The following is a 57,671-nucleotide window of genomic DNA, read 5'->3' on the forward strand; positions in this document are numbered from 1 at the left end:
TCACCCCAGAATACGCGCGGGGGGGCCGGTTTTTGTGACCCCCGGGCCACCGCCGTTTTAGGCCTTATTTCCAGAAAAAAGGCCTAAAACCGGGAGTTGGGTACGGCCGGCTTTTCATATGTGCGCCCGGGTAGATACATTCGCGCCGGGTTAGCAGGCAGTTAGGTTATGATCATCAGAGAAAAAGAGAATTGGTTTAAAATGCTCTTCGTGTGGAAGGGCTCGGTCTTGCCGGTGATTCTGCCCCGCATGGCGGTGTTGCTGCTGCTCTCGGTGGTGGTGGTGTTTTTCAAGGGCCGGCTGTTTGAGTACAAGGTGCCGCTGAACCCGGCCGCCTTTACCTTGCTGGGGGTGGCGCTGGCCATCTTCCTGGGTTTCCGGAACAATGCCAGCTATGAGCGCTTCTGGGAAGGCCGCAAGCTGTGGGGCGCCCTCCTGATTGACACCCGCTCGCTCACCCGGCAAGCCCTGACCATGAGCGGGCTTCGGCCCGATGCGCCGCAGGTACTCCACTTCGTGCGGCTGCTCATTGCCTTTTCGTACGCCCTCAAGCACCAACTGCGTAAGACCAATCCGGCCCAGGATTTCCAGCGGTTGCTGCCCCCCGCGTTGGTGCAGGCCCTGGAGCAGGCCCGGTTCAAACCTATTCTGCTGCTTAAGGAGATGGGCCAATGGGTGCAGGCCGGCAAAGAAGCCGGACAGATAGACTCCATTACCCAGGCGACCTTTGACCATAACCTCAACCAACTGTCTTACATTGTGGGCGGGTGTGAGCGCATTGCCAGCACGCCCATTCCGTATACCTACAATGTGCTGCTGCACCGTACCGTGTACCTGTACTGTTTCCTGCTGCCGTTTGGGTTGGTGGACAGCATCGGGTGGATGACGCCGCTCATTGTGGTGTTTGTGGGCTACACCTTTATGGCGCTGGATTCCATTGTGAACGAGATTGAAGAACCCTTTGGCACCGAGCCCAATGACTTAGCCCTGAACGCGATCTGCCAGACCATTGAAGCCTCTTTGCTGGAAATGGCCGGACAGGAGGTGCCCCCGGTCTTAGCGCCAAAAAACAGATTCATTCTGGATTAGGGGTCTTTTCGGCCCATGGCTTAAAAAGCAAACTCCCTGTTTCAGAGCCGATTTTCTTAAATCAGCCCTGAAACAGGTGGTTCTGGTTAAATGCGAAATCTTTGTTGGTTAATGGTTCCAGGAACCGAATTTGCCTTGCTGGTAATCGGCGTAGGCCTGGTAGATCTCGGCTTCGGAGTTCATCACAAACGGGCCCTGCGCGACTACCGGCTCGTTGAACGGCACCGCATGCCCGAACAGTAAGATGCTATCCTCGGAGGCTTCTACCTGCAATTGAGAGCCATCATTGTTGAACTCCACCAAGTTTCTGAACGGAACTTGCTGACCGTTCACCGTGAGGGTGCCTTTGATGATGTAGAAGAAGATGTTCCGCTCTGCAGGGACCTCCACGCTCAGTTTGCCGCTCGCCTGGAAGTAAACGGTGCTGAGCATGATGTCTGAAAGCGTTTCAAACGCGCCGGTGTGGCCGTCCCAGGTGCCGGAAACCAGGTTCACGGTCACGTTGCCTTCATCCAGAGTAAAAGTGGGGATGTTCTCTCTTTGCAGGCCTTCGTACTTTGGCTCGGTCATTTTGAGCCTGGCCGGCAGGTTCACCCACAGCTGCAGGATCTCCAGTGGTCCGCCGGTTTTCTTGAACTCCGACGAAGAAACCTCAGCATGGATCAAGCCACGGCCCGCCGTCATCCACTGCACGCCGCCGCCGGTGATCACGCTCTCGTGCCCGCCCGAGTCTTTGTGCATGATGTCGCCCTCCAGGATGAAGGTCACGGTTTCCATGCCCCGGTGCGGGTGCGGCCCGAACGGAAGTCCGCGGTTATTGGGTTTGTACACCTGGTGCCCGTGGTGGTTCAGGAACAGAAACGGGTCTACCTGCTGCAGGCTTCTGGAAGGCAACGGCGAGTAGGTGACCAGATCCGCGATGGGCGCGTACTCGGCTTTATGGATTTTCTTGATGGTTCTCATGGAAATGCGTTGATTGAGCTGCTATATACGAAAACCGCCTCAGACAAGGCCAAGTGCCAGGGTATCCGGCGGGAAAGTGCCGCAGCTGCTACAGGCAATACTTTTCAATGGCGATGGCCACGCCGTCTTCAATACTAGGCGCGGTGACTTCTTTGGCGGCGGCTTTGGCTTCTTCGCGGGCGTTTCCCACGGCAATGCCCAGCCCCACGGCGCCCAGCATCTCCACATCGTTGTAATTGTCCCCAAAAGCCATCACCGATTCCATCCCGAAATCATAGTGTTTTTCCAAAAGCAGCTTTAAAGCAGTGGCTTTGGAAATAGCCTTAGGCGCGATCTCCAGGTAGCGGTCGTTGGAGCGGTAAATATGCAGCTGCTCCCCAAACCTTGGGTGCAAGGCTTCCCACAGCGTCTGGATTTCTTCCGCCGAGCCCATGCACATCACTTTGTGAGCCCCGGTTGCGGCCGTTTGCCACGCCTGCAGAACTTCCTGCGTGGAGGAAATGGTAGGATTCACCTTGGTGTGCTTTATCTCACGCTCTGTCCACTGGTCTACCTGCGGCGCGTGCCAAGCATCGTCCTGGTACAAACTTACGTTGATGCTGGTGCCTTGGGCTAGCGCGGCGATTTCCTGGCAAACCGAGGCCGGAATCTGCACCGTGTCCAGCACCTGCGGTTCCTGGGTAGAATCATCGTAGAGCAGCACGTACCCGCCGTTGAAGCAGATCATGGGGTGGTGTAGAATGCCTAACTGTTCCTGCAGGTGGCGCACGGCGCTGGGCATCCTGGCCGAGGCCATGATAAACGGCAGGTTTTTGTCCAGCCGTTGAATGGTGTCTATGGTTCTTTGGGAAAGCTCGCGGTCTTGGTTGAGCAACGTTCCGTCAATATCAGAGCAAATGGCGCGGATGATCATGCAGAGGTAAGTGAGAATATGTTTCGGTAAAGGTACGGCGGCGGAAGGTGGGAACGGTAATCCAAATCCGTTTTGGCCCCGATTTCCTAGAAACAGCCCCAAAACGCGGCGCCAGAAATCTCAGAATAATTGCCTTCCCTCTGTAGAGACAAGGCACTGCCTTGTTTCCAGAACGGTTCCTACCGGTGCTCAGGAAAACAAGCGATTATCGGTCAGGATTACCAAATGCAGCAGCCTAAAGTCAGAACCATTCTCCCGTTTCTAGGCTGTTTTTGCCAAAAAGCCATCAAAATGCCTGCCTCCAGATGCCGAAAGGGACAAGGCACTGCCTTGTCTCTACAGGGTGGTTCCCTTTCGTAAAACCGCGAATCAAATTTCTCTTTTCTCCAGCCCCAGAATCTCGCGGAAGGTTTCCTTGCCCGGTTTCAACTGTTTCAGATTCCCGATGAGTTTGATAGACCGGTCAATGCGGAGCTGGGAGCTTTTGACGGCAGCCACGTGCTGGATGATGTAGCGCTGCATGCCGGGTTTCAGCTGATCAAAGCGGGTTTTACCTTCGTCGTCCTGGATGAAGAGCTCAGAGAGTTCCTCGGGAACGGGCGTGCCGTATTGGCTGGGGTCTTTCTCCAAGGTAACCGAAACCTCGCTGCCTTCCTTCACACCCAACTGTTTCAGGCGCTGTTTGGTGAGCGTGATGTAGCCCCGGCCCTGGCCCAAGGCCACAATTCCGCCCTGGTACCTGACGGTATTGTTCACCGTGCATAGCAACCGCACGTTGAACTTGCCGCCTAAGGCGTGCACTACCTCCGCCGGAATCTCCACGTAGTGCGTGCCCATAAGGTAGTCTAGTTTGCCGATGTGGGTCTTGAAGTGGAGAGGTGTCATGGGAAGGGAGCGATGGAGATAGGTAATTTGAAACTAATAGGCTAAACGTTGGAGAGGCTGTCGGCGTGGCTGGTGGTTACAGAATGCTAAGCGGCGTTATTCTCAAACCTTCTTATATTTTCCAGCTCCTGCAGCTTGTTCGTTTTTTCTTCTTCCAAGTCATAGTCATCCTGTAGCCCGAGCCAAAACTTAGGAGAGTTCCCGAAGTAATAACTTAGCCTGAGCGCCGTGTCTGCCGTAATTCTTCTGTTCCCTTTCAATATCTCAGATATCCTGGTTTGGGGAATATTGATGTCTTTGGCAAGTCGGTAAGCAGTAATATTTAGAGGTCCCAGAAATTCTTCCTGCAGTATTTCTCCTGGGTGTATATTAGGTAGCTTTTCCATGTCAATGATAGTCAACTATTTTTACTTCTGAGGCCTGCCCGTTGTTCCAGTGGAAGATGATTCGCCATTGGTCATTTATCCTGATGCTATAGAATTCTTTCAGATTCCCGGATAGCTTTTCTAATCGGTTGGAGGGAGGGATCCGCAAATCTGCTATGTTCTGCGAGTTGTTCAGCATCCTTAGTTTACGTCTGCCAAGGGTCTGAATCTCCAAGGGAAGTTTCGCGACTCTTTCCCCGTTCCAAATCTTTTCAGTTTCTTTTGAGCCAAAGGATATGATCATGCTTTCGCTTTACGATAGTAACGCCAAAAGTAAGTAATCTGTTTGGTGATTCATTTTCCAAGAAGAATTTTCTTGTGTGAGGCTTAGCTGACTCGTATAAACGACCCATGAGGCTGTCGGCCAAAGGGTGACGTTTAAACAGTGTGCTCAGTTGTTATTTTACAAAGTTCCAATAGACATAAACTATTAGAATCAGGATTGATATGATGGAGAGTGTGTATTTCCTTTGACGATGCTTTGTTATATACCCGTCTTTCTTCATATCCCAATCACAGAGCATTTCTAGAAGCACATGATGGAAGTCGAAGATGAACTCATGCCACTCAAAAGCTTCTTTTGCTCTTCTCTTGGCAGCTATTTCTTTTTTCTTCTGGTCATAGCGGTTTAATACAGCTACTTTTTTATTCTCGTAATCTACTGGAACATTCCTTATCAACAATTCCTTCTTTGCCTGTTCAACTGCCAAAGGGTTCCACTTATTAGGAAAGTTTGCTATCCTGATTAAATCGTCTGTTTCTCGATCGCTTATAGGAGGCTTGAATTCCATAAATATTAATTACTGAGAACTAGAATATAAAAAGAAATTCATTCCGGTTACCTGTTTATAGAAACAAATAACCAGAATGAATTTAAGAAGAGCTTGCAAATTGTAACGCCTATTGCCTGAAGGCTTTGAACTGGTTGATCAGGCCGTTGGTGGAGCTGTCATGGGAGGTTACTTGCTCAGCAGAAGTCAGCTCCGGCAGGATTTGCTTGGCCAATTGCTTGCCTAGTTCCACGCCCCACTGGTCAAAGCTGAAGACGTTCCAGATCACGCCCTGCACGAAGATCTTGTGCTCGTACATGGCAATGAGGCTGCCCAGGGTTCTGGGGTCCAGCTGCTTGAACAGGATGGAGTTGGTAGGCCGGTTTCCTTCAAATATCTTGAACGCTTTCAGCGTGTTGATTTCCTCCTCAGAGCAGCTCATGCGGTGCATCTCCTGGATTACCTGCTCTTCGTCTTTGCCGTTCATCAGGGCCTCGGTCTGCGCGAAGAAGTTGGCCATCAGTTTAGGATGGTGATCCCCGATGGGGTTGTGGCTAATGGCGGGTGCCAGGAAATCGCAGGGGATAAGTTTGGTGCCCTGGTGGATCAACTGGTAGAACGCGTGCTGGCCGTTGGTGCCCGGCTCGCCCCAGATGATTGGACCGGTCTGGTAACTTACCGGCTGGCCGTTGCGGTCTACGTACTTGCCATTGCTTTCCATGTCGCCCTGCTGGAAATAAGCGGCAAAGCGATGCATGTATTGGTCATAGGGCAGCAGCGCGTGGCTTTCGGCCCCGAAGAAGTTGTTGTACCAGATGCCCAGCAAGGCCAGAATCACGGGCAGGTTCTCTTCCAAGGGCGCGGTGCGGAAGTGATTGTCCATGGCATGAGCCCCGGCCAGTAACTCCCTGAAGTTCTCGTACCCGATGGTGCAGGCGATGGACAACCCGATGGCCGACCACAGCGAGTAGCGGCCACCCACCCAGTCCCAGAACTCAAACATGTTCTTGGTATCAATGCCAAACTCGGCCACAGCCACGGAATTGGTGGAAAGCGCCACGAAGTGCTTCTTGATGTGCTCCTCGTCCTGCACCTGGTCCAGGAACCAGCTGCGGGCGCTGTGCGCGTTGGTCATGGTCTCCTGCGTGGTGAACGTCTTGGAGGCAATCATGAACAGCGTGGTCTCGGGGTTTATCTTTTTCAGCGTCTCGGCAATGTGCGTGCCGTCCACGTTGGAAACAAAGTACGTGGTGATGTTCGGTTTCTGGTAGGCTTTCAGGGCCTCGGTCACCATCACCGGACCCAAATCTGAACCGCCAATGCCTATGTTCACAATGGTGTCAATGGGTTTGCCGGTATAGCCTTTCCAGTCGCCGTTGATGATCTCGTTGGAGAATTTCTCTACCTGCGCCAGTACGCGGTTCACCTCGGGCATCACATCCTTGCCGTCTTCCAGAATAGGCGCGTTGGACAGGTTGCGCAAGGCCACGTGCAATACCGCGCGGTTCTCGGTGAAGTTGATACGCTCGCCGGTGAACATGGCCTCAATGGCGTCATTCAGGCCGCATTCCTGGGCCAGTTGCACCAGCAGTTGGCGGGTTTCCTCGGTGATGCGGTTTTTGGAGTAATCCAGCAGAATGTTCTCAAACGTGACGCTGAACTTCTCAAACCGCTGTGGGTCCTGCGCGAAGGCGTCTTTCAGATGAACGTTTTTGATTTGGCCGTAATGCTGCGTGAGCTTCTCCCAGGCCTGGGTAGTAGTAGGATTTATAGTTGGAAACATGCGTTGTCTTTTGGTTCAGTTTTGATTGGCGGTAGCGAAGATAGGAATTGTGCCGACTTTAGAAAACCCGAGGCAGAAAGCGGCGGGTAAAAGGGCAGCCTTCCGGCCCTTGGTTTTGGGCCAGTTTTCCAGAAATCGCCTTAAAACCCGAGGCTGCCTCAGCGCACCCACTGCTGGATCAGTTTATCGGCGTACATCTCGTCTTTCCAGCCCATGAGGTGAGTAGGTTTCCGGGGATCGGCGTTCAGGTACCATTGCTGCAGGATACTCTTTACTGCCGGATAGCGCGCCGAAAAATCGCTGTAGGAGTTGGGCGAGATGGTCTGCTCACTGGGTCGGGCGGGAACGGCTACCACCACGTGCCGCAGCTCGCCATCGGTCTCCAGCACCAGCACGCCCACCGGCAGAATCTCCAGCACCGTACCCGGTTCTTTCTGGTTGCACAAGACCAGCACCGGCAACGGAGCCGCCGGACTGCTTTGGGTGGAGTCTACTAGGGTAGACGGAATAAATCCCTCGTTGCCGGGATAGGGCAGAAACTCCAATTTGCGCGGTTGCCCGGCCTCCAGTTGCGGCACAAATTCCTTCTCCTGCGCATCATACACCAGCGGCTGCGTGGAGCCCGAGGGCGTTTCTATCACCGCTTGCCAATGCTTGGTCTCCGTGATGGCGGGCAGGTTCTGGTAATCGGTTGTACAACCGAGGCAAAGCACAAAGAGGAAAAGCAGAGAAAGCTGCCAAGTCTTAAGAGCGGAGTAGTGCATAGAAAGGAAAGCAAAATCGTTTTCAGCCTAATTTCTGAAAAATACGGTAAAAACGCCCAGTTTCCACTTCCTCTATCAATCCTGATCATTCCTTCTCTGGCAATTTTCATCAATCCTTCATTCTCTCAATCACTCATCACCCTACTGCAGTTCGTCCAGCAAGCGGAAAGGGTTCAGGCGCTGCAGGTTCAGGGAGTAGCGGATGTTGCGCGTGAAATCTTTGAACGTAGCGGGGAAATCATCCGCGTAATTGCTGCCGGCCACAGGGAAATAGATCTGAACGGCATTGCGGAAGAAGGAAAGCTGCAAGCCGGTTCCGTAGAGCAACCGGTCCAGTTCCTGCACGTGGCCCAGGTCCAGGTACACGGCGAAAGGCGTCACGGGCAAATCAGCGGTGAGGTTGACGGTGGCCATCCATTCCTGGCTCATAACGGGCACGGCGTTCCGGAAACCACCATCCGCTAGATCGGTCTGCCGAATGGCCGCGGGGCCTTCCAGAGAAGTGAACATCTCCCGACGGTTGAAGAATGGGGTCTGCTTCAGGTAATCGGGGCTGCCAGCTAAGCCCAAACCAAACGGACTCCGGGAATAGTCGTTATCGGCCATGAAGCCCACAAAGCCACGCAACCTGATTTCCTTTTTAGGCCGGTATTTGAACCAGTTTTCCAAAGAAAGCCTCAATCTGACCGGGTTGAAAGTAGCCTCCTCGTTGGCGAACAGCGGATCAACGACTGGCACAAAGGATTGCGCCTGATACCGGAACATAGTGACGTCAAAATTTACCTGGGTACCCGCCACCGCATTTTGGGTAGTAAGTTGGTACGCGAGGCGAGGCGCGTGGAAATCTGGCAGGAAATCATCCTGCACGTAATGCCAGGCCAGCGTAAGTTGCTGCCGGGCTGTGTTCGGGTTATTCAGGCGGTTATGGAAGGTGATGCTGGGCGCAAGCGTATGGAAATTGGCGAACCGCTGACCTTGTACACCCACGTCCATCTTGCGCAGGAAACCTTGCGAGGGAACCCGGAAGCGAACATCGGCCAGACCGGTAAGGCGCGTACTGCTAAAGCCGAACATCGGCATGACCACATAGTTGAGCTTGTGTTCGGTGGGCAGGGAGTTATAGAGCAAGGCTCCTAATTGGAACCCATCGTGGGTGTTATACCCCAAAGCCGGAGCTACAAACAACTGCTTTTTGTCTATGTGCTCAATGCCCAGCAGAGGCTGTAGGTGCAGCGGCTCACTTTTAGCGAACGCCCGGCCCACGCGGTATTGGTTGTCGCGGCGGTCCAGCTCCGGGAAGTAATAATTAGGGTCCACCACAATCCGGTCAATGTGGGAGGCGGTAAACGTCACGGTTTGTTCGCGCTCGCCCGGTTTGGTCCAGTGGGTTTCCAGAAGCTGCCCCTCGGTGTTAAGGGCGGCTACCTGTACCGGCAGCGCCAGTTTCCCGGTTTGCCGCACCACGGCCTGGGTGTTGCCGCCCGAGGTAGTTACGTTTTGCAGGTGCGCGTCTGGGATGGCGGTGGAAGGCAGCAGCTCCTGGAAGAACCAGTGCAACGGTTCTCCGGTAGATTTCTCCAGAACCGCCTGTAAATCCTCGGGGTAGGGGTGCCGGAACTGCCATTGCCGGTAGTAACTGTGCATGGCGCTGTCAAAGCGGGCGGTGCCCAGGTACTTCTCCAGGTACTGGAACAGGTGAGCCGTTTTCAGGTAGACGCCGGTGCCGTAGTTGAGGGTTCTGAACTGAATAGCCGGAGACGTAATAGGCTGCTCCAACCCCCGACTGGCCGCCGAGAGAAAGGCCACGGCATCAATCCCGGCGGGCGGCAGGTCATGCACGCCCAGGAACCGACCCATGGCATTCTGGTTGATCTCGCTGGACAGGATGCCGGCATAGGGTTTCCGTTGCGCTTTGGTCCTGAACTCGTAGTAGCTGTTGATGCCCTCGTCCAGCCAGGGATGCTGCCGCTCGTTGCTGCCCAGAATACCGTAGAACCAGTTGTGGCCCACCTCGTGGATGATGGCCTCGGGCTCCGTCACCGTCACCATGGGATATTCCATGCCCGCACCCGCGCTCAGGGCACCATCCACGGCGGTAGCGTGCGCATACGGGTAATCACCCAGCCAGAGCGAATAGTAGTAGACGGCATCGTTGATGTCTTGCTGGGTTCTGATCCATTCCTCGGCGTTTCGGTTGGTGAACAGCAGCCACGTAGTCACGGGGCGTTTAGAGGCCGGAAGCGTCACCTGGCTCTTGAGCACGTTGAACCGCTTATCCGCGAACCATGCAAAATCATGGATACGGTCCTGTTTGTAGTGCAGGGTTTTGGTTTTGCCAGCCGAGGGAGGGAAGTCCACATCTTGCTCATTAAATTCTTTTTTAGCGGCAGTCACTTGCGCCAGGCTGTCCAATCGGGCTTGTTCCTCGGGGTTCTGCAGTTCGCCAGTGGCACCTACGGTGTAGTTGGCGGGCAGGGTGATGCGCACGTCAAAAGAGCCGTATTCTGAGTAGAACTCGCCCTGGTCCAGGTACGGCATGGGGTGCCAGCCTTTGTGGTCAAACACCGCCGGTTTAGGGTACCACTGCGTGATCTGGTACGATTGCCCCACGTGCCCCAGGCGGGAAAACGATTCCGGTAACTTCACCTGGAACGGCGTGCTGATGGTAATGCGACCGCCCGGCCCCAGCGGTTGATTCAAGGTGAGTTTGGCAATGTCGGGGTTCTTCGCGTCCAGTTCCCACTTTACGTTTTGGCCGTTTATTTTGAAATCCAGCCCCGAAATGGAACCGCGCGCCTCCTTCGGGGCAAAGTAGAATTTGTCCTCGTCGTTCACCAACTGCTGTCGGGCGAAGGCGGTGTTTCGGTCCTGATAGGCGTTGGGCCACAGGTGGAAGTACAGAAACGTAAGCGTCTCCGGCGAGTGGTTGATGTATTCCAGCTGCTCGGTGGCTTTGAGCGTGTGCCGCTGATCATCCAGTGTCACGTCTATTTTGTAATGGACTTCCTGTTGCCAGTAGGTTTTCTGGGCAGAAACGGAAAAAGGGAACAGTAGAACGAAAGCAAGTAGAAACCGGAAATGCGTCATGTAGGGCGAGAATTTGCCTCCAAAGTACGCGATTTTGCAAATTCAAATAACGAGTATATTCCTCTATTGCTCGGAAGTTACTTCCGTGCATTATGATCGAGGCGCCTCAGGAACCGGCTGCCCGTTTTCCGAAGGTTCGGATTGGTTGAGAAAGATGCTTCTACTATGGCGCGGAAGTTACTTCCGTGCCTTCCCCTTACTCGTTAGTCACGGAAGTAACTTCCGCGCCATAGTACATGAATTTTAATTTCGGTTCTAGGATAGGCTCGATTCTTTCCGTTCAAAGCGCTCTTTGCCAGACTTCAGGCGTTTTTAGCCGGTTTCTCAGAAATTATGCTTAAAATAGAGATTGATTTCTGACCCAGCATCCACCTGTACCTTCACCAAACAAACAAATGAATACTTTCCAGAAATGGGCCTCGGCGCTTTCATTGGCTGCCCTGGCGCAAACCGCCTTCGCCCAGACGTCCAACCTGCACGCGCAGATAGACCAGCTGGCCGACAAAATAGAGCCGAAAGTGATCCAGTGGCGCCGCGATTTCCACCAGTTCCCTGAGCTCAGCAACCGCGAAGAAAAAACCGCCGAGAAAGTGGCCAAGCACCTGAAAAGCCTCGGGTTTGAGGTGAAGACGGGCGTTGCCAAAACCGGCGTGGTGGCCATCCTGAAAGGCGGTCAGCCCGGACCCGTAGTCGCCCTGCGCGCCGATATGGATGCTTTGCCGGTGACCGAGCGCAACAGCCTGCCCTTCGCCTCCAAAGTGCGCACCACGTTCAATAACCAACAGGTAGGAGTCATGCATGCCTGCGGCCACGATACGCACATGGCCATGCTCATGGGCGCTGCCGAGATTCTGGCCCAGCACAAGAAAGACCTGAAAGGCACCGTGAAATTCATCTTCCAGCCCGCTGAGGAAGGCGCACCGGCCGGTGAGGAAGGCGGCGCTGATGTGATGGTGGCCGAAGGAGCGCTGGAGAACCCCAAAGTAGACGCCATTTTCGGGCTGCACATCAACTCTGCTACCGAGGTGGGCACCCTCAAATACCGTCCGCAGGGCACCATGGCCAGCTCCGATAACTTCAAGATCAAGGTGAAAGGCCGCCAGGCACACGGCGCGTACCCCTGGGCCAGTGTGGACCCCATTGTGGTATCGGCGCAGATCATCAACGGCATCCAGACCATCGTGAGCCGACAGATGGAACTGACCAACGAGGCTGCGGTGATTACGGTTGGTGCCATCCATGGTGGGGTAAGAACCAACATCATCCCCGAGGAGGTGGAAATGATCGGCACCATCCGGGCGCTGGACCCCAAAATGCAGGACCAACTGCATGAGAAACTGCGGCGCACGGCCACGCTCATCGCCGAGAGCGCAGGGGCCACCGCCGAGGTGGAGATCGTGAAAAACACACCCATCACCTACAACCACGTAGCCCTCACCGCCCACATGCTGCCCTCCCTGGAACGCGCGGCGGGCAAGCAGAAGGTAGTTTTAACCAAAGCCGTGACCGGAGCCGAGGACTTCGCCTATTATCAGCAGAAAGTGCCGGGCGTGTTCGTTTTCGTGGGCGGCATGGCCAAAGGGCAGGACCCTTCTAAAACGCCCGCGCACCACACCCCCGACTTTATGATTGACGAAAGCGGTCTCAAACTAGGCGTGCGTACCCTGGCCTACCTGGCGGTAGATTACCTCAACAACCCCTTGAACAGCACCTCAGGGCAATAATCCGAAACCACGGAGGTAAAACTTTCACAAACGTTAAGAATTGTAGAGACAAGGCATTGCCTTGTCTTTGCGTTTTTATGCGGTTCCAATAAGGTGACTCGGGGTTTCTGTTTATGGAGGAATACTGTTGCTCATCGGCTTTTTCGTTTTAGGTCTGGTTTATGGGAAACGGCTGTAAAACAGACCCTGACCAGTTCCCTGCTGAACCATCTGCTCCTGAGGTCGTACCTGTTTAGAACTGATTTTGTAAGAAATAATCAGAAAGAAAGTTTCTAACCCACGAAGGTATGGCACAGCAAGTCAGCGATTTCATCATAGACAGACTAAGCAAATGGGGCGTGACCCGCATCTTCGGGTACCCCGGCGATGGCATCAACGGCGTCATGGGTGCTTTGGACCGGGCCGAGGGCAAGCTGGAGTTTGTGCAGGTGCGGCACGAGGAAGTCGCCTCGCTCATGGCCTGCGCCCATGCTAAGTACACCGGCGAGGTGGGCGTTTGCCTGGCCACCTCCGGGCCGGGTGCCATCCACCTGCTCAATGGCTTGTATGATGCCAAGCTGGACCATCAGCCGGTAGTGGCGCTCATAGGGCAGAAGCCCCGCAAAGCTCTGGGCGGACATGCGCAGCAGGAAGTAGACTTAATGACGCTGTTCAAAGACGTAGCCAGCGAGTTTGTGCAGATGGCCACCGATGCCAGCCAGGTACGCCACCTGATTGACCGCGCTTTCCGCATCGCCCGGGACCAGCGCACCGTCACCTGCGTCATCCTGCCCAACGATGTGCAGGAACTGGACTACGAGGAACCCAAACACGAGCACGGCACCATCCACTCGGGCATCGGGTACCTGATGCCAAGGGTGCTGCCCCGAGAGGAAGACCTGCAAAAAGCCGCCGAGGTGCTGAACAGTGGTAAGAAAATAGCTATTCTGGTGGGTGCCGGAGCCAAAGACGCCGCTCAGGAGGTAATCCAGGTAGCAGAGGTGCTGGGTGCGGGGGTGGCGAAGGCGTACCTGGGCAAAGCGGTGCTGCCCGATGAATTGCCGTTTGTGACGGGCGGCATCGGGTTCTTCGGGACCACGGCCAGCCACCAGATGATGGAGAACTGCGATACGCTGCTCATGATAGGCTCCAGCTTTCCGTACGCCGAGTTCCTCCCCAAAGAAAGGCAGGCGCGCGGCGTGCAGATAGACCTGGATGGCCGCATGCTCAGCATCCGGTACCCCATGGAAGTGCCGCTCATCGGTGACAGTGCCGAGACCCTACGGGCCTTGCTGCCGCACCTGCACCGCAAAGAAGACCGCAGCTGGCGCGAGCAGATTGAGCAGAACATCAAAGACTGGTGGCAGCAAACCGAGGAGCAGGCCACGCACCCGGCCAATCCGGTGAACCCTAAACTGGTCTTCCAGAAGTTCTCGCCCTTGTTGCCGGATAACAGCATCCTGGCCGCCGATTCGGGTTCCTCTTCCAGCTGGATGTCGCAATACATCAGAATCAGGGAAGGCATGAAGTTCTCGGTTTCGGGCACGTTGGCCACCATGGGCTGCGCCGTGCCGTACGCCATCGCCGCCAAATTCGCTTACCCAGACCGCTTGGCCGTGGCGTTTGCCGGCGACGGTGCCATGCAGATGAGCAGCAACGCCGAACTACTCACCATCCAGAAATACTGGCACCAGTGGACCGATCCGCGCCTGATTGTGCTGGTGCTCAACAACCGTGACCTCAACTTCGTGACCTGGGAGCAGCGCGCAAACGAAGGCAATCCCAAGTTTGATGCCTCCCAGGTACTGCCTGATTTCAACTTCGCCCAATACGCCGAAAGCCTCGGCCTGAAAGGCATCCGCATTGAAAGCCCAGACCAGGTTGACTCCGCCTTACAGGAAGCCTTACAGGCAGATCGTCCCGTAGTAATTGACGTGCTCGCCGACCCAGAGATTGTGCCGTTCACTACGCAGGTAGCCGCCAAGTTCGGAGAGAACATCGCCTCGGCCATTCAGGAAGGAGACCAGGCCGCTGCCCGGCATTTGGAAGAACCCTTGGAGGAGGCCGTGGAGGAAGCCCAGAAGAAAACAGAAGAATAACTGGAGCGTTTCAGGGGCATTTTCCAGAAAATAGCCTCTAAACAGCTTGATATGGATTCGCAGCCTCTGTCTCTAGAGGCAGGAGTTCAGTTCGCTGGCGCGAGCGTCCCGCTCGTGTCCGCACGCATTGCCGGACGCTCATTCACCGCTTATCTGAAGATCAGGCATTCTCACGTTTTTTCGTGCAACACCACCCCCTCTTTTCATCCTGAAAGAATCTTGTGAGCGAACGGTAGAGTCGTTTCTTCAATGTCTTTCTAGCTCGCTCACAAGATCCTTTCAGGATGACAAATAGAAATAATAATTTGCTTAAAATCCCTCAAGGTTACTTTTAAACTATGGCGCGGATTTACTTCCGTGACTTGTGAATAAAAGGCACGGAAGTAAGTCCGCACCATATAAAGTCTGACCGGAAAGAGACAAAGCATTTTTCGGCATACGTGCGGACACGAGCGGGACGCTCGCGCCAGCGGTACTATCCGGTAGTCCTTGGATTTTAGCTTCTCCCAACTCGCTTGCCAGAATTCCTTTTCCCAACCACACGCCGTACTTTTGTGTTTTAGGGCTACTTTTCCCGAAGCGGCTCAAAACCAAACGGAATCTCATGTTCAGAATAAATACATTTAAAACCCTGCTCTTTCTGACCGGGTGCCTAAGTTTTTCTCTTGTGGGTAAGGCTCAAACCTCAGGCGTGCAAACCCAACTGGACCAGCTCGCCGATAAGGTGGAGCCGAAGGTCATCCAGTGGCGTAGAGACCTGCACCAAAACCCGGAGCTGGGCAACTTTGAGGTGAAAACCGCTGAAAAAATCGCGAAGCACCTCAAGGCCCTAGGGCTGGAGGTGAAAACCGGCGTAGCCAGAACGGGCATAGTAGGCATCCTGAAAGGCGGTCAGCCCGGACCAGTGGTGGCCCTGCGCGCCGACATGGATGCTTTGCCGGTGACGGAGAACAACACCCACAACCTGCCGTTTGCCTCTAAAGTGAAAACCACCTTTGAGGGGCAGCAAGTAGGCGTAATGCACGCCTGCGGCCACGATGCGCACGTAGCCATGCTCATGGGCGTGGCCGAGGTGCTGAGCAGCGTGAAGAAAGACCTGAAAGGCACGGTAAAATTCGTGTTTCAGCCCGCTGAGGAGGGTTCCGCTCCCGGACAGGTGGGCGGCGCGAAGCTGATGGTGCAGGAAGGCGTGCTGGAGAACCCCAGGGTAGATGCCATGTTCGGGCTACACATCCGCTCAGACGTGGAAGTGGGCACCATTACCTATCGGCCGCAGGGCATGATGGCCAGCTCAGATAACTTCAAGATTATTGTAAAAGGCCAGCAGGCGCACGGCGGCACCCCCTGGATGGGCGTGGACCCGGTAGTCACCTCGGCGTACATTGTAACCGCTTTGCAGACCATTGTGAGCCGCCAGGTAGACCTGACCAATGCGGCGGCCATCGTGACGGTGGGAGCCATTAACGGGGGCGTTCGCGCCAACATCGTGCCTACGCAGGTGGAGATGATCGGGACCATCCGGGCGCTGGATGTGCCCATGCAGCAGCAGATTCATGAGCGGCTGAAGCAGACGGCCACCAGTATCGCCACGGGAGCCGGGGCAACTGCCGAAGTGCAGATCCAGGAAATGACACCCGTTACCTACAACCACGAGGCCCTTACCGCCCACATGCTGCCTTCGCTGCAACGCGTAGCCGGTACCAACCAGGTGAAGCTCACCAAACCCGTGACCATTGCCGAGGATTACGCCTACTTCCAGCAGAAAGTACCGGGGCTGTACCTCTTCCTGGGCGGCATGCCCAAAGGCGCAGATCCCGCCAAAGCCCCCTCGCACCACACCCCGGATTTCTATATTGAGGAAAGTGGCCTAAAACTGGGTGTGCGGGCTTTAGCCAATTTGGCCATAGACTATCTCAACAACCCCTTGAAGTAACCGGTTTCTAGCCTGTTTTCCTGAAAACAGGCTAGAAACCGGTTACCCACCCCTCCCAGGAGGGGAGTCTCTTATCCTGTATACCAGTGAAAATTCCCCTCCTGGGAGGGGCAGGGGTGGGGCCACCATCCACACGTATTTTTTTACACATCAATCTTACCAACCTTGAAACTAGCATTAGTGACCTATGAGGCGCTCCAAAGCTACGGTGCCCTGAGCGGCAGCGAAGACGGAGTGCTCATTGATTTTCTTACATCCAAAGGCATTGACATTACCCCGGAGGTATGGGACAACCCGGCCGTGAACTGGCAGCAGTATGACGCCGCCATCTTTAAATCGCCCTGGGATTACTTTGACAAATTTGAAGCCTTCCGGGCCTGGCTGGATCGTGTAGAAGCCACGGGTCTTCGCACGTTGAACCCCATCTCCATCATCCGCTGGAACGCCGACAAGCATTACCTGTTGGAAGTAGAGAAAGCCGGCTTGCCCATTGTACCCACCGCCCTGCTCAAAAGAGGAGTAGCCGCAGAACTGGCCCAATATTTTGACTTATTCCAAACCGATAAACTGATCATCAAACCCAGCGTGAGCGGCGGCGCGAAGAACACGTTTGTGGTAATCAAAGAAGAGGCGGAGCAGGTAGTGCCCAGATTGCAGGAACTGCTGGCGGCAGAGGATTTCCTGGCTCAGCCTTTCGTGCCCCAGATTCAGGAAGAAGGCGAGTGGTCGTTCCTGTTCTTCAACGGGAAATACAGCCACTGTCTGCTTAAATCGGCTAAATCTGGCGATTTTAGGGTGCAGCATTTCTTTGGCGGTACCATTCAGCCGCAGGAAGCGCCGGCGCACCTGTTAGCCCAAGCCCAGAAAATGGTAGATCAGTTTGCCCTAAACTGCCTGTACGCCCGGGTAGACGGCGTGGTGGTTGGCGAGGAACTGCAACTGATGGAACTGGAACTGATTGAACCGTTCCTGTACCTGCACACCCATCCGCACTCCCTGGAGAATTACTATCAGGCCTTGAAAGAGATGCTGTAAGCATTGTTTTCAGGCTGTTTTCAAGAAAAGAGCACAAAAAGAAACTCCTCCTTAGCCACAGTGCCAGGGAGGAGTTTCTTTTTATTAACAACGGTTCTTACCCAAACAGATTGATGCTCATACCGCCGTCTACGGCAATGCACTGACCCGTGATGTAGGCAGCGGCCGGCATGCATAGGAAAGCCACGGCGGCCCCCACATCCTCGGGGTTCCCGATGGTTCTGGTAGGGGTTCGGCTCAGCACGCTTTCCAGGTACTCTTGGTTCTGCAGCACCTGCTCGGCCAGCGGTGTTCTGATGTACCACGGTGCCACGCAGTTTACCCGAATGCCGTCCGGTGCCCACTCGCCCGCCAGATTCTTGGAGAGCTGTACCAGCGCGGCCTTGGTCATGCCGTAGATGGCCCCGGTGCGCACGTGTCCCAGTCCCGCCACCGAGGACACATTCACCACGTTGCCCTGCGGCGAGGCTTTCAGAAACGGATGCGCCAACCGGCACAACTCAAACGCCGAGGTGAGATTGGTGTTGAGTAGGTAGCTGTATTCCTCAGAGGTGTAGTCCCCGATTTTCTTGCGGATGTTAGTGCCCACGTTGTTCACCAGGATGTCCAGCGAACCCCAGGTGTTCTCCACCAATTGGATCAGGTTCAGGCGGTCGGCGGCCTGGCTTACGTCGGCTACCATGCCGGAGGCTCCTAAGCCCCGGCTGCGCCAGTCGGTCACGGCCTGGTTTACCTCCAGTTCCTTGCGGGCCACAATCAACACTTCGGCCCCAAGGTTCAACAACTCTTCGGCAATGGCGGCGCCTATGCCTTTGGTGCCTCCGGTTACCAGGGCCCGGCGACCGTCTAGTCTCCAACGGTTATTCTGCATTTGCTTTTTACTTGAAAAGATGATTTGAAAGCTTAAGTGTACGCAGAATTCGGCAGAAGGGAAAGCCTGTTGGCGGATGGTCTGTTTTAAGAAGCGTTATGGGGGCTTTTCCAGGAAAATAAGCCAAAAGCAACAGAACCAGATTTCGGCCTGTCGCAATTGGCTTAGGGAAGGTTGCTTCGTCTGAAAACGTGGTTACAGGGAGGCCATGAACGTGACCAGCAAACCCCGTATGAGCTGCACCAGCGTGGAAGGGAAAACGCCTATCCACACCAAGAGCAAGCCCAGCACCGCCATGGTGGCGCCGCTGGCAAAGGAAATGGCCGGATGCAACACCTTCCTTAGTTCGGGTTTCTGCTCGGGCTGAGCGAACATAACGGCAATTACTTTGATGTAGTAATACACCCCAATGATGCTGTTCAAGACCAGCATGCCCACCAGAATCCATTGCTGGGTGTTCACGCCCGAGGCCAGAATGTAGAATTTGCCCACAAACCCCGCCGTGAGCGGAATGCCGGCTAAGGAGAGCAGCATAGCCGTGAAAATAGCTGCCGTGGCCGGACGCCGCCAGAACAAGCCGCGGTAATCCTCCAGTTGGTCGGCGTCGCGTACGTTGTCAGACAAGAAAGCCACCACGCCAAAAGCCCCCAGCGTGGTGATGAAGTAGGCTACCAGATAAAAGCTCACCGCTTCCACGCCCAGTTGGTTTCCGGCCAGAAAGGCAATGAGCAAATAGCCCAGGTGGGCAATGGACGAATAGGCGAGGAGGCGCTTGATGTTCTTCTGCCGAAGCGCCAACAGGTTGCCGGCCAGCATGGAGGCAATGGCAATGATAGTAAAGATGAGCAGCAGGCTGGGATAACGGTAGCCGTTGGTCTCAGAGATGAACCGGATGAGCAGGCCCATCATGCCACCCTTAGAAACGGTGGCAATAAACGCCGTGACCGGGGCCGGCGCGCCTTCGTACACATCAGGCGCCCACATGTGGAAAGGCACTACGCCCAGTTTAAAGCCCACGCCCACCACTATCAGCCCGAAACCTGTTAAAAATAGGAGCGGCATTTCCTGTCCGGAATTCAGGAAAGCAGCCATTTCGGGGAAGGCCATGGTGCCGGTGACGGCATACATGAGGGCCATGCCAAAGAGCATGAACGCCGAGGACATAGCGGCCAGAATGAGGTATTTGATGCCTGCCTCGTCAGACATTTCGCGGGTGCGCAGGTAGGAGATAAGCGCGTACAAGGAGACACTGAGCACCTCCAGCCCCAGGAAGAGCGCCATGAAATGCTGGCTGATCACCAGTACACAGGCTCCCAGCGTAGCCAGCAGCAGCAGAATGTAATATTCTTCCTTGCGTTCTTCGCGTTGTTCAAAGTAGGCGTAGGAAACCATGGTCACAAAAAGTGAGGTAGCCAGAATCAGACCCATGGTGAACACGCCCCAACCATCAATAATCAGGAAGGGCGGAATGGGGTAGGTGAAGCCCCGCAACGGAAGTAGAAAATACATGGCTACCAGGTGAGCCAGCACCGTCAGCCCGAAAACCACCCGGTGGTTTCGCTTTACCGCCACCGACAACATGGTTACTATAGAGGCCCCCACTAGCACAAGCAAGGGCATCAGGTACGTTAGATCATTCAAGCGCATGGCTGCCTCCTTTCAAAGTGTGAACTGAATCCTGGGGATGTGCGGTAAGCGTGACCGCATTGGGGGAAGTGGTTTTAAGCTCAGGCTTCTGGTAAGCCTCCAACTGTTCTTCCAGCGAGCCCTGGGCCAGGTCCAACACCGGTTGCGGATATAGGCCCAGCCACAGGATGAGCGCCACCAGCGGCAGGGCAATCACCATTTCCCGAAAGCTAAGGTCCCGCATGCCTTTGGAGGTTTTTTGAGCTCCCAAGAACACTCGCTGCATAATCCGGAGCGAATACACGGTGGCCGCCACCAACCCGATGGTTGCGAAGATTGTTAGGACCGGATTGGCCCGCCAACTGCCCACCAGGGTCAGGAACTCGGCAATGAAATTTCCTAGTCCGGGCAGACCCAGTGAGGCCATCACAAACACCAAGGCTATCACCCCCATTTTTGGAATAGCAGGCCAGAAACCGCCCATCTGCCGGATATCGCGGGTGTGGAGCCGCTCGTACAGCAAGCCCGCCAGAATGAACAAGGCGCCGGTACTGATGCCGTGCGTAATCATCTGCATCACCACGCCCTGATACGCCCACTGGTTAAACGCAAACACACCCAGCACCACAAAGCCCATGTGGCTCACGCTGGTGTAGGCAATGAGGCGTTTTAGGTCGGTTTGGGCGAAAGCCAGGAGTGCGCCGTACAGGATGCCTATTACCCCCAACAGCATCGCCCCGGGGGCAAAGGCCTGCGCGTTCTCCGGGAACAGCGGAATCACGAAGCGTAGCAGACCGTAGGCCCCGGTTTTCAGCAGCAGTCCGGCCAGAATCACGCTGCCGGCGGTAGGGGCTTGGGAGTGGGCATCGGGGAGCCAGGAATGGAACGGCACCACGGGCAGTTTCACTAGGAATGCTGCCAGGAAACCCGCCATGAGCCAACCGCCCACGCCGGGCGGAAAATTGGTGCCCAGCAGCTCAAAGTAGTTGAACGTGTACGTGCCGGTAGCCGCGCCATGCACAAAATACAGGCCCAGAATGGAGAGCAGCATGAGCAGCCCGCTGGCTTGGGTGAAAATGAAGAACTTGTAGGCGGCGTAGGTCCGGTTCTCGTGGCCCCAAATGCCAATCAGGAAGTACATGGGAATGAGCATTACTTCCCAGAAAAAGTAAAACAGGAACAAATCCATGGTGAGGAATACGCCCGTAATGCCCGCCAAGACCCAGAGCAGGTTGAAGTGGAAAAAGCCTACCTTGTTTTTAATCTCTTTCCAGGAAATCAGCACAGAAACCAAGCCGATGAAGAACGTAAGGGCCAGCATAAGTAAGCTCAGTCCGTCCAAGGCCAGGGAAAAGGAAACGCCCCACTGCGGCACCCAGGGCAGTTCATACCGGAGCAGCCAGGTACCCGCGGGGCTGATGGCCGGAGGCGTTTGCGTCCAGAGGAACAGCGTGATGCTTAAACAGGCCAGCGAGACGAACAAGGCAATCCAGCGCGGGGCCTGGGCATGTAGTCTGCCGCTGACCCAGGCCAGAATACCACCAGCCATCAAGAGAATAAGAAGCCAGGCGAGCATCATGGCAGTAAACTTATGGTGAGAATAATGAGGGCGCCCACTACCACGCCCATCATGTACCAGCGCAGAATACCATTCTGGGTTTGGGCCAGACCCCGGTTCAGGGCCCGGGTCAGGGAAGTCAGAAACGAATAGAAGGAATCAATGACATCGTTCTTGTTGAGGGTGGCCAGAAACACGAAAGGCTGCACAAAGAGGGCGCCGTACAGCTTGTCAAACCCCCAACCCGAGTACCAGAACCGGTGCAAAGCCATGGCCGCCCCTGAGTTCCGGATTTGCGCATGCAGTTCGGGCTTTTTCAGGTAAACCAGGAAGGCAATCAACACGCCCGCCAATGAAATAGCTGCGGCCAGTACCTGGAACATCCACTCCGCAGAAGCCAGACTATCGTCTACGGCCAGATTTGGCAAAACCGGGCGTAAAAGGTCAGAGAACAAGACCACATGCCCGAAGTTATGCGGCAATTCAATAAAGCCGCCAATGGTGGAAAGGATGGCCAATACCACCAAGGGCAGAATGATGAGGGTGCCCGGCGGATGCTCCAGGTGCGTTTTGGATTCGCCATAGAAGGTGATGAACACCATCCGGAAGGTGTAGATGGCGGTGATGAAGGCGCCCATCAACCCGGCCGCATAAAGCCACACATTGCCCCGTTCGCCCGCCAACGCCAGCCACAGAATCTGGTCTTTGCTGTAAAAACCGGCGGTAATCAGCGGCAAAGCAGCCAGAGAAGCGGCTCCAATCAGGAAGGTCCAGAACACAGCCGGCATTTTCTCTTTCAGGCCGCCCATTTTGAACATGTTCTGCTCATGGTGCAGCGAAAGGATGATGGCCCCGGCCGCCAGGAAGAGCAACGCTTTGAAGAAAGCGTGAATCATGAAATGGAAAATACCCGCGCTCCAGGCACCCACACCCAATGCCAGGAACATGTACCCAATCTGACTGATGGTGGAGTAGGCCAGCACCCGCTTCAGGTCTGACTGGGTAAGCGCGGAGAAGCCCGCCAGGAGCAGCGTCACCGCTCCAATCACCGCTACCGTCAACTGGGCTACAGGTGCTAATTCAAACAGCACGTGCATCCGGGCAATGAGGTATACGCCCGCTGTCACCATGGTAGCCGCGTGAATGAGCGCGCTCACGGGTGTTGGTCCGGCCATGGCATCGGGGAGCCAGGTTTGCAGCGGCAACTGGCCTGATTTTCCCACGGCTCCTCCTAGCAACAGAAACGCAATCAACAGGGCAGGCTGCGCACCTACGGGCCAGCTTTGGACTGCCTCCGTGGAAATGCTCTGGATATGCAGCGTCCCGAAGTACTGGAAGAGCATGAACAAGCCGATGGCCATAGCGGTGTCGCCCACGCGGGTAATGATGAAGGCCTTGCGGGCGGCATAGCCGTTTTGGGGCTCTTTATACCAAAACCCAATCAAAAGGTAACTGCACAAGCCCACGCCTTCCCAACCCAGGTACAACAGCAGCAGGTTGTCCGCCAACACTAGCACCAGCATGGAGCCCACAAACAGGTTCATGTACGCGAAAAAGCGGGTGAAACCCTCGTCCTCGGCCATGTAAGCGGTAGAGTACAGGTGAATGAGAAAGCCCACGAACGTAATCACGAAGATGAATACCAGTGACAGCGCATCCAGGTGAAAGGCGATACTTGGATTGAAGCCTGCTACCTCAAACCATTGCCAAACTTCCTGCCGGTACACGCCGCCTGCCGGAGCATCAGTCAAGAATTGGAAACCCAGAAGCAACGTGAAAACCGCCGCCAGCCCCACACATCCTACGCCAATCGCAGACACCGCGGGACCGGACAATCTGCCGCCCAGCAGAATGAGCAGAAGGGCACCCATGAAAGGCAAAGCGGGAATGACCCAGAGTAGATTTTCCATAGCTATCCGTGCATTAGGTTGGCTGCGTCGCTGTCAAGGGTTTTCAGGTTGTGGTACAACTGGAGAATCAGGGCCAGGCCCACGGAGACTTCGGCGGCGGCCATGGTGATGATGAAGATGAACATCACCTGTCCCTCGGGTTGGGCCCAGCGCGCCCCGGCCACAATGAAAGCCAGCCCGGCGGCATTGAGCATGATCTCCACCGAAATGAGCATAAAGATGATGTTGCGCCGGATGAGCAGACTCACCAGCCCGATGACGAAGAGGATGCCCGCCAGCAGCAGGCCGTATTCCATGGGGAGCGTATTCATGCCTCGGTCCTTTCCAGAAAACGGTGGATTACTTTCTTTTTCTGCCGGCCCAAATGATAGGCGCCCACAATGCCCGCCATCAGCAGCATGCCGCTCAGCTGCACGCCCAGCACGTAAGGTCCGAACAAAGACATGCCCACCGCCTGCGCCTCCACGGGCGTGCTACGGTAGGTGTCGGGGGTGTCAGCGGTGAAAATGTAGACCAGCTCCACCAGCAGGATCATGGACAATACGGCCGGGCCGATCCAGATGCGGGGTTTCAGCCATTCCTTTTCGTGCTGTATGTCTTCCTGGGTGAGGTTCAGCATCATGATCACAAAGATGATGAGCACCACAATGGCCCCGGCGTAGATGATGATCTCCAGGGCGGCCATGAAAGGAGCCCCCAATGTGAAAAACACCACCGAAATAGCCAGAAACGACACCACTAGGTACAGCAGCGCATGGATGAGGTTGTATTGTGTGACTACCATAATGGTGGCCAGAACAGCGACGGCGGCGGCGATGAAAAAGGTCAGTTCCATGGCAGTTCTGGTTAGGGCAGCAGGCTTTTCACGTTCACCGGCGGATTTTCATTGATTCCTTCGCCCTTATCCTTGCCCCCAATGGCCATGCCTGCCACTTTGTAGTAGTTGTAGCCGGGGTATTTGCCCTGCCCGTCAATGAGCAGGTCTTCTTTCTCGTAGACCAGGTTCTGGCGGTTGTACTCGGCCATCTCAAAATCGGGGATAAGCTGGATGGCGTAGGTGGGACAGGCCTCCTCGCAGAACCCGCAGAAAATGCAGCGCGAGAAGTTGATCCGGAAGAAATCCGGGTAGCGGCGGCCGTTCTCGTCCTCCGTGGATTGCAGCGAGATGCAGTCTACCGGGCAGGCCGCCGCGCAGAGGTAGCAGCCCACGCAGCGCTCGCCCTTGTCTGGGTCGCGGGTGAGCACAATCCGGCCGCGCCAGCGGGTGGAGAGCTTGGCTTTTTCCTCGGGGTACTGGATGGTGTCGCGCTTGTGGAACGCGTGCAGGAAGGTTAACCCCATGCTTCTGAGAATACTAAACATATCAGCTCCTTTCTTTATGCCAGGGCCCAGCGAGAGCGATGACGGATTTATGCGTTAAGGTTCGTTTTGCATCAGGACAATGGCCGCCGTTACCAGCAGGTTCACCAGGGAAAGCGGAAGCAGAATCTTCCAGCCGTATTCCATGAGTTGGTCGTAGCGGGGGCGGGGCAGGGAGGCGCGCAGCAGGATGAACAGGCTGATGAAAGCGAACACCTTGATGGCGAACCAGAACAGCGGCGGCAGAAAACCCGGACCCAGCCATCCCCCGAAATACAGGGTCACCACCATGCACGAGATGAGCGTAATGCCCAGGTACTCGCCAATAAAGAACATCCCGAATTTCATGCCCGAGTACTCTGAGTGGAACCCCGCCACCAACTCGCTCTCCGATTCCGGGATGTCAAAGGGCAGGCGGTGCGTCTCGGCCACGCCGGCGATGAAAAAGATGACAAACCCCAGGATCTGCGGGATGAAAAACCAGAGATCGCGCTGGGCTTCCACAATGGTGCTCAGGTTAAACGTGCCGGTCAAAAGCACCACACCCATCAAGGCCAGTCCCATGAACACCTCATAGGAAATCATCTGGGCCGCGCCGCGCATGGCCCCTAGCAGCGAGTATTTGTTGTTGGAGGCCCAGCCGCCCAGAATAATGCTGTAAGCACCCATGGAAGACATGGCCAGGAAAAACAAGATTCCGATGTTGAGGTCGGCCACCACGATGCCGGGCGCAAACGGCACCACCACAAAACCCAGCAGCACCGTCACCAGCACAATGGCCGGGGCGATCACAAACACCACTTTATCGGCCAGGGGCGGAATCCAGTCTTCCTTGAAGAACAGCTTCAGGGTATCGGCGAGCACGATGAACAACCCGAAGGGACCCGCGCGGTTAGGGCCATAGCGGTCCTGCCAGAGCGCCAGCATCCGGCGTTCCACCCAGATGAGCCCCGCCGCCACGTTCAGCAGCGCAAACAACACGCCTCCAATGATCAGGAGATAGTGTGAGGTTGATTCTTCCATGCCGGTTCTTGTTTAAGGATGATGGCCCAGGCGGGTACTTCAGCAAAAGGAACATCGGGGAGACCTCTGGGTAAACCCGCGGTGCCAAGGGGTAGCTCAGGAAACAGTTTTACCGGCAACCGGAACGTCTGGTGGTTCAACGTGAAACTGAGGATCTCCCCGGCTTCCAGCCCATACATCTGTGCGTCTTGCGGGCTCAGGGCCACGTAGGGTTTCGGGGCTCTTTCTGCAATTCCGGGCGAAAAACAGCTCAGTTCCTCAGAGCCAAAAATGTGGGGCAGCGGCAGCACGAGTAAGTGGTCTTTCAGGGGCTGGAAGTCCTCGGGTGCTTCGTGGTAATAGCGATGGGTGCCGTTCTGCCCGGGTTCTATAAGCCGCACCCCCGGATCACCGTATCGCAGATGCCCACCCACTTCGTCCTGGTACTTGTTCACCGACTGCATGGAGTTCCAGCCCGGTGCCCAGAAGAAAGGCGTGATAGGCGAAGGCGGTTGCCCCCGGTACCCTTCCATGGTGTAGGAAAGCGGCGCATCGGGGTCTTCGGGTGGTTTAGGCTCGCTTACACTGTGGTGGGCGAACATGGCAGTGCGGCCGCTGAACCGATGCGTTTCCCTAGGCACTTTCTGACCCGCAATCCGGAAGCCGGCGGGTGGCGCAATAGCCTCCAGACTCCTGAACCTGGGTTCGATTTCTATAAGCGCGTGGGTTACATCGTCCAGGTTCTCCCACTGGTTCATCAGGGGCACGTGCAAAGCTTGTCCAATTTGGGAGAGCCAGCGCCAGCTTTCCTGGATGTCCTCTGCGGTGGGATAGACCTGGTAAAAGCGCTGGGCCCGACCCTCGTTGTTCACCAGGGTGCCGTCTGCCTCAGAGAAGGCGCCGGCCGGCAGCACGATGTGGGCTTTCTCAGAGGTGGCGTGGTGCAGGTGGTCCAGCACGATGACCTGTTTGGCTTTGCCCAGGAACCGGTCTACCTCTGCTTTATCGGCGCAGCGGTGCAGGTTGTTCTCCAGGATGATGACCGCATCGGCGTAGTTGTTGTGGATGGCCGCAAAAGCAGAATCCAGCCGGTGACCTCCCAGCATTGCCAGGCCCATGCTGTTGCATTCAGGAACGGTGAGCACGATGCCGGTTTCTGGATTTTGGGCGTGCAGGGCTGCGGTGAGGTTAGCGGTGGCTTCCAGCACGGCTTCGCTGCCGCTGGAACAACCCGAGATGATCAAAGGTCTTTTTGCGTGGACCAGTGCCTGCGCGATCTGCTCCGCCAGGGCCTGTTCTTCCTCTGGGAGATGCGGCACCTCCGGCGACTCGGCGCTGATCAGGTTGGCTACGGCAAAACCCAGGCGGGAGATAGTATCTGGTGAGGCGTGAACCGCAGCGGTGGCGATCTCATCCAGTTTGGTGGCGGTGAGCGTGGCCATGAATAGCGGGCCGTGCTGGTCCTGCACCAGTTCCCGGGCGGCGGCATCCTGCCAGTAGGGGATACTGGCCTGCATCACCGTTTCCATGGGCTGTAGCCTTACCGACTGCCGTACGGCCAAACCCAGCCGGGGAGCGGTGTTGATCAGGTCCTCGCCCAGGATGAACACCGCATCGGCTTTCTCTACTTCCCGCATACTAAAGGTGCGCGCCGGCGAAGACTGCAGAATCTTCAGACTCATGTTCACCAGGTCATAGTCCGTATCGGAGACGCCGCTGTGGAAGTTGTCTTCGCCCACCAGCGCCTTCAATGCAAAGTTAGACTCCAGTGAAGCGCGCGGCGAGCCGATGCCGATGAGGCGGGCGTTCTTGAGTTGCGCGGTTACTTCCTGCAAAGCCTCCTGGCGGGAAACCGCTTCGGGCAGTTTACTCCGCACCAAGGCTTTTTTCACCCGGGCCGGACTATTCACAAACTCGTACCCAAAACGGCCCCGGTCACAGAGAAAATAGCCGTTCACCTCGCCGTTGTAGCGGTTCACGATCTGGCGTAAAGAGCCGTAGCGTTCGCCGGCGGTGATGTTGCAACCCAAACTGCAGTGGTGGCAGATGGAAGGAGCCATGGTCAGGTCCCATTTGCGGGTATAGTGCTGCTTCAGGGTTTTATCGGTGAAGACGCCGGTGGGGCAAACCTCAGCCAGGTTGCCGCTAAACTCGCTCTCCAGCACGCCATCTTCGGCCCGCCCGAAATACACGTGGTTGTGCGCCCCGAACACGTCCAGGTCTTTGCCGCCGGCATAGTCTTTATAGTAGCGCACGCAGCGGTAACACTGGATGCAGCGGTTCATCTCGTGGTTGAGGAACGGGCCCAGGTATTGGTTTTGGTAGGTGCGTTTCTTGAACTGGAAGCGGCGGTAGGCGTGGCCCGTCATCACGGTCATGTCCTGCAGGTGGCAGGACCCGCCCTCGTCGCAGACGGCGCAGTCGTGGGGGTGGTTCGTCATGAGCCACTCAATCACGTGCTTGCGGAACTCTTTGGCCTCAGGCTCTTCAATGGACAGGCGCATCTGGTCGCGCACCGGTTCCATGCAGGACATGATCAATCGGCCTTTGGTATCTGTTTCGTCTTTGAAGACTTTCACGGCGCACTGGCGGCAAGCCCCCACCGATCCCATGGCCGGGTGCCAGCAGAAATAGGGCAGGTCTTTGCCTAAGCTCAGGCAGGCCTCCAGCAGGTTTTTGCCGGCCTTTACCTCGTAGGGCACGTTGTCTATGTAGATGGTGGGCATGCTACTTCCAGGGACATTGGTGATCGTGGATGTGGCGTTCAAAATCCTCCCGGAAGTATTTCAGGGCGCTCTGCAGGGGTTCCATGGCTCCGGGGGCAAGGGCGCAGAAGGTGTTGCCCGGACCAAGGTATTTGGTATGGAAATCCAGGATGTTCATATCCTCGGGCCGACCCTCGCCGCGGTCAATGGAGAGCAGGACTTTCTCTACCCAGGGCAGGCCCTCGCGGCAGGGCGTGCAGAAACCGCAGGACTCCTGCGCGAAGAAATGCTGGAGGTTGTGCACGAAGCCCACGGGGCAGGTCTGGTCATCCAAAATGATCATGGTGCCGGTGCCCATGCGGCTGCCCGCCGCCGCGATGGACGTGTAATCCATAGGCGTATCCAGGTGCTGCTCTACCAGGAAATCGGTGGAGGCGCCGCCGGGCAGGGCCCCCTTGAACTTGTAGCCGTCCAGCATGCCGCCGGCGTATTCTTCCACCAGTTCCCGGATGGTCACGCCCATGGGCAATTCCCAGGCGCCGGGCCGTTTCACCTTGCCGCTCACGCCGTAGATCTTGGTGCCGGCATCCTGGGTGCGGCTCAGGCCTTTGAACCATTCCGGGCCATTATTCACGATATGGGGCAAGCAGCAAAGCGTTTCCACGTTGTTCACGATGGTGGGTTTGCCGTACAGCCCGCTCACCTGCGGAAAAGGTGGTTTGGCCCGCGGCATAGCGCGTTTGCCTTCCAGGGCGTTGAGCAGCGCGGTTTCCTCGCCGCACATGTAGCGGCCCACGCCGGTGTGCAGGTGCATCTCCAAACTGAAACCCGAACCCAAAATGTTCTGCCCCAGGTAACCGGCGGCATAAGCTTCCTGAATGGCCCTGACAATCCCCTGGGCAGCTTTTTTGTAGGCCCAGCGCAGGAACACGTAGGAAATATCCGCCCCAATGGCATAGGAGGCCACAATCATGCCCTCAATGAGTTGGTGCGGATTTCCTTCCAGCAACATGCGGTCTTTGAAGGTGCCGGGCTCCATTTCATCGGCGTTCGCCACCAGGTATTTTGGCCGGGGCACGTCCGGACCCATGGGCACGAAACTCCACTTGAGCCCGGTGTTGAACCCAGCCCCGCCTCGGCCGCGCAGGTTAGAGTCTTTCACCAGCGCTACCACTGCCTCGGGCGAGAGTTCCTGCAGGGCTTTCCGCACCGCCTGGTAGCCGCCCACCCGTTCATACTCCTGCAGGCTGAGGGGCTCTCTATCGGGGCGGATGTGTTTGGTCAAGGGTCTTTCCATGGATTTTGCCGGGGCGGTTTATCTGTGGTGGTGCAGGATTCCGTCTAACTCTTCAATGGTCACATTCTGGTACAGATGGTCGTCAATCATGAGGGCAGGGGCGCGGTCGCAGGTGCCCAGGCAGACGTTGGGCAGGAGCGTGAAGCGGCCATCGGGGGTGGTCTCGCCATACTTAATCTGCAGTTTCTGCATCAGGTGGTCCCTGATCTGCTCGTAACCCATGACCCAGCAACTGATGCTGTCGCAGAGCAGGATCACGTGGCGGCCCACCGGCTGCCGGAAGATGAGGTTGTAGAACGTGGCCACGCTGTCCAGCTCCTCCGCCGACATGCCCAGCATGGTGGCCGTATCCTTCAAGCTTTCATCCGAGACCCAGCCGCGATGCTGTTGCACCACTTTCAGGGCTTCAATGCAGGCCGCCTTCTTCTGCGGCACCAGGCTAATCTCATGTTCAATCTGCGCGATTTCCTCCGTGGTCAGCATCTGTTCTTCGGTTTTGTTGTTGTTCATTTCACTGCCCAAGCAGCAGCGCTTCAGTTGTTCTCCACTCACCTGACGTTCCCTGTTTAAGGCCTGTTTTCCAGAAACCAGCCTAAAAACAGAGAACTCAGGCGGACATTCACTGTATTTTGCAGCCCCTCGGCTTTCCGCGGTTTTCCTGCCGGGTTGTTTTAGGGCTGTTTTCCTGAAATCAGCCGCAAAACCAAAGTCACTCAGTAGCGCTTAAACCGAAGGGCTTCTTTTATTCACTCAACCACTCATTCTCTTAATCACTCAATCAAGCTACCGGTCAATATCCGCCAGCACGTAGTCCATGGCGCCGAGGATGGAGAGCAGGTCGGCCACGGTGTAGCCGCGCGTGATGTAGGGCAGCATCTGCATGTGGGGGAAGGAGGGAGTGCGGATGCGGACGCGGTACGCCGAGGTGTTGCCGTCTGAGGTGAGGTAATAGCTGTTGGCGCCTTTGGTGGCCTCGATGCAGCTCATGGCCTCGCCCGCCGGGATCACCGGTCCCCAGCTCACGTTCAGGAAGTGCGTGATGAGCGTCTCGATGTCCTGCATAGTGTGTTTCTTGATGGGCGGCGTGGTGAGCGGGTGATCGGCCTTGAACGGACCGGCGGGCATGTTCTTGAGGCACTGCTCAATGATGCGTAGGCTTTGCCGCATCTCGGCTACGCGCACCAGCGCCCGATCATAGCAGTCGCCGTTCTGGCCGGTGGGCACCTCAAAATCAAACGTTTCGTAGCCCGAGTAAGGCCGCGTTTTCCGGAAGTCCCAGTTCATGCCGCAGGCCCGCAGGTTGGCCCCGGTCACACCCCATTCAATGGCTTCCTCGGCGGTGAAGATGCCTATTCCCACCGTGCGCGCTTTGAACAGGCTGTTCTTGAGCACCATGCTGTCGTACTCTTTGAGCCTTTTGGGAAAATAGTCCAGAAAACCCTGCACCAGCGTTTCCCAGCCCTTAGGCAAATCCTGCGACACGCCGCCTATGCGGAACCAGTTGGGGTGCATGCGCCCGCCGCAGATGGCCTCCACCACCTCAAATACTTTCTCGCGGTCAGAGAACATGTAGAACACCGGCGAAAGCTGGCCCAGATCCTGCGCGAAGGTGCCGTACCACACCAGGTGGCTCGCAATCCGGAAGAACTCGCACATCATCACCCTGATCACTTTCACCCGCTCCGGCACCTCAATGCCCGCCAGTTTCTCCACCGCCAGCAGGTACGCCAGGTTGTTCATGACGCCGCCCAGGTAATCCACCCGATCAGTATAAGGGATATAAGTGTGCCACGACTGCCGCTCGCCCATCTTCTCGGCCCCGCGGTGGTGGAACCCGATTTCGGGCACGGCATCCACAATGTCTTCGCCGTCTAATTGTAGAATGATGCGTAAAACGCCGTGGGTGCCCGGGTGCTGCGGCCCGATGTTGAGAAACATGAAATCACTGTCCTCGCTCTGGCGCGCCATGCCCCATTCCTCGGGCTTGAACTTCAGGGCCTCCTGTTCGCGATCCTGCTTTTCGTCCCACAACCGGAAAGGTCCCATCTCGGTGGCCCGCGCCGGGTGCTCCTTGCGCAGCGGGTGCCCTTCCCAGGTGCGCGGCATGAGAATGCGTGACAAGTGCGGATGGCCCTCGAACTTGATCCCGAACAGGTCATAGATTTCCCGCTCGTACCAATTGGCGTTGGCCCACAGTCCGGTTATGCTGGGCAGCGAAGGATACTCCCCAAACAAGCCTATTTTCAGCCTGATGAATTGGTTCCGGGCGTAGGAGAACAGATGGTAGACAATGGTGAAATCGGTGTGGGGAACGTGGTTTGTGGCGCGGTTGCGGGTGCGTTCGTCCAGGGCGCAGAGGTCATAGAGGAAAGGGAAGGGCTGCGGGATTTCTCTCTTGAGGTACCGCAGGATCTCTTTGGCTTGGGCTACAGGCATCCAGAGGGTGAGGATCTCATCCTTGGTGGTCTGTACGGTGAAGGTGCCCTCACCGAAACGGGATTGCAGTTGCGCCAGAAGGTTGCCGTTGCTATCCATTGTACAGGAGTTTTGTTGCCCATTCTGGGGCAAAGCGTTTTCCTTTTGTACCTAGTCCATCCCTCTACACTGACGGGGTTCCACTAGCTTTTGGGGCTATCCTGATGTATAATTTGGTTTATATTTCGTCTGGTGACCTGAACTCGGTCATTTGGCGACGGTGCTCTACTTTGCGTGCCTTCACTTCGGTTTTATCTGGCCGGATGATGCCCTGCTCGCCCACTGTCCAGCTCAAAGGCCGTTTCTCTTTCCCCACCGATTCTGACAGCAGCACCAGTCCTTCCATGAACGCATCGGGGCGGGGAGGGCAGCCGGGCACGTACAGGTCCACGGGCAGGAATTTGTCCACCCCTTGCACCACACTATAGATGTCGTACATGCCGCCGGAGTTGGCGCAGGAGCCCATGGATATGACCCAGCGGGGTTCCATCATCTGCTCGTACAGGCGTTGGATGATGGGCGCCATTTTGATGAAGACCGTGCCGGCTATGATCATGACATCGGCTTCCCGGGGTGTGCCCCGGATTACCTCGGCCCCGAAACGGGCCAGGTCGTACTTGGGCGTCATGCTGGTGGCCATCTCCACAAAACAGCAGGACAACCCAAAGTGGAACGGCCACATGGAGTTCTTTCGGCCCCAGGCCAGCAGGCTCTGCATGGAACTGAGCATGATGCTCTGCTGCATGGTTTCCTCGTAGGAGCCGGTGCCCTTTACCGCGCCCGTAGGTTGTTCTGGTCTACTCAGCCACCACTTCATGCCGGGTCTCCTCTTTTAGGGTGATTTTCTTATAAGCCTGCAGAATCCTCCTGCCGTCCGGACCGAAGTCCAGGGCCCCGTTGCGCCACTCATAGATCAGCACCACCACCAGGAGCACAATAAACGCCAGCACCCCAAAGTACCCGTACCATCCCAGTTCCTGGAACGCGATGGCCCAGGACACAATGAAAATGGTCTCCACATCAAAAATGACGAAGAGCATAGCAATGAGGTAGAATTGGGAAGAGAAGCGCAGGCGGGCCGTACCCGTGCTGACAATGCCGCCCTCGTAGGGCTCACCCGTGGCGCGTTCCTGGTGCCGGGCACCCAGAAAGTGGGAGATGAGCAGAATGCCCCCAGCTAAGCTGAGCACAATGGCGGCATAGACCAATAGGGGCCACAAAAGGGTGTTAGGTTGGGTAGATGTGATCAAATCCATTCCCCTCCAGGGAATCGGTTGGATTCTGGTTTACCGCATGCAAAAAGGATAGAAAGTAGACACACTTCGGGCGTACGAGCCCTTAGTGACCGGTTATATAGTGTTCCAGGTTTTCTATGATGAACTTCTGCTCATCAATGATGTACTTCACAAGGTCTCCAATGGAGATAAGGCCTACGAGCTGGCCATTTTCCAGAACGGGCAGGTGCCGGATGAAGCTTTGGGTCATCAGCTTCATGCAGTCCTCAATGGGGGTGTCAGGGGTTACGGTGACAGGGTGCTCACTCATGACTTCCCGCACCAGCGTTTCCTTGGAGGCTTTCCCCTTCAGGATCACTTTGCGGGCGTAGTCCCTTTCCGTAAAGATTCCGGTAAATTTTCCTTTGTCCAAGATCAGGAGAGCCCCCAGGTTCTTTTCGCACATTAGCTCAAGGGCCTGGTACACGGTGTCATCGGGTTCTATGGAATAGATAGCGTACCCTTTGGTTGCCAACAGATTTCTAACCTTACCCATTTTGTCTCTTCCTCCATAAGAGTGTTCTACAGGGTGAGAAGGGGGACTTTTTCTACTGTTTCGGCTCTGAATTTTTAAGGTAAAGGAAATATAGTATTTTATTTAATAATACAACAATATAACTGAATAATAATAGGTGAATTTTTGAAAGTTGTTAATCACCTCACCTAAATGGAGCGGGAAATGGATTGGTGAAGCGCCTAATTGGGTTCCGGTAGGCTCTGTGCTCAGACATTTCCCGGTCGTTGCCTAACCATGCTGGACGTTTACATACTAGCGCAGCCTCTTAGGGTGGCGCAGATCAAGCCCGCACCGCCAAGGCCATCATGACATACCTCCGGCCAGAACAGGAGCAACTGCTGGTGAGCCGATGGGGAAGGGAGGATTGCGGTGAATGGGCCTGTGTTCCCGGATGAGGGGCTTGGCTATTCCTGATGCGGTGCCTGCTAGTTGGTTGTGGGGAGTAGGGCTGGTACGTCAAGCCCCGAAAACAAGAAAGCCGATCTGGCAGATCGGCTTTCTTTGAAACTAAAACTATGGAAAAACTAAAACGATAAGGCTTAGCTTCTTCTTTCTTTGATACGAGATGCTTTACCAGAAAGGCCTCTCAAGTAGAACAGACGTGCTCTTCTTACTTTACCGCGGCGGATTACCTCAATTTTCTCGATGTTTGGAGAAAGAACCGGGAAAATACGCTCGGTACCAATTTGGTTAGACACTTTTCTTACCGTGAAAGTCTCGCTAGCACCAGAGTTTCTGCGTTGCAACACCACGCCTTGGAATTGCTGGATACGCTCTTTGTTACCCTCACGGATTTTAACGTGAATATTCACGGTGTCGCCAGCAGCAAAAGCAGGGATTGAGGCACGTTTCTCAGCGTATTCCTGCTCTACTAATTTAATTAAATCGCTCATGACTATAATATAGTGTCTATTTATCTGCAAAATTCGGAGTGCAAATATAGACGTTATTTTTCTAATTGTAAATCAACAAGTACTAAATTTTTTCATCGCGCAGCAAATCGGGCCGTAGTTGCCGGGTTCGCTGCACCGCCTGCTCAAACCGCCACTCCTCCACTTTGGGGGTATTGCCGGAGAGCAGGATCTCTGGCACGGTATGTCCTTCAAAGTCAGCGGGCCTGGAGTACACGGGCGGCGCCAGTAGGTTGTCCTGGAACGAGTCTGACAGCGCGCTGCTCTCGTCATTCAACACCCCTGGAATCAACCGGATCAGCGAGTCGGCCAGCACGGCGGCGGCCAGTTCCCCGCCGGAGAGCACGTAGTCCCCAATGCTGATCTCGTGGGTCACAAACAGATCCCGTACGCGTTGGTCCACGCCTTTGTAGTGCCCGCACAGGATGATGATGTTCTTCAGCAGAGACAAGCGGTTGGCCATGGGTTGGTTCAGCGTTTGTCCGTCTGGGGTCATGTAAATGACCGCATCATAGGTGCGTTGGGCCTGCAGTTCCCGGATGCACTTGGCAATAGGCTCAATCATCAACACCATTCCGGCTCCGCCGCCAAAGGCATAGTCATCAATCTGACCGTGCTTGTTGATGGCGTATTTGCGCAGGTCATGCAGGTGCACTTCCACCAGACCTTTGTCCTGGGCTCTTTTTAAGATAGAGTGGTCAAAAGGGCCGGTGAGCAGGTGGGGTTGGCAGGTAATGATATCAAACCGCGTCATCGTCTTCGTCTTCCTCGCCTTCCAGCGGTGGTTCCTCTTCCATGCGGTTAGAGGGTTGGGTGTAGACTTCCAGCAGGCCTTCGGGCAGGTTCACGTAGAGTTTTCGCTCCGTTTTATCGGTACGCTCAATGATCTCGTCCTGTACCGGAATCAAGACTTCGTGGCCCTGGTAGTCCATGGCCAGCAAGTCCTGGTTGGGCAAGTCGTAGAAGGTCTGCACCGTACCCAGCTCGCCCAGGGCTTTGTCTACCACCGTGTACCCTACCACTTCATGGAAGTAGAACTGGTCTTCTTCCAGCTCAGGGAGTTGGTTCAGGGGTAAATACAGGCTAACGCCTTTGAGTTTCTCGGCTTCGGCCACCGTGTTCACATCTTCAAACTTGATGATGCTACGGCCTTTGTCCTGCGGGTTGAGGTCATCAATGAAAAAAGGAACCAGCCTCCCGTTGATTAACAGGAAAACTGATTCCAATTCATCGTACTCTTCCGGAAAGTCAACGTCAAAAAACGCGACTACCTGGCCTTTGGTGCCATGCGTGCGAACAATATACCCCAGTTGGAAGCATGCGTCTAACGTCATGGCCGGTAAGATTAAGCTTGTTCTTCAGTAGCGTCAGCAGCAGGAGCCTCAGCACCTTCGGTGGCATCACCTTCTGCAGCAGGAGCGTTAGCAGCCTCAGCTTCAGCAGCTCTGGCACGCAGGGCCTCAGCACGGGCAGCGTTTACTCTGGCTTCGGCTTCAAGAGCAGCTTGTTGTTTGGCAGATTTCTCCGTGCTCAAACGCTCTTTCTTACCAGTGATTTTAGCTTCTTTGGCGGCTTTCCACTCTTGGTAACGCGTATCGGCTTGCTCCTGGGTGATCGCACCTTTCAACACGCCAATCTGTAAATGTTTTCTGAACATAACACCGGTGTAAGAAAGCATGGCTTTCACGGTGTCAGTTGGTTGTGCACCTTTCAGTACCCAATCCAACGCTTTGTCTTCGTTGAAGTTGATAGACGCAGGGTTGGTTAAGGGGTTGTAAGTACCCAATTTCTCGATGAAACGACCATCACGTGGCGAACGAGAATCAGCTACTACGATATCGTACATAGCTGCTTTTTTGCGGCCTCTGCGGGCCAGTCTGATTTTAACAGGCATAGTTAACTTTTGTTAATGCGCCGGAACCCGTCCGGCATTGGGCCGCAAAGATACGGCATTAATTCTTATTGTGCTAATGAATTGTAGATGAGAATAGTTCAGGGAGCAGGATTTTCAGGAGAAGGTGGATTTTCAGGATTTGGGGAGTTAATGGAGGGTGAGGAAAGGGTTCGCTCATTTGGGCATTTTGGGGCAGTTTTCCGGAAAAAGGGCTTAAAACGGGTTGTGGTATTCCTTCTGAAAGAACTTACCGGAAGGGTACCAGGCTGTGCGGACCCCGCCCGAATAAGTCTCCGGCCAGGAAAGTCCTCTCAGCGGCAGGTACTGGAGCTTGGTCCAGCAGGGATGGGCCGTACTGTTGCCTAACCCAGGTAGGGGCATAGCCTTGCAGCCGGAGCAGCGTGGGGAAGATGTGGGCGTGGCTGTAGCCTAGTTTTGGTCTTTCATCTGGTGAATGGCCTGTAAGCCCACTGGGGTCCCAGATCCAGAGAGGAACCGCTGCCTCTTGTGGAGAGGTCTTATGCACCGAGGCGTGGGTGATGCTAATGCCGGCCTGGGCCAGGTTCTGCCCGTGGTCTGAGGTGTAGAGAATGACGGTGCTGTCTGTTTTTGCGATGTTTTTCATTAATCGGCGCCAAAACTGGTCCACGGTCCACCGAAGGGAATTGTGGTAGGTGTTGAGGGTGCGTTCCCGGTCTTTGTAAATGCTGCGCGCCGAAAGTACTGGCTTGAAGAAAGTAGAATCCTGCGGGTAGGTGCGGGCATACGGCCAATGCGCACCGGCCTTCACTACATACACGAATACTTTTTGCGGCTGCTTCGCCAACTGCGCCAGACGCTGGGCCACCAGCATGTCCCGCTGGTAATACGGCGTGTCTGGATGGGTCGCGCCTGGCCGCTCCACATAGTCAATGTATTTCAGATCCTCGGGGCTCATGAAGTTTTGCAGCACGTTTCCGCCCTGTTGCGCATCAATGTAATAGGTGGCATAGCCGGCCTTTTGGGCAAACTGGAAAATATTGGTGCGGGAGAAGGTGCGGTACGCAAGGTCGGGGATTTCCGCTGGGCGGGTGCCGCTCATCAACGCAATGTTGGAGCCGGCGCTCTGATTGGTGAACGAGCTGGCTACGCCATAATCAAGCAATTGATCCCGTACCGAATAAAGAAAAGGGGTGGTCTGCAACTTACGGTTCTGCAAGGTCAGCTGGGTGGCGGTGATGCTCTCGTCCACGATCAGGAACAGGTGGGGAACGCCGCTACTACCCGGAGCAACCGGAACCGGGGTGCGTACGGGTTGGGGAACCTGGTCTGTGGCAGCAGCTAAGAAGGTAAGCGGTACCCTGTAAAGGGCCGGAAAGTCGTCAACAAGGCCGGTGGTGCGTTTCATGAGCGCAAAAACAGCTACGGCCGCCAAGGACACGAGCCAGCCGGTCCAGGAAGGGGCTCGCCACGGAATCCGTTTCCTGATAAAGTGAATGGTCGCCAGAATGACCACCGCCGCGAAAAAGGCGGCAGCTATTTGTCCATAAAAGTTCTGAAGGGCCGTGTCAGCCAGTGCCAGGTTGTTCCAGGCCAGGACCGCATCGGGGTACATGAAATTGTAGCCACTGATGAACCGGTACGTTAAGCTGAGAAGCAGACTGGGAAAGAGAAAGAGCAGGGTGAGCCTGTAGAACCAAGTACTGCGGTTGAAAAGTGAGGTGAGCAGCCCCAGCAAAGAGCCTGCAAAAACCAGCAGGTACAACAAAAGCCGAGTAACGCTGTCCTGGAAGAGCAGGAACGTCACCAGGAAGTACAACCGGCCCGGGCGCATTTCCACCGTGGCCACGTACAGTCCCAGCACAAACAACCCCAGACAAAGAAGAAGAGCGTACTGCGGAAGGCGTTGCCTCATGGATTTTCCCGTAACTTGTGGCTTTGAACTGTGAACGAAGGTAATGGAACTGCCTCAATCTGCCAATTTACCGCTTACCGCCAACCACAACCGCTTGTCCAGCATTGACCTGGTACGTGGGTTTGCGCTCCTGGGGATTGGCCTTGAGAACCTGTTTTCCATGCATACCCAGAACGCTGATTTTGCACAGTATGCCGCCCAGTACCCGCAGGAGTTGAATCACTGGCTGCTCACGGGTTTGATGGTGCTGGTCCGGAGTAAATTTTACCCCATCTTTTCTTTTGTTTTTGGCATGTCGGCTGCCCTAAGCCTACCCCAGAGAGGAGCGGGTTATTTTCTGCGCAGGCTGGCCGCCCTGTTTGGGTTGGGAATCCTGCAGACCGCCTTTGTTTGGAACGGTGATGTTCTCACGCATTATGCGGCTATGGGAATCCTGCTGCTGCTTCTGTGCCGTTTGCCAACAACCATGCTGTTTATCTTGGCAGGTCTGCTGCTTACTTTCAGCTTTACGGGCGAACTATGGGTGCCTGCGGAAATCCACAATGCTCCCGAAATGGCGCAAAAAGCAACAACGGCATACACCTCCGGTACCTTTGGGCAGATCACCGTGGTGCGGCTCACGGAGTTTGCCGCCGGGTTCCTGAACTGGGAGGCGCTGTGGTTTTTAAGCAGAATATTTGCATTTCTGTTGCTGGGATACACCTTCACCCGTGCCGGCGGCCTACGGTATTGGCAGAACAAGTACCAGGTGCTGCGGGCGTTTGTGCTGCTTGCGGTTGGTGTGGGACTGGTTGCCCTCTGGTTTCAGGTAGCAGGCTGGCGGGGAGAGGGAGAGTTGTCGCGCCAACTGGAATGGGTAAAGCAGCTGCTGTTTACTGCATATTTCTTCGGGTTGGTGGGTTGCTACCTGCTCTTGCCCGTGCTGCTCTACCATTGGCTGCCGCTGAAGAAAGCCAATGACCTACTTATTGCGCTGGGGCAGCATACCCTTACCCACTACCTTCTGCAAAACCTGCTGTTCAGCCTGTTGTTCTATCACTACGGGGCAGGCCTGTATGGGAAGTTAGCCCCCTGGCAGTGCTTTGCCCTCTATATCTTAGTTATTTCAGTTCAATTGGCGCTTTCCCACAGGTGGAGTAAGCAGGGCCAGCGCGGACCCGTGGAAGCCTTGCTCAGGTACGTTGTTCGGGGTAGGTCATTTTGAACCTGAGCCAGGAATACTCAGCGCTTTCTGAAAGAATTCCACAGAAAAGGGCAGCCTATCTTAGATAAGCTGCCCTTTCTCTTGAATGGTATTAACCCTAAACTAGGCTCTGGCTTTTTTCAACTTAATGATGCCTAGTTTGTCCAAGGTCCAGATCACAGGGTAGGTGGGGTCTACTTCCCACCACTTCACCCCGAAGTTCACGCGGTTAGGCAATTTGTGGTGGTTGTTCTGGAACAGCTCACCCCCGGTCAGGAAGTCGAAGAACAGGGAGTTCTTGGATTTATCGTTGTTGTCGAAGTTCTGGTAGCCGTATTTGTGGCCGCTCCAGTTCACAATAGCACCGTGGATGGGGCCCATCAGGAAGTGCAGAGGCAACAGCAGGTACATCCACCACTGCGTGGCGAAAATGATGTAGAACACTACGTAGAACGTACCCCAGGCAAGGCGCGAGCCCCAGTGATCGCCAATGTTCTCAACCAGCCGCCATACCGGGTAATTGCCGTCAAAACGCATTTCCGGCTCCACGCGGTTCTTCAGCACATCATTGTAGATGTTTTTGGTCTTCCACATCATGGTAAAGGCATTGCTGGAGAAGTGCGGCGAGTGCGGGTCGCGGGCGGTGTCTGAGAACGCATGGTGCATGCGGTGCAGAATAGCGTACGCCCTAGGCGACAAGAAAGACGAGCCCTGGCTAATGTAGGTGAACAGGAAGAAGAACTTCTCCCAGAACGCATTCATGGTGAACATTTTATGCGCGGCATAGCGGTGCAGGTAAAAGGTCTGCACAAACAGGGACAGATACCAGTGGGCTACGAAGAAGATAAGAATAATCATGCTGGGTGATTGCAATAAATTGTTTAAGCCACACAGGAGCAGCCTTTTTAGAACAGCACTCCTGTAAATAAGTTCACAAAGCTACAACGCTAGCACCAAACGTGGCAAAGTCGGGCCGGTAAATTATCAAAAAGTGACCAAAATCATCTTTCGAGCCAAGGAGCGGCGGCGAGCCCTGGAGCAATGCATGGTAGGCGAAACCAAGCAGGTTGGCAGTGGCGCCTCTGGTTTTGGGGCTGTTTTCCTGAAAAGAAGTAAAAAATGACTTGGAAGTGGGTTTGTCTGCCCTTTCGGGCGAAAGAAACAAACAGATTTCAGGCCGGTTGGCTATGGCTGAAAGGGTTGCCAGGCCGGCAGGTGGGGCGGAGGGGCCTGCACGGTCAGCCAGGTTTTTAGCACCGGGTGCTCAAAGCCTAGTTCGCGGGCGTGGAGGCAGATGCTTTTGTTGGGCATGGGGTCGGGCGCGCCATACCGCAGATCGCCCAGGATGGGGCATTTCAGCGAGGCCAGCTGCACCCTGATCTGGTGCGGTCTGCCGGTGACGGGCCTTACTTCCACCAGGTGCCTGCCGCCCACGCTTTTTAGGAGCGAATAGCTGAGTTCGGCGCGCTGGCTGCCCGGTTTTTCCTGCGCCAGCGCCCGGGTGGTGTTGCGCTCGGCGTCCTTCACCAGCCAGTGCACCAGGGTTCCGCTTTCGGGGTGGGGTGCCCGTAGGGTCAGGGCCCAGTACACCTTCTGGGTTTTGTGCAGCCTGAACTGCTCATTTAAGCGGCTTAAGGCTTTAGAGGTCTTGGCCAGCAGCACTACCCCGCTCACCGGGCGGTCCAGGCGGTGCACCACCCCCATGAACACGTTTCCGGGCTTCTGGTACTTCTGTTTAACGTACTCCTTCGCCAGCTCAGAGAGGGGCACATCGCCGGTCTCATCGCCCTGCACCAATACCCCGCTGGGCTTGTTGACCACCAGAATGTGGTTGTCTTCAAAAAGCACGTCAAGCTGAAAGTGGGCAGGCATTAGGTTTGTGAGGGAATTTGGGAAATGGGGCTGAAAACGGAAGATGAAATATTGTTATTTGATCATTGCTGGTTGTTCTTCGGGTTATAACAACCAACAATCAACAACCAACAATCAATAGGCTTCTTTCTCGCTGGGGAAGTCTTTGGATTTCACATCGCGCACGTAATGGCTCACCGCATCAGTAATGGTTTGGTGCAGCTCGGCGTAGCGGCGCAGGAACCGGGGCTTGAACTCCTTGGTAATGCCCAGCAGGTCATGCACCACCAGCACCTGCCCGTCTACATGCGGACCGGCGCCAATGCCAATGATAGGGATTTGCAGCTCATCGGCTACCCGCTTGGCAAGGGCGGCCGGTATCTTCTCCAGCACAATGGCAAAGCAACCCAACTCCTGCAAGAGGCGGGCATCAGAGAGCAGTTTCTCGGCCTCGGCCTCTTCCTTGGCGCGCACCGAGTAGGTCCCGAATTTATAAATGGACTGCGGCGTCAGGCCCAGGTGGCCCATCACGGGCACACCGGCGCTTAGGATACGAACTACGGACTCCTTGATCTCCACGCCGCCCTCCAGCTTCACGCCGTGCGCCCCAGACTCTTTCATGATCCGGATGGCCGAGCGAAGCGCCTCGGAGGAGTTGCCCTGGTAGGAACCAAACGGAAGATCTACCACCACAAAGGCCCGCTTGGTGCCGCGCACCACCGAAGAGGCGTGATAGATCATCTGGTCCAGGGTAATGGGGAGGGTGGTGTCATGGCCCGCCATCACGTTAGAGGCGGAGTCTCCCACCAGCAGCACATCTACTCCGGCGCCGTCCAGCAGGGTGGCCATGGAGAAATCATAAGCCGTAAGCATGGAGATTTTCTCGCCGCGCTCTTTCATGGCCTGCAATTGGTGGGTGGTGACAATCTTCACCTCGTTCTTGGCAACAGACATGCTTTTGAGATTAGTTACCGGGCAAAGGTAAGGGTGCGTGATTAAGAATCAGAAAGAATAGCGTAGAAAATAGGGCCAAGTACCCCGGCGGCAAGTTTCCCCCGGGGAACCAGGTTCTGCCCCAAACAGGTTTTGGGGCCGTTTTGCCTGAAAGGGCCCTAAAACAGCGCGGCCACCTTTGCAGAGGTGGCCGCGCTGTAGATCAACCAAAAGGACGCCCAGTTGCGCTGTTGCTTCGCCGCAGGCGCAGGTCGCGCAGGAGCGAAGACTTGGCGTTGATGTTGATGGAGTACCGCTGCAGCACCCCAAACGGCACCCAGTCAATAGTCATCTGCCAGCAGTGCAGGTCGCGGGTAATGCCAATGTTGGTGTAGCTGAGGAGCTTGTTCTTGAAGTCGTAGCTGGTGGTGTAATTGACGGCCCACTTATCAGTAAGCGTGACGGAGCCGTTGATGCCCGCCGAGGTGGCGTTGTTCATGAGCCGGTCGGTGAGCATGTCGCGGGTGAAGTTGGAGGTCAGGTCCACCGACAGGGTCCACGGAATGTTGAAGTCCACGTAGTCGGCGGCCGTTTGCGTGCGCTGCAGCGAAGGCAGGTTGGTAGGTGCCGCGGCCCCGGACTGGGCCTGTTGCTTGCGGGCCTGCTGGTTAAACTCAAAACCGGTGTTGAACGTGAGGTTCATGAGCTTGGCCAATTGAAAGCCATCGCCCTCAATCAGGTAACGGTCAATAGGCCGCCCGTTCACATACTGGTAAGGGTCCAGCGTTCCGGTAAGGGTAACCCCCACGTTGTTGAACAGCTTGGTCTGTAAGCTGAGGCTGATCTGCGAAAGCTTGAGCGAGTCGGCCGCCATGTTGTAGGACCCCGTGATGTTGAACGCGTCAATCAGGCTCACTTTCTTGAACACGCCGGCGCTGTCGGTCTTCACCTTCATCTCCACGTTGTTGCTGATGGAGAAGGAGAGCGAGCTGCTCAGGCCGGGACCCGGCACGTTCCCCTCCAGGCCCTGGAACCGGGACAGCAACTGGGTGTTGCCCAAGCTGTCGCGCTGCACGCGCTGGTAGAACCCAAACTCCGGCCGGCCAAAGTCTGGGCGGAAGCTGTACATGAGGTTAGGCGTAATGGTATGCCTAATGGCCTCAATCTTCTTGCCTTTGATCTGCGCGATGCCGTACAGGTTGGTGGTGAGGGAAATACCGCCCTGGTACTGGTACGCGCGGTGCAACCCGGTGGTGGTGTCCACGGCCAGCAGGTTAGAGCCCGGTATGTTGCGGTACGTGTACTTCTTGGTAAACCAGCTCTCGCTGTAGCTCACGCCCGGGGTGAGCTTGAAGTGCTTGAACAGGCTCACGGTTCCCAGCGTGATGGGAATGTCATGGTTAATGCTGGTGCGCGCGTTCCGGAAGATCTGCGCCAGGTTAGACCCGTTGATCGCCACTACCGTGTCGCGGCCCCGAGTGGTAGAAAACGGAAACCCTAAGCCAGACCCCGATGAGATGTTGTTGCTCACGTACTGCCGGGCGTTTAGGTTATAGCCAATCCTGATGCCTTCAATCCAGCGGCCGGTAAGGGTGGTGCCAAACCACTCCAGCGGGCTCTGGCTGGAAACCGCGAAGTTGAAGTCGGGCAGGGTGAAGCTCATCTGCTGCACCGGCACCAGTTCGCCCTCGGCGTTGCGCTGGTTGCGGGTGGTCTGGCTCTGCGAGATGGTAACGCCGTAGGTGATGGGCGAGTTGGGGCTGCTCTTGCGGTAAGAGATGGTAGAGTTAAACGCCGGCGAGAGGGCATTCTGCGCGCTGGTAGAGTTCCGCTGGTTGTAAAACTGGCTACCGGCGTTCACGCTGGCCGAGAACTGCCCCTTTCCGGGGCGGGTAACCGGCTGGTGGCTCCAGCTGATCCAGATATCCCGCGAGTCTGAGCTGTAGTTGTACACGGGATCGGTGGTGCGGCCAATGTTGATGTCTTCGTTGGCTTTGATAAAGGTATGGCTCACCGAGAAGTTGCCGTTGAACTTGTAGCGCTTGGTATAGGTAGACTGCAGCCGTACCCCGTAGCCGCCCAGCGAGAAAATGTCGCCGGTAATGCGCATGTCCATGTAGTCGTTCATGGCCCAGTAGAAGCCGCCCTCGCGCAGGTAGAAGCCCTGCTGGGCAGACTCCCCGAAGGTAGGTATGATAAACCCGGAACCCCGCTTGCGGGGCGAGGGGAAGAAGCCAAACGGCAAGCCAATGGGCGTGGGCACATCGGCAAACACCAGGTGGAAAGGCCCCGCCACCACGCGGTCGCCGGGAATCACTTTCATCTTGGTGGCCTTGATGTAAAAGTGCGGGTGCTCCAGGTCACAGGTGGTATAACGGGCGTGCCGCCCGAAGATGCTGCCTGCGTTGTCGCGCTTAATGGTCTCGGCGTGGATGTAGCCTTCGCCCTGCGTGGTCACGGCGCCAATTACCCGGCCCTTTTTGGTCTTGTAGTTGTAGGTCATCCGCTCAGCCTGGTAGGTCTCGGCGCCGTTCTTGAACAGGGGCTTGTTCTGCAGCACGCCGGCCGAGTCCAGGAGGCCTTCGGCCGACAGGATGTTGGTTTTCCAGTTAATCTGGATAAAGGCCGCATCCAGGGCAATCTCGCCGTAATCTATGTGCGCATCGCCGTACAGGTACATGATCTGGTTGACGGCATCATAGCGGATAGAATCTTTGGCCTTATAGTTGATAGTGGTCTCAATATCGCCGCGGCGTTTTGCGTTAGCGGTATCAGGAGAAGTAACCAAGATGGAGTCTGAGCGGGTAGGCGCTACCTGTGCGCTTCCCTCCGGGCCTGATAAAAAGGCGATCACAGAAATTACGGCGATAGCCAAAAACTGGAGGGATCTCTTCGGATTCAAGTAAACTTTTAGTTATTTTGTTAACTAGGACAAAGTTATTAACAATAGCTTTTAACTAACGCATCTCGTGAAAAATATTGTCTCGCTTACCGTTTTTGCTTTTTTGTTGTTTAGTTCTTTCACCACGTTTGAGCGGAAAGAGGTAAGAATAAGGACAGTGGTCATTGATGCCGGCCACGGTGGGAAAGACACAGGGTGCCTGGGCGCCTCTGCCCGCGAGAAAGACGTAGCCCTTAAAGTGGCGCTGGAACTGGGCCAGCAGATCCAGGAGAACCTGCCCGATGTAAAGGTGATCTACACCCGCAAAACCGATACGTTTGTGGAATTGATTGACCGGGCAGGCATCGCCAACAAAAACCACGCAGATCTGTTCATCTCCATCCACTGCAACTCGGGCCCCAGCGCCGCCTTCGGCACCGAGACCTACACCATGGGGCTGCATAAAACCAGCGGCAACCTGGCGGTGGCCACCCGCGAGAACTCCGTTATCTTGCAGGAAGAGAACTACGAGAAAAAGTATAACGGCTTTAACCCCAAATCTCCGCAAAGTCATATTCTCTTTAGCCTGTACCAAAGCGCTTACTTAGACAATAGCCTTAGATTTGCCCAAAAAGTAGAGCACCAGTTCAAGAACCGGGTGGGCCGCTCCAGCCGCGGGGTGAAGCAGGCGGGCTTCCTGGTGCTCTGGAAATCGGCAATGCCCAGCACCCTGATTGAAATTGGCTTTCTGACCAACCCCAAGGAGGAGAAGTTCCTCAACGATAAAGCCAATCAAACGTATATGGCATCAGGTATATATCGAGCTTTCAAAGAGTACAAACAGGAGCTTGAAGCCATGAACTAATTAACCCATTCTCTGTGAAATTTTCTAAAGAACTCAAAGTAGCGTTGCTGGGCGTTGTAGCCTTGGCAGCTCTCTACGTGGGCTTTCTGTTTTTAAAAGGAAGTGATATATTTTCCTCTACCCGCACCTACTACGTAGAGTATGATTCTGTGGAAGGGCTGGCGGTTTCAAACCCGGTGCTCATTAACGGGTACAGGGTGGGCTTGGTCAAGGAAATGGTGCTCAACCAGCAGAAAGGGAACAAGATTCTGGTAAGCCTGGAGATTGAGAAAGACATTGACGTAGGAGACTCTACCGTGGCCATGCTGGTGAGCTCAGATTTATTGGGCAGCAAAGCCGTGGAACTGTACATGGGCCGCAACCGGGTGCGCTACAACGGCGGCGAACACCTGATCCCGTTCGTGAAGCGGAGCATCACCGACATGCTGTCGCAGCGGGCCATGCCCGTGCTGGGCACCGTTGACACCACCCTGCAGCGCCTGAACCAGTTCCTGGACAAAGACGCCAAGCAGAGCATCCATGCCATCCTCAAGAACGCCGAGCTTACCTCAGAGGCCCTACGAACGGTGACCCTCTCCAACCAGGGCAACATCAACGAGATTACCCGCAACCTGGCACAGCTCACGGCCGCCCTGCGGGGCACCGAGGCCCGGTTCAACCGCCTGGTAGGCAACCTCAACACCATGACCGATTCCCTGGACGTGCAGTCCATGAACCGCACCATCAGGGGCCTGGACAGCACCGTAACGCAGGCGCAACTGGCCATGCAGCGCATCAATGATGCCAACGGCAGCCTGGGCAAGCTCGTGAACGATGACTCGCTCTACAGCAACCTCAACGCCTCCAGCGCCAGCCTCAACGCCCTTTTAATGGACCTGAAGGCCAATCCCAAGCGCTACGTGAACTTCTCGTTGCTGCAGATTGGCGGCGGCACCAAAGTAGACAAAGCGTCTAACGTGAAGGAAGCCTCTCGCGTGAAGAACGCCGACACCGTGCAGAATGCCGGCGCGGTAGACTCCAAGAAATAAGTACCACCCTACATGAAAGCGTTTTGGGCCCATTTTTCCGGAAGTGGCCCCAAAACGCTTTTTCGTTCTATCCGTTTAGGGAGAAAAACTTGCCTAACAGGTGTTAGGTAAACTGCGGGTAATCTCTATATTTGTGAGGTTACCCACGGGGGAGTATGCGGCCGGATGGGGCAGTTCTTTGCGCCACCCTGCCAGAATACCCCTTGCTTGATTCCCCAATTCAATCCTTTACTCAATTACTCATTGAACCCGCATGGATATTGAATTCAACAAGAACGAAGACGCCCTTAAACAACTCTGTTTCCAGTTAAAGTCCAGGCACCGCAAGGTAGCCCAGGGCGGTGGCGAGAAGGCCATTGCCAAACAGCACCAGAAAGGCAAACTCACCGCCCGCGAGCGCATCAACTATCTGATAGACGAAGGGTCTGAGTTCCTGGAAATTGCCGCTTTTGCCGGCGAAGGCATGTACCAGGAGTACGGCGGCTGCCCCAGCGGCGGCGTGGTCACCGGCATTGGGTACGTGCAGGGAAGACAGTGCATGATTGTGGCCAATGACGCCACCGTGAAAGCCGGGGCCTGGTTTCCCATCACAGCCAAGAAGAACCTGCGGGCGCAGGAAATCGCCTTGGAGAACCGCCTGCCCATTATTTACCTGGTAGACAGCGCGGGCGTGTTCCTGCCCATGCAAGACGAGATCTTCCCCGACAAAGAGCACTTTGGGCGCATCTTCCGCAACAACGCCATCATGAGCGCAGAGGGTATCGTGCAGATTTCGGCCATTATGGGTTCCTGCGTGGCGGGCGGCGCCTACCTGCCCATCATGAGCGACGAGGCCATGATTGTGGAAGGCACCGGCTCCATCTTTCTGGCGGGCTCTTACCTGGTGAAAGCGGCCATCGGCGAAACCATTGACAACGAAACCCTCGGCGGCGCCTCTACCCACTCTGAGATCTCGGGCGTGACCGATTACAAGTTCCAGACCGACCAGGAATGCCTGGACCACATCCGGAACATTTTTGATAAAATGGGCGAGAATCCCAAGGCCGGCTTTAACCGCGCGGCCTCGGCAGAACCTAAACTGGACCCCAAGGAAATCTACGGCATCCTGCCCCAGGACCGCGTGAAGCCCTATGACATGATGGACATTATTCTGCGGCTGGTGGATAACTCAGAGTTTGAGCCTTACAAAGACCTGTACGGGCAGAGCCTCATCTGCGGCCTGGCCCGCATTGACGGTTGGGCCGTGGGCATTGTGGCCAACCAGCGCAAGATTGTGAAAAGCAAGAAAGGCGAAATGCAGATGGGCGGCGTGATCTACTCAGACTCCGCCGACAAAGCGGCCCGCTTCATCATGAACTGCAACCAGAAGAAGATTCCGCTGGTGTTTCTGCAGGACGTGAGTGGGTTCATGGTGGGCAGCAAGGCCGAGCACGGCGGCATCATCAAAGACGGCGCCAAGCTGGTGAACGCCATGAGCAACAGCGTGGTGCCCAAGTTCACCATTATTGTGGGCAACAGCTATGGCGCCGGCAATTACGCCATGTGCGGCAAAGCCTATGACCCACGCCTGATCTACGCCTGGCCCACGGCGCAACTGGCAGTGATGAGCGGTGCCTCGGCCGCCAAGACCCTGCTGCAGATACAGGTGGCCTCGCTCAAAGCCAAAGGCGAGGAAATCACCCCCGAGGCCGAGAAAGAGCTCCTGGACAAGATCACGGCCCGCTACAATGAGCAGCTGAGCCCGTATTACGCCGCCGCCCGCCTGTGGGTAGACGGCATCATTGATCCGCTGGAAACACGCAAGGTCATCTCCATGGGCATTGAGGCGGCCAACCATGCGCCCATCACCAAATCCTTCAACGTGGGCGTGATCCAAACGTGAGGTAGAGTAGAGATTGAGAGTTAGGGATTAAGAATTGTGGGCGAGCGGTTTCTTTGGCCATCCTGAAAAGCCGATGATGAGCCCAAATTGAAAAAACGGCCCGGAAACGCTTTGGCCTTGAATCACGTTCTTTAAAGAAGGCGTTCTGCTAAGCCGTGATGGTGTTTTGCCACTTGGGGCAGCACTTTCAATTCTTAATACCTAATTTTGAATCTCTAATTAAAAAGCCTTTGACCAATAAAGAAATAAAAGCGCTCATCTCCCTGCTGGACGACGAAGACCCCGAGGTAGTGGCGCACGTACACCGCAAAATAGTGGAGCTGGGCGATACCATCACCCCGTTCCTGGAAGAAGCCTGGGAAGAGAGCCTGGACCCGGAGCACCAGAAAAAGCTGGAAGACCTCATCCATGACCTGCAGTACGGTTCGCTGGCGCAACGCCTGAAGCAGTGGAAGGAGGAGGGCGCCCAGGACCTGCTCAAGGGCATGTGGCTGGTGAGCACCTACCAGTACCCCGATGTTACCCTGCAGCAGCTCAAGCAAACCCTGGCCGAACTCTACTACGAGGCCTGGGTGAACGTGCGCCCCGAGATGCACCCCTATGACCAGGTGAAATCCCTGAACCACGTGCTGTTCAAACTGCACCACTTCTCGGCCAACACCAAGAACTTTCACGCGCCGGCCAACTCCATGATCAACCAGGTGCTGGAGAGCAAGCGCGGCAACCCGCTTACGCTCTGCGTCATTTACATGATCCTGGCGCAGAAGCTGGGCTTGCCCATTTACGGCGTTAACCTGCCCAACCTGTTCATTCTCACGTTCAAGAGCGAGGTTATTCCGCAGTTCTACATCAACGTGTACAACCGCGGCCTCATTCTCAGCAAGGGCGACATTGACAATTACCTGCTGCAGCTCAACCTGAACCCGGTGGACATTTTCTACGAGCCCTGCGCCCCCATTGACATTGTGCGCCGCGCCCTCCGGAACCTGTCGCTGTCCTACGAGAAGCTGAACGACCCTGAGAAAGCCACCGAGATTGAGAAACTCATTGACATCTTGGCCGATGAAACCTCCAACCAGGTGCCGCCCGCGCAGGAAGAAGACGGTTTCGGCGATGAGGACGAGGACGGCTATGACCACGACGACGAAGAGGACCTATAGCGTTTTGGGCCCGCTTCTGCCTAAATTGGGCCAAAACAGCCCGGCAGAACCAAAAGCCACCCCCACAGGGTGGCTTTTTTTGTGGGCCCCGTGGGGGAGGGCAGGTAGCGGTTTAAGGTAAATTTCTGAAATACAGCTACAAAACTGATTCGCAGTGCGGCATGAATCCTTATCTTTAAAGCTTCATGCTTGTTTTATGATACAGAAAAGTACCCGGCTAGACAATGTGTTCTACGAAATACGGGGGCCTATCTTTGAAAAGGCCATGGAACTGGAAAGGCAGGGCTACCGGATCACCCGCTTGAACATAGGCAATCCGGCCCCCTTCGGCTTTGAGGCGCCAGACGAGATTGTGCATGACATTATTGTGAACCTGCGCAACGCCCAGGGCTACACAGATTCCAAAGGACTCTTTGCCGCCCGCAAGGCCATCATGCATTACTGCCAGAGCAAGGGCATTGCGGGCGTACAGGTAGAGGACATCATCATTGGCAACGGGGTGAGCGAGCTCATTCTGCTGGCCATGCAGGCCCTGCTGAACCCAGAGGACGAAATCCTCATTCCTGCCCCAGATTACCCGCTCTGGACCGCCGCCGTAAACCTCTCCGGCGGCAAGGCCGTGCATTACCTCTGCGACGAGGCCTCTGACTGGTACCCCGACGTGGCCGACCTGGAAAGCAAAATCACTTCCCGTACCAAGGGCCTAGTGCTGATCAATCCCAATAACCCTACCGGGGCCGTGTACCCGCCAGAGGTACTCCGGCAGGTGGTGCAGGTGGCAGAGCGGCATAACCTTATTGTGTTCTCAGACGAGATCTATGATAAGATTCTGTACGAAGAGGTCCAGCACCACGCTACCGCCTCCTTCTCCGAAGATGTCCTGTTCCTGACCTTCGGCGGATTGTCCAAGAACTACCGGGCTGCCGGTTTCAGGGCTGGCTGGCTGGTGGTGAGCGGTGATGTGGCGGCGGCAAAGTCGTACATAGAAGGACTGAACGCCCTGGCCAGCATGCGTTTGTGCAGCAATGTGCCCGCGCAGTTTGCCATCCAGACGGCGCTGGGAGGCTACCAGAGCATCAATGAGCTGGTCATGCCCACGGGCCGCCTCCGGAAGCAGCGTGATCTCTGTTATGAAAAGTTAACGGCTATCCCCGGCATTACCTGCGTGAAGCCCCAGGGCGCGTTTTACATGTTCCCGAAGATTGACGTGCAGAAATTCAACATTACCCGTGATGAGCAGTTTGTCTTAGATTTGCTGATTGACCAGCACGTGCTGCTGGTACAGGGCACGGGCTTTAACTGGCCGCAACCAGACCACTTCCGGGTAGTGTACCTGCCCACGATTGTGGAGTTAGACGAGACGCTGGATAAGTTGGCCCTGTTTTTACAAGACTACCAAAGTCAATAGAAGCAGAGTTAGGCAGAAGGAAGAAACCCTGTTTTCGGGCGGTTCTGGCCAAAACCGCCCCAAAACAAGAATGGGAAGACGCTGCATCTTCCCATTCCCAACTCTTCAAATTTCCAGATCAACCAGGCACGTACTGCAAAAAGCTCAGGTTCTCTTCCCGCAGGGTGTCATTGGCAATTTCCACCAGGTCGTTGGCCTGTACTTGCCTGATCTGGGCGAAGATGTCGTTCAGGCTTTCCACCAGGTTCAGGTCCAGGATGCTTTTGCCCATCATCATCATAAAGCCCATGTTGCTTTCCTCGGCCATGGCCAGTTGCCCCATGAGCTGCTCTTTGGCGGTGTGCAGCTGCACCGAGCCCATGGGCTTCTCGCGCAGGAGTTTCAGCTCTTTGAGGACCAGCCCGATGGTGCGTTTCAGTTGCTTTTTCTCCGTTCCGAAGTAAATCCCGAACATGCCGGTGTCTACATAAGTAGAGTAGTTGGCGTCAATGGTGTACACCAGGCCGTGTTTCTCGCGCACGGCCAGGTTCAGGCGGGAGTTCATGCCCGGGCCGCCCAGGATGTTCACCAGCATAAAGAAGGTAAGCCGGCGCGGATCTGACAGGGCATAGGCGGGGCAGCCAATCACGCAATGCGCCTGCTGGATGGCTTTCTCCACCACCAGGTTCTGGGGCTGGTAGTCTGTGAACAGCAGCCTTTCGCGGGGCTGCACCTTGCTGGGCAGGTGCCCCAGGTACTTTTCGGCCAGCTTCACCACCTTGGCCATGGGCCAGTTGCTCACTGAGCAGAACACCAGTTTGTCGGTGCTCAGGTTGCGGTCAATAAAGGCCTGAAAATTCTCGCGTGTGAAGCTGCTCACGCTCTCGCGGGTACCCAGAATGTTGTTGCCTAGGGGATGGTTGCGGAAAACCACCGCGTCAAACTCATCCACAATGGCGTCCTCGGGGGTGTCCAGGTACATGGCCATCTCCTCCAGAATCACGCCGCGCTCCTTCTCTATTTCCTTGGCCGGGAACGTGGAGTTGAACGTGATGTCGGTGAGCAGTTCAAAGGCCTTTTCAAAGTGATTTTCCAGCACCGAGGCGTAAAAGCTGATCTTTTCCTTGGTGGTGTAGGCGTTCAGCTCGCCGCCCACGCTTTCCAGCCGGTTCAGGATGTGGAACGACTTGCGTTTCTGGGTTCCCTTGAAGGCCATGTGCTCCCAGAAGTGGGCCAGTCCTTGTTCATGCGGCAGCTCATCGCGGGAGCCAATGTCCATCATAAAGCCGCAGTGGGCAATCTTGGTATGCGGCACCTGTTTGTGCAGCACCCGTATGCCGTTGGGTAAAGTATGAATATAAAAATCAGGTAGTTTCGTCAATTTCAAAAGTGCGTTTACAAGTAAAACACTGTGGCGGGGCCTTTCATGGCAGAAAAGAACCGCACAGCCTGCAAAGGTACGGAGGTTTGGTGTGAAATGATGAAGTTTAGAGAAAGGGAAGCGCAATTTTGCCGGGTTGCACCCCTGCGCCAAAGCAACATAGCCTGGCTATTCCTCCATTGTTCCTGCGGGGCATTGGTGCTGGGGAAAGTCCGCAGCATTGGGGACGGCAAAGAGATGGAATTACCCAAAAGGCTGGCGGGGCAGGAAGCAGGAAAACCTTTTGGCTCAGCTGGTGTACTCCTAGGGGAAATATTTTAAAGGCACGAATAGGTTAAACCCCTGTTTCAGGTGTCTTTACCTGAAAACCCACCTAAAACAGATGTTCCAGACAGAGACCTCGCCCATAAGCCTGGGAAACGTAACGCCCCAGGAATACAACCAGATCATAGAGGTATGGGAAGCCTCCGTGCGGGGTACCCACCATTTCGTGACCGAGGAGGAGATCCAGTTTTTCCGGCCGCTGATCCTGGAAGAGTACTTGTGGCTCATGCGGCTGACCTGCGCCAAAGACCAGAACGGGAAGATCCTGGGCTTTTCCGGGGTGCTGGACGGCAAACTGGAGATGCTGTTCCTGCACCCAGAGGCCCGGGGCCGGGGCATAGGCAAGCGCCTGCTGAAACACGCCATTGAGCAGGGCAACATCACCAAGGTAGACGTGAACGAGGAAAACAGCCAGGCCGTGGGCTTTTACCTGCACCAAGGGTTTGAAGTAGCCGGCCGCTCTGAGGTAGATGGCCTGGGAAAACCGCACCCAATTCTGCATCTGCAGTTGGCCCGCCGCTAGCGGCAGGCCTTGGGCTTACCCCTGCAGGACTTGCTCGTACACGCGGTGCAGCTGCGGAATGGTGACCTGGGGCCGGAAAGTCTGGGCGTGCTCCAGGCCCAGCTTGATCATGCGCTTCTGCAGGGCCGTGCTGTCCAGGATCTCCCGCATGGCCTGGGCCAGCGCCTCGGCATCAGTGGGGGAGACGTACCGGGCGGCCTCTCCGCCCGCCTCAGAGAAGCAGGAACCCGTGGAGGTGATCACGGGCACCCCGCTGTTCAAGGCCTCCACAATAGGAATCCCGAACCCCTCAAAAATAGACGGGTACACAAATAAGGTAGCCAGCTGGTAAATCACGGGCAACTCCTGGAACGGAATGTAGGGCAGAAACAGGACCTTCTGCTCCAGGCCGTGCTGCCGGATGAAAGCCTGCATCTCTTTGTAATACTCGGTTTTGCGCCCAATGAAGACCAGCGGAATGGGCGTGCCGGCGGCCAGCCAGCCCTTTAACAGGTGCAGCTGGTTCTTGCGGCGCTCCAGCGTGCCCACGCACAGGATAAACTGGGCTGGCAGCCCATACTTCTCCCTGATGGCGTTTTGGGCCTCTTCTTCAAACGTCTGCTGAAAAACAGGGTCACAGTCCTGGTACACCACCTGCACCTTCTCGCGGCTCACGCCGAAGAATTCCTCCAGGTCCTGGGCCGTTTGCGCACTAATGGCAATGGTCTGGTGGGCCGCCTGGCAGGCATCTTTGAACTTCTTGCGGTAAATGTAGCGGTCAAGGGCCGGGTACAGCTCCGGGAAGCGCAGAAAGATCAGGTCATGGATGGTCACCACCAGCTTGGTCTTCTGGCGGTCAATGCCATAGGGCAGCTCGTTGCTGAGGCCGTGGTACACCTGCACGCCGTGCTGGGGCAAGGCCGCCCTGAGCCCAAACGTGCGCCACACCGAGGAAAACCGCTTGCCTAAACCGCTGGGCAGCACCACCTGGGTTTTGGCCATCGGCGGAAAAAAGTCTTTAAAAAGCTCATTCCGGCGGGGCGTGAACAGCGAGTACTCCTCCTGGGGAAAGTGCGTCATCATGCCCGAGATGACAAAGCGGCTGTAGTTTCCCAGGCCCGAGGTATTGGTGAAAGCGCGCTTGGCGTCGTATCCTATCTTCATATCAGCACCGCAATATTAACATTCTTCCGGCAGAAGTACTGAACGCTGCCCCCCGAATCACACCGAGCAAGCCAATCATGAGCTTTGGAGCTGTTTTCTTTAAACCAGCCCTAAAACGGAACGGCCCCGGTTGCTTGCACCCAAACTGTTTGTCAGAACGCCCTTCACCCGTAAGCAGGGGCCGGTAGGGCAGCTCCTCTGAAATGATGCGGTTTTTGGCTGAAAACCGAAAAAACAACCCGAAAACGGCGGGGCTGAGGGGTGCTGTTTTCCACAGAGGCAGACAGGAATAATTCCTCCAGAAGCCACCTCGCCGGGGGCCGAATCAACCATTTCAGGCCGGGTTCGTTTACCAAAGACCTGTCATTAGTTTAAAGAAGAAAGATATGTTTGATCAAATTTTAGGCCTTGTGAAACAGCAGCTGGGGAACAACCCGCAGGTAGCAGCGGCCATACCGCCCGGTAAGGAAGATGCCGTGCACCAGGAAATCGCGCACCAGGTTACCACCGGTTTGGCCAGCCAGGCCGCCACGCAGGGCGGCGTAGGCGGCTTGTTGTCTATGCTGCAGGGCGGCGGACTGTCGGCCGGAAGTCCGGTCATCAGTACCATTACCGGCAACCTGGTAAGCAGTTTGGGCAGTAAGTTTGGCTTGCCGCCGGCGGCCACCGGGGCCATTGCGGCCGCCTTACCGGGGCTGCTCCAGAAGTTCACGCAGAAAGCCGCCGACCCCAATGATCCCAGCATCACGCCCAACAGCATCACAGAAACGCTCTCCAAATTTGGCGGGGGCGGACTGGGCAGCCTGGGCAAACTGGGCGGGTTGTTCAAGTAGCCTGCCGCAAGGGCTGGGGAGCCTAGGGTGGCAAAAATCCTTCGGGCTTCCACGCTGCCTTTTACGGGTTCATCAAAAACGGCTTCCGGGAAGCCGTTTTTTTGTGCTTCCTCTTCTGCCTTTGACCGCAATCCTGTTTTAGAACTCTTTTGAGGATTGCGGCCGCAAAACGGGGGCAGTTCTTTCCATGGCTGCTAGAGCAGAATACTTGATGCCCATACTTTCGTAAACAGAAGGTACGTTTGTACCAGCAAAGGGAAAACCTTCTTTCAGAGCATTCTAAACCTACATCAGTTATGAAAGCGGTGAGATTTCTAGTGCTTGCCTTGGGGATGCTGGTGGGGGCGCCCGCCCTTGCCCAAGCCCCCGATGCTGCCTTAAAAGACTTCCTGGCCAGGTTCAGGCAATTTGAGGCGCAGCATCAGCCCAAAGTGCACCATTCTATGCCCATCTTAGCACCTGGGGCCGCAACATCGGCCCCAATTCCCAACGCGCTCAGGAAAGACCAGGGCTTCATGATTGACCCGGTTACGCGCCTGCAGTACTACCACCAACTGGGCAAGGTGTACGACCCCGAGACCGACTACCGCATCTCGTATGATCCCAAGGCCAAGTACCGCATAGACGTAGAGGCCGGGAAAGTCTACCGGGGCGGCGAGGAGGTAAAGCCCGGCCGGGGAAGGCCCGCCAAAGGCGACGCCTCTTAACGCTCCCCCAAAGGCCTATTGCCAGATCAACTCCAGCACGGTAGCGCCCGCCTGCACCGTGGTGTGCGTTTCGCCGGGCAGGCGCTGCACCACTATTTTTTTGGTGCGGCTAGATAGTTTTTGCTGGCTCATGACCCTGGTGGCCGATTCCTTCCGGAAGAGCACAATGCCACCGTTTTCAGCAATGGCATCGCTGGAGGTGGGCCGGTATGTAAACCGGTTGCCGGTTACCGGCAACGGCGCTCTGGCGGGCACCGCCTCGGGAGTCTGCCGGGCAAGGGCCAGCGCTTTGCCGGCATCGGGCACGCCCCAGCCCACAAAGTTATTCCCGAACGGATACAAGTGACTGCTTTGCCTGATGATGCTGGTGAGTTGCTGCGGCGTAAGGCTGGGGTTTTCTTCCAGCAGGCAGGCAGCCAGACCGGCGATGATGGGCGCGGAGAAGGAAGTGCCCGAGGCCGCAAAGCAGGCCACGTCGGGCTTGAGGTAGGGCAGGAACCCGGGGCCAATGCTGCTGTAGCCTTGCTTGGTCCAGGTGGTGTAGTTGGTGGCGCCCACGGTGAGCACGCCCGGCGCATCGGCGGGGGTATTGATGACCTGCCATTTTTTGGTGCCCCCGTCATTGCCGGCGGCAATGATGAACACCATGCCTTTCTGTTCCACGGCCATCTGCACCGCGCGCGCAATAAAGCTGCTGCCGTTCATCTGCTGCGGGGTGTAGTTCTCGGCGGGGTTGTCAAAGCCTGCCCCGTAGCCCAATGAGGAGTTGACCAGGCGCACGCCCAGGCTGTCCATCCACTCTAGGGCCCGCACGAAGTGTTCTTCCTCAATGCGTTGTTCGCGGCCGC

Annotated in this window: 50 protein-coding genes (1 of these 50 running past the window's edge); 14 read left to right on the forward strand and 36 right to left on the reverse strand. The window is 55.8% G+C overall.

All coding sequences use genetic code 11. The features are described 5' to 3' along the window. Positions 1-168: 168 nt before the first annotated feature. Positions 169-1,089, forward strand: a complete 921-nt coding sequence (locus JT718_RS08590) for a bestrophin family protein (RefSeq protein ID WP_205501823.1) — start codon at positions 169-171, stop codon at positions 1,087-1,089. A 108-nt stretch (positions 1,090-1,197) separates the two neighbouring features. On the opposite strand, the gene JT718_RS08595 is transcribed toward JT718_RS08590, so the two are convergent. The 9 genes from JT718_RS08595 to JT718_RS08635 all read right to left on the reverse strand — a co-directional run bounded on the left by JT718_RS08595 (position 1,198) and on the right by JT718_RS08635 (position 10,679). Beyond that, positions 1,198-2,052, reverse strand: a complete 855-nt coding sequence (locus tag JT718_RS08595; protein WP_205501824.1) for a pirin family protein — start codon at positions 2,050-2,052, stop codon at positions 1,198-1,200. 88 nt (positions 2,053-2,140) lie between these two features. Beyond that, on the reverse strand, positions 2,141-2,965 hold the full coding sequence (locus JT718_RS08600) for a Cof-type HAD-IIB family hydrolase (RefSeq protein WP_205501825.1): 825 nt from the start codon (positions 2,963-2,965) through the stop codon (positions 2,141-2,143). A gap of 369 nt (positions 2,966-3,334) precedes the next feature. Continuing rightward, the gene (locus tag JT718_RS08605; RefSeq protein WP_205501826.1) at positions 3,335-3,850 is read right to left on the reverse strand and encodes a YdeI/OmpD-associated family protein; all 516 of its coding nucleotides are present in this window, start codon (positions 3,848-3,850) and stop codon (positions 3,335-3,337) included. Positions 3,851-3,936: 86 nt separating this feature from the next. After that, entirely contained in the window at positions 3,937-4,236 is a 300-nt protein-coding gene (locus tag JT718_RS08610; RefSeq protein ID WP_205501827.1) for a HigA family addiction module antitoxin, read from the reverse strand. Between the two features lies 1 nt (position 4,237). Then, complete coding sequence (locus JT718_RS08615; RefSeq protein WP_205501828.1) at positions 4,238-4,519, reverse strand: type II toxin-antitoxin system RelE/ParE family toxin; 282 nt, start codon at positions 4,517-4,519, stop codon at positions 4,238-4,240. A gap of 154 nt (positions 4,520-4,673) precedes the next feature. Further along, a complete protein-coding gene (locus JT718_RS08620) occupies positions 4,674-5,066 on the reverse strand; it encodes a hypothetical protein (RefSeq protein WP_205501829.1) in 393 nt (130 codons plus the stop codon). A 109-nt stretch (positions 5,067-5,175) separates the two neighbouring features. Further along, the gene (gene pgi, locus JT718_RS08625; protein ID WP_205501830.1) at positions 5,176-6,828 is read right to left on the reverse strand and encodes a glucose-6-phosphate isomerase; all 1,653 of its coding nucleotides are present in this window, start codon (positions 6,826-6,828) and stop codon (positions 5,176-5,178) included. A gap of 158 nt (positions 6,829-6,986) precedes the next feature. After that, positions 6,987-7,592, reverse strand: coding sequence for an inorganic diphosphatase (locus JT718_RS08630; RefSeq protein WP_205501831.1), 606 nt, complete (start codon positions 7,590-7,592; stop codon positions 6,987-6,989). Between the two features lie 141 nt (positions 7,593-7,733). Continuing rightward, positions 7,734-10,679 carry a M1 family metallopeptidase gene (locus JT718_RS08635; protein ID WP_205501832.1) on the reverse strand — a complete coding sequence of 982 codons (2,946 nt, stop codon included), beginning with the start codon at positions 10,677-10,679 and terminating at the stop codon, positions 7,734-7,736. Positions 10,680-11,074: 395 nt separating this feature from the next. Here JT718_RS08635 and JT718_RS08640 point away from each other — a divergent pair, with 395 nt between their 5' ends. The 4 genes from JT718_RS08640 to JT718_RS08655 all read left to right on the forward strand — a co-directional run bounded on the left by JT718_RS08640 (position 11,075) and on the right by JT718_RS08655 (position 17,449). Next, entirely contained in the window at positions 11,075-12,403 is a 1,329-nt protein-coding gene (locus JT718_RS08640) for an amidohydrolase (protein WP_205501833.1), read from the forward strand. A 287-nt stretch (positions 12,404-12,690) separates the two neighbouring features. Then, entirely contained in the window at positions 12,691-14,481 is a 1,791-nt protein-coding gene (locus JT718_RS08645) for a thiamine pyrophosphate-requiring protein (RefSeq protein ID WP_205501834.1), read from the forward strand. Between the two features lie 604 nt (positions 14,482-15,085). Continuing rightward, positions 15,086-16,414 carry an amidohydrolase gene (locus JT718_RS08650; RefSeq protein WP_205501835.1) on the forward strand — a complete coding sequence of 443 codons (1,329 nt, stop codon included), beginning with the start codon at positions 15,086-15,088 and terminating at the stop codon, positions 16,412-16,414. A gap of 165 nt (positions 16,415-16,579) precedes the next feature. Further along, positions 16,580-17,449, forward strand: coding sequence for an ATP-grasp domain-containing protein (locus JT718_RS08655; RefSeq protein ID WP_205501836.1), 870 nt, complete (start codon positions 16,580-16,582; stop codon positions 17,447-17,449). A 97-nt stretch (positions 17,450-17,546) separates the two neighbouring features. On the opposite strand, the gene JT718_RS08660 is transcribed toward JT718_RS08655, so the two are convergent. The 20 genes from JT718_RS08660 to JT718_RS08755 all read right to left on the reverse strand — a co-directional run bounded on the left by JT718_RS08660 (position 17,547) and on the right by JT718_RS08755 (position 38,742). Continuing rightward, a complete protein-coding gene (locus tag JT718_RS08660; RefSeq protein ID WP_205501837.1) occupies positions 17,547-18,320 on the reverse strand; it encodes an SDR family oxidoreductase in 774 nt (257 codons plus the stop codon). Positions 18,321-18,515: 195 nt separating this feature from the next. Then, positions 18,516-19,967 (reverse strand): NADH-quinone oxidoreductase subunit N, encoded by a 1,452-nt coding sequence (locus tag JT718_RS08665; protein ID WP_205501838.1) that lies wholly within the window; start codon positions 19,965-19,967, stop codon positions 18,516-18,518. Beyond that, complete coding sequence (nuoM, locus tag JT718_RS08670) at positions 19,954-21,525, reverse strand: NADH-quinone oxidoreductase subunit M (RefSeq protein ID WP_205501839.1); 1,572 nt, start codon at positions 21,523-21,525, stop codon at positions 19,954-19,956. The genes JT718_RS08665 and nuoM overlap by 14 nt, the downstream gene beginning before the upstream one ends. Further along, a complete protein-coding gene (nuoL, locus tag JT718_RS08675; RefSeq protein WP_205501840.1) occupies positions 21,522-23,414 on the reverse strand; it encodes an NADH-quinone oxidoreductase subunit L in 1,893 nt (630 codons plus the stop codon). The genes nuoM and nuoL overlap by 4 nt, the downstream gene beginning before the upstream one ends. Before the next feature lie 2 nt (positions 23,415-23,416). Then, on the reverse strand, positions 23,417-23,725 hold the full coding sequence (gene nuoK / locus JT718_RS08680) for an NADH-quinone oxidoreductase subunit NuoK (RefSeq protein WP_205501841.1): 309 nt from the start codon (positions 23,723-23,725) through the stop codon (positions 23,417-23,419). Further along, positions 23,722-24,249, reverse strand: coding sequence for an NADH-quinone oxidoreductase subunit J (nuoJ, locus tag JT718_RS08685; protein ID WP_205501842.1), 528 nt, complete (start codon positions 24,247-24,249; stop codon positions 23,722-23,724). Before nuoJ ends, nuoK begins: the two co-directional genes overlap by 4 nt. A gap of 11 nt (positions 24,250-24,260) precedes the next feature. Continuing rightward, entirely contained in the window at positions 24,261-24,776 is a 516-nt protein-coding gene (gene nuoI, locus JT718_RS08690) for an NADH-quinone oxidoreductase subunit NuoI (RefSeq protein WP_205501843.1), read from the reverse strand. Positions 24,777-24,830: 54 nt separating this feature from the next. Next, positions 24,831-25,796, reverse strand: coding sequence for an NADH-quinone oxidoreductase subunit NuoH (gene nuoH / locus JT718_RS08695; RefSeq protein ID WP_205501844.1), 966 nt, complete (start codon positions 25,794-25,796; stop codon positions 24,831-24,833). Beyond that, the gene (gene nuoG / locus JT718_RS08700) at positions 25,766-28,501 is read right to left on the reverse strand and encodes an NADH-quinone oxidoreductase subunit NuoG (protein ID WP_205501845.1); all 2,736 of its coding nucleotides are present in this window, start codon (positions 28,499-28,501) and stop codon (positions 25,766-25,768) included. The genes nuoH and nuoG overlap by 31 nt, the downstream gene beginning before the upstream one ends. 1 nt (position 28,502) lies before the next feature. Then, a complete protein-coding gene (nuoF, locus tag JT718_RS08705) occupies positions 28,503-29,777 on the reverse strand; it encodes an NADH-quinone oxidoreductase subunit NuoF (RefSeq protein ID WP_205501846.1) in 1,275 nt (424 codons plus the stop codon). An 18-nt stretch (positions 29,778-29,795) separates the two neighbouring features. Continuing rightward, positions 29,796-30,329 carry an NADH-quinone oxidoreductase subunit NuoE gene (nuoE, locus tag JT718_RS08710; protein WP_317195495.1) on the reverse strand — a complete coding sequence of 178 codons (534 nt, stop codon included), beginning with the start codon at positions 30,327-30,329 and terminating at the stop codon, positions 29,796-29,798. Between the two features lie 231 nt (positions 30,330-30,560). Continuing rightward, positions 30,561-32,312 carry an NADH-quinone oxidoreductase subunit C/D gene (nuoC, locus tag JT718_RS08715; RefSeq protein WP_205501847.1) on the reverse strand — a complete coding sequence of 584 codons (1,752 nt, stop codon included), beginning with the start codon at positions 32,310-32,312 and terminating at the stop codon, positions 30,561-30,563. 118 nt (positions 32,313-32,430) lie between these two features. Next, the gene (locus tag JT718_RS08720) at positions 32,431-33,069 is read right to left on the reverse strand and encodes an NADH-quinone oxidoreductase subunit B (protein WP_205501848.1); all 639 of its coding nucleotides are present in this window, start codon (positions 33,067-33,069) and stop codon (positions 32,431-32,433) included. After that, positions 33,050-33,508, reverse strand: coding sequence for an NADH-quinone oxidoreductase subunit A (locus JT718_RS08725; RefSeq protein WP_205501849.1), 459 nt, complete (start codon positions 33,506-33,508; stop codon positions 33,050-33,052). The genes JT718_RS08720 and JT718_RS08725 overlap by 20 nt, the downstream gene beginning before the upstream one ends. An 82-nt stretch (positions 33,509-33,590) precedes the next feature. After that, positions 33,591-34,022, reverse strand: a complete 432-nt coding sequence (locus JT718_RS08730) for a CBS domain-containing protein (RefSeq protein ID WP_205501850.1) — start codon at positions 34,020-34,022, stop codon at positions 33,591-33,593. Positions 34,023-34,582: 560 nt separating this feature from the next. Further along, positions 34,583-34,936, reverse strand: coding sequence for a 50S ribosomal protein L19 (rplS, locus tag JT718_RS08735; protein ID WP_205501851.1), 354 nt, complete (start codon positions 34,934-34,936; stop codon positions 34,583-34,585). A gap of 82 nt (positions 34,937-35,018) precedes the next feature. Next, positions 35,019-35,708 carry a tRNA (guanosine(37)-N1)-methyltransferase TrmD gene (trmD, locus tag JT718_RS08740; RefSeq protein WP_205501852.1) on the reverse strand — a complete coding sequence of 230 codons (690 nt, stop codon included), beginning with the start codon at positions 35,706-35,708 and terminating at the stop codon, positions 35,019-35,021. Further along, positions 35,695-36,288, reverse strand: a complete 594-nt coding sequence (gene rimM, locus JT718_RS08745) for a ribosome maturation factor RimM (RefSeq protein ID WP_205501853.1) — start codon at positions 36,286-36,288, stop codon at positions 35,695-35,697. Before rimM ends, trmD begins: the two co-directional genes overlap by 14 nt. An 11-nt stretch (positions 36,289-36,299) precedes the next feature. Further along, the gene (locus JT718_RS08750) at positions 36,300-36,848 is read right to left on the reverse strand and encodes a 30S ribosomal protein S16 (RefSeq protein WP_205501854.1); all 549 of its coding nucleotides are present in this window, start codon (positions 36,846-36,848) and stop codon (positions 36,300-36,302) included. Between the two features lie 247 nt (positions 36,849-37,095). Beyond that, the gene (locus JT718_RS08755; RefSeq protein ID WP_205501855.1) at positions 37,096-38,742 is read right to left on the reverse strand and encodes a sulfatase-like hydrolase/transferase; all 1,647 of its coding nucleotides are present in this window, start codon (positions 38,740-38,742) and stop codon (positions 37,096-37,098) included. 43 nt (positions 38,743-38,785) lie between these two features. Between JT718_RS08755 and JT718_RS08760 the strand changes: the two genes are divergently transcribed. Further along, the gene (locus JT718_RS08760; protein WP_205501856.1) at positions 38,786-39,946 is read left to right on the forward strand and encodes a DUF418 domain-containing protein; all 1,161 of its coding nucleotides are present in this window, start codon (positions 38,786-38,788) and stop codon (positions 39,944-39,946) included. Positions 39,947-40,048: 102 nt separating this feature from the next. On the opposite strand, the gene JT718_RS08765 is transcribed toward JT718_RS08760, so the two are convergent. The 4 genes from JT718_RS08765 to JT718_RS08780 all read right to left on the reverse strand — a co-directional run bounded on the left by JT718_RS08765 (position 40,049) and on the right by JT718_RS08780 (position 45,584). Continuing rightward, a complete protein-coding gene (locus tag JT718_RS08765; RefSeq protein WP_205501857.1) occupies positions 40,049-40,783 on the reverse strand; it encodes an acyl-CoA desaturase in 735 nt (244 codons plus the stop codon). 327 nt (positions 40,784-41,110) lie between these two features. Continuing rightward, entirely contained in the window at positions 41,111-41,797 is a 687-nt protein-coding gene (locus tag JT718_RS08770) for an RluA family pseudouridine synthase (protein ID WP_205501858.1), read from the reverse strand. Between the two features lie 114 nt (positions 41,798-41,911). Further along, on the reverse strand, positions 41,912-42,730 hold the full coding sequence (gene panB, locus JT718_RS08775) for a 3-methyl-2-oxobutanoate hydroxymethyltransferase (RefSeq protein WP_205501859.1): 819 nt from the start codon (positions 42,728-42,730) through the stop codon (positions 41,912-41,914). A gap of 202 nt (positions 42,731-42,932) precedes the next feature. Then, positions 42,933-45,584, reverse strand: a complete 2,652-nt coding sequence (locus JT718_RS08780) for a putative LPS assembly protein LptD (RefSeq protein WP_205501860.1) — start codon at positions 45,582-45,584, stop codon at positions 42,933-42,935. Positions 45,585-45,678: 94 nt separating this feature from the next. Here JT718_RS08780 and JT718_RS08785 point away from each other — a divergent pair, with 94 nt between their 5' ends. From JT718_RS08785 to JT718_RS08805, 5 genes are all read left to right on the forward strand, one after another. Next, positions 45,679-46,455 carry an N-acetylmuramoyl-L-alanine amidase family protein gene (locus JT718_RS08785; RefSeq protein ID WP_205501861.1) on the forward strand — a complete coding sequence of 259 codons (777 nt, stop codon included), beginning with the start codon at positions 45,679-45,681 and terminating at the stop codon, positions 46,453-46,455. 14 nt (positions 46,456-46,469) lie between these two features. Further along, positions 46,470-47,483, forward strand: coding sequence for an MlaD family protein (locus JT718_RS08790; RefSeq protein WP_205501862.1), 1,014 nt, complete (start codon positions 46,470-46,472; stop codon positions 47,481-47,483). A gap of 253 nt (positions 47,484-47,736) precedes the next feature. After that, positions 47,737-49,365 (forward strand): acyl-CoA carboxylase subunit beta, encoded by a 1,629-nt coding sequence (locus JT718_RS08795; RefSeq protein WP_205501863.1) that lies wholly within the window; start codon positions 47,737-47,739, stop codon positions 49,363-49,365. A gap of 230 nt (positions 49,366-49,595) precedes the next feature. Continuing rightward, on the forward strand, positions 49,596-50,525 hold the full coding sequence (locus JT718_RS08800) for a transglutaminase-like domain-containing protein (protein WP_205501864.1): 930 nt from the start codon (positions 49,596-49,598) through the stop codon (positions 50,523-50,525). Positions 50,526-50,721: 196 nt separating this feature from the next. Beyond that, positions 50,722-51,933, forward strand: coding sequence for a pyridoxal phosphate-dependent aminotransferase (locus tag JT718_RS08805; protein WP_205501865.1), 1,212 nt, complete (start codon positions 50,722-50,724; stop codon positions 51,931-51,933). A 118-nt stretch (positions 51,934-52,051) separates the two neighbouring features. On the opposite strand, the gene JT718_RS08810 is transcribed toward JT718_RS08805, so the two are convergent. Further along, positions 52,052-53,293: a M16 family metallopeptidase gene (locus JT718_RS08810; RefSeq protein ID WP_374729161.1), complete on the reverse strand. Its 1,242-nt coding sequence runs from the start codon at positions 53,291-53,293 to the stop codon at positions 52,052-52,054. A 382-nt stretch (positions 53,294-53,675) separates the two neighbouring features. On the opposite strand from JT718_RS08810, the gene JT718_RS08815 reads away from it, so the two are divergent. Beyond that, a complete protein-coding gene (locus JT718_RS08815; protein WP_205501867.1) occupies positions 53,676-54,140 on the forward strand; it encodes a GNAT family N-acetyltransferase in 465 nt (154 codons plus the stop codon). Positions 54,141-54,155: 15 nt separating this feature from the next. Here the strand turns inward: JT718_RS08815 and JT718_RS08820 are convergent, their stop codons facing one another. Beyond that, positions 54,156-55,283, reverse strand: a complete 1,128-nt coding sequence (locus tag JT718_RS08820; RefSeq protein ID WP_205501868.1) for a glycosyltransferase family 4 protein — start codon at positions 55,281-55,283, stop codon at positions 54,156-54,158. 386 nt (positions 55,284-55,669) lie between these two features. On the opposite strand from JT718_RS08820, the gene JT718_RS08825 reads away from it, so the two are divergent. Both JT718_RS08825 and JT718_RS08830 read left to right on the forward strand, forming a co-directional pair. Beyond that, the gene (locus tag JT718_RS08825; RefSeq protein WP_205501869.1) at positions 55,670-56,116 is read left to right on the forward strand and encodes a DUF937 domain-containing protein; all 447 of its coding nucleotides are present in this window, start codon (positions 55,670-55,672) and stop codon (positions 56,114-56,116) included. Between the two features lie 296 nt (positions 56,117-56,412). Beyond that, positions 56,413-56,823 carry a hypothetical protein gene (locus tag JT718_RS08830; protein ID WP_205501870.1) on the forward strand — a complete coding sequence of 137 codons (411 nt, stop codon included), beginning with the start codon at positions 56,413-56,415 and terminating at the stop codon, positions 56,821-56,823. Between the two features lie 15 nt (positions 56,824-56,838). Here the strand turns inward: JT718_RS08830 and JT718_RS08835 are convergent, their stop codons facing one another. After that, positions 56,839-57,671, reverse strand: the 3' portion of a protein-coding gene (locus JT718_RS08835; protein WP_205501871.1) for a S8 family serine peptidase. It continues 673 nt past the right edge of the window; only the last 833 of its 1,506 coding nucleotides appear in the window; its start codon lies off the right edge, out of view — the gene reads right to left on this strand; the stop codon is at positions 56,839-56,841.

It is taken from the genome of Rufibacter psychrotolerans, from assembly GCF_016924645.1.
Classification (GTDB): Bacteria; Bacteroidota; Bacteroidia; order Cytophagales; family Hymenobacteraceae; genus Nibribacter; species Nibribacter psychrotolerans.

Coding starts and splice junctions, on each gene's coding strand:
- JT718_RS08590 (WP_205501823.1), top strand. CDS start 169: ATGATCATCAGAGAAAAAGAGAATTGGTTTAAAATGCTCTTCGTGTGG.
- JT718_RS08595 (WP_205501824.1), bottom strand. CDS start 2,052: ATGAGAACCATCAAGAAAATCCATAAAGCCGAGTACGCGCCCATCGCG.
- JT718_RS08600 (WP_205501825.1), bottom strand. CDS start 2,965: ATGATCATCCGCGCCATTTGCTCTGATATTGACGGAACGTTGCTCAAC.
- JT718_RS08605 (WP_205501826.1), bottom strand. CDS start 3,850: ATGACACCTCTCCACTTCAAGACCCACATCGGCAAACTAGACTACCTT.
- JT718_RS08610 (WP_205501827.1), bottom strand. CDS start 4,236: ATGGAAAAGCTACCTAATATACACCCAGGAGAAATACTGCAGGAAGAA.
- JT718_RS08615 (WP_205501828.1), bottom strand. CDS start 4,519: ATGATCATATCCTTTGGCTCAAAAGAAACTGAAAAGATTTGGAACGGG.
- JT718_RS08620 (WP_205501829.1), bottom strand. CDS start 5,066: ATGGAATTCAAGCCTCCTATAAGCGATCGAGAAACAGACGATTTAATC.
- pgi (WP_205501830.1), bottom strand. CDS start 6,828: ATGTTTCCAACTATAAATCCTACTACTACCCAGGCCTGGGAGAAGCTC.
- JT718_RS08630 (WP_205501831.1), bottom strand. CDS start 7,592: ATGCACTACTCCGCTCTTAAGACTTGGCAGCTTTCTCTGCTTTTCCTC.
- JT718_RS08635 (WP_205501832.1), bottom strand. CDS start 10,679: ATGACGCATTTCCGGTTTCTACTTGCTTTCGTTCTACTGTTCCCTTTT.
- JT718_RS08640 (WP_205501833.1), top strand. CDS start 11,075: ATGAATACTTTCCAGAAATGGGCCTCGGCGCTTTCATTGGCTGCCCTG.
- JT718_RS08645 (WP_205501834.1), top strand. CDS start 12,691: ATGGCACAGCAAGTCAGCGATTTCATCATAGACAGACTAAGCAAATGG.
- JT718_RS08650 (WP_205501835.1), top strand. CDS start 15,086: ATGTTCAGAATAAATACATTTAAAACCCTGCTCTTTCTGACCGGGTGC.
- JT718_RS08660 (WP_205501837.1), bottom strand. CDS start 18,320: ATGCAGAATAACCGTTGGAGACTAGACGGTCGCCGGGCCCTGGTAACC.
- JT718_RS08665 (WP_205501838.1), bottom strand. CDS start 19,967: ATGCGCTTGAATGATCTAACGTACCTGATGCCCTTGCTTGTGCTAGTG.
- nuoM (WP_205501839.1), bottom strand. CDS start 21,525: ATGATGCTCGCCTGGCTTCTTATTCTCTTGATGGCTGGTGGTATTCTG.
- nuoL (WP_205501840.1), bottom strand. CDS start 23,414: ATGGAAAATCTACTCTGGGTCATTCCCGCTTTGCCTTTCATGGGTGCC.
- nuoK (WP_205501841.1), bottom strand. CDS start 23,725: ATGAATACGCTCCCCATGGAATACGGCCTGCTGCTGGCGGGCATCCTC.
- nuoJ (WP_205501842.1), bottom strand. CDS start 24,249: ATGGAACTGACCTTTTTCATCGCCGCCGCCGTCGCTGTTCTGGCCACC.
- nuoI (WP_205501843.1), bottom strand. CDS start 24,776: ATGTTTAGTATTCTCAGAAGCATGGGGTTAACCTTCCTGCACGCGTTC.
- nuoH (WP_205501844.1), bottom strand. CDS start 25,796: ATGGAAGAATCAACCTCACACTATCTCCTGATCATTGGAGGCGTGTTG.
- nuoG (WP_205501845.1), bottom strand. CDS start 28,501: ATGCCCACCATCTACATAGACAACGTGCCCTACGAGGTAAAGGCCGGC.
- nuoF (WP_205501846.1), bottom strand. CDS start 29,777: ATGGAAAGACCCTTGACCAAACACATCCGCCCCGATAGAGAGCCCCTC.
- nuoC (WP_205501847.1), bottom strand. CDS start 32,312: ATGGATAGCAACGGCAACCTTCTGGCGCAACTGCAATCCCGTTTCGGT.
- JT718_RS08720 (WP_205501848.1), bottom strand. CDS start 33,069: ATGAAGTGGTGGCTGAGTAGACCAGAACAACCTACGGGCGCGGTAAAG.
- JT718_RS08725 (WP_205501849.1), bottom strand. CDS start 33,508: ATGGATTTGATCACATCTACCCAACCTAACACCCTTTTGTGGCCCCTA.
- JT718_RS08730 (WP_205501850.1), bottom strand. CDS start 34,022: ATGGGTAAGGTTAGAAATCTGTTGGCAACCAAAGGGTACGCTATCTAT.
- rplS (WP_205501851.1), bottom strand. CDS start 34,936: ATGAGCGATTTAATTAAATTAGTAGAGCAGGAATACGCTGAGAAACGT.
- trmD (WP_205501852.1), bottom strand. CDS start 35,708: ATGACGCGGTTTGATATCATTACCTGCCAACCCCACCTGCTCACCGGC.
- rimM (WP_205501853.1), bottom strand. CDS start 36,288: ATGACGTTAGACGCATGCTTCCAACTGGGGTATATTGTTCGCACGCAT.
- JT718_RS08750 (WP_205501854.1), bottom strand. CDS start 36,848: ATGCCTGTTAAAATCAGACTGGCCCGCAGAGGCCGCAAAAAAGCAGCT.
- JT718_RS08755 (WP_205501855.1), bottom strand. CDS start 38,742: ATGAGGCAACGCCTTCCGCAGTACGCTCTTCTTCTTTGTCTGGGGTTG.
- JT718_RS08760 (WP_205501856.1), top strand. CDS start 38,786: ATGGAACTGCCTCAATCTGCCAATTTACCGCTTACCGCCAACCACAAC.
- JT718_RS08765 (WP_205501857.1), bottom strand. CDS start 40,783: ATGATTATTCTTATCTTCTTCGTAGCCCACTGGTATCTGTCCCTGTTT.
- JT718_RS08770 (WP_205501858.1), bottom strand. CDS start 41,797: ATGCCTGCCCACTTTCAGCTTGACGTGCTTTTTGAAGACAACCACATT.
- panB (WP_205501859.1), bottom strand. CDS start 42,730: ATGTCTGTTGCCAAGAACGAGGTGAAGATTGTCACCACCCACCAATTG.
- JT718_RS08795 (WP_205501863.1), top strand. CDS start 47,737: ATGGATATTGAATTCAACAAGAACGAAGACGCCCTTAAACAACTCTGT.
- JT718_RS08805 (WP_205501865.1), top strand. CDS start 50,722: ATGATACAGAAAAGTACCCGGCTAGACAATGTGTTCTACGAAATACGG.
- JT718_RS08815 (WP_205501867.1), top strand. CDS start 53,676: ATGTTCCAGACAGAGACCTCGCCCATAAGCCTGGGAAACGTAACGCCC.
- JT718_RS08820 (WP_205501868.1), bottom strand. CDS start 55,283: ATGAAGATAGGATACGACGCCAAGCGCGCTTTCACCAATACCTCGGGC.
- JT718_RS08825 (WP_205501869.1), top strand. CDS start 55,670: ATGTTTGATCAAATTTTAGGCCTTGTGAAACAGCAGCTGGGGAACAAC.
- JT718_RS08830 (WP_205501870.1), top strand. CDS start 56,413: ATGAAAGCGGTGAGATTTCTAGTGCTTGCCTTGGGGATGCTGGTGGGG.